This is a genomic window from Algoriphagus sp., from assembly GCF_013373065.1.
Lineage (GTDB): Bacteria > Bacteroidota > Bacteroidia > Cytophagales > Cyclobacteriaceae > Algoriphagus.
In genome coordinates this window covers 57,672-115,342 of the sequence record NZ_JABXIN010000001.1, presented here as the reverse complement: position 1 = coordinate 115,342, position 57,671 = coordinate 57,672, and the positions used below count along the sequence as shown (strand labels likewise).

Below are 57,671 nucleotides of genomic sequence, written 5' to 3'. Positions count from 1 at the left end.
TCCATTGGTGTTTATGGCGTAGGTCGGGATGAAACTGGTGCGACTTCAGCTTATCAGGGAAATACCCACAGTAATTTTGTGAGTGTGGTTCAAGCAGAATTTTTTAAGGAAGGGCACCATTATACCTTCTCACATACCTTGGCAGACAATCTGTTTTCTACATTTTGGGGAGACTGGAATTATAAATTCCCGAAAAAAGAGGGGGGATTGAGCTGGATACTTGGAGTGCAAGCTGGGTATCAGCATGGAATAGGTGATGGGGGTAACCCAGAGTCAACTTTCAGGTATAAAAATCCGAATGACCAAAACTGGGTTATTTCGCTTTCCGGAGGTTTAGAGTATGGAAAAGGAAAAACGGTTTTGGGCTTTACCCAATTGGGAGGGCAAGGTCGTTGGTTGAGCCCGAGAGAGTGGGGGAAAGACGCCTGGTTTACCTTTGTTCCAAGAGAAAGAAATGAAGGGATGGGACAGTTAACTGCACTTACCTTGCTTTCAGAATACAATTTAGGTAATCAATGGAATGTCTATGGCCATTTTGGGTTTCATTGGCTTCCAGACTTTGCTGATGCAGCGGCAAACAAATATGCTTTCCCTTCCTATCGGCAGGTAAATCTTGGAGTCAAATTCAAACCCGAAAAAATGCCAAAAGCAGATTTTCATTTATTGGTCATGAACAAAGAGGCATTGGGATCGCCTACTTTAAGCCCTGCTCAGCGATACAATAAAGTAGAGATGATTCATGTAAATTTTATAGTCAACTTTCGAATAGAATAGATTTCCCAAGCGGAAGGGGCTTACATTTTCACCTCATTGATCAATTTTTCATTTTTTTCAAAAGCGGTAATATTTTCCAAGGTAGTCTCAGCAATTTGATCCAAAGCTTCCCGAGTCAAAAAGGCTTGATGCCCCGTAATAAGTACATTGGGGAAGGTCATCAAGCGGGCGATTTGTTCATCTTGTAGAATTTGCTCTGAAAGATTTTCAAAAAACAAATCCTCCTCCTGCTCATACACGTCAATCCCTAGAAAACCAATTTTACCCTTTTTTAAAGCTGAGATAACAGATTTGGTTTCAATCAAGCCTCCTCGGGAAGTATTGATCAACATGCAGCCGTCTTGTATTTTTTGGAGTGATTTCTTGTTGATGATGTGATGGGTTTCTGGAGTCAACGGGCAATGCAGGGAGATAATTTTGGATTCTGCGAATAGTTTGTCAAGATTACAATATTCTACTCCCATGGCTTTCATTTCTTCATTTTCAAAAATATCATAGGCTAAAATCCGAACACCAAAACCCTTGGCTATTCTACAAAATGCTCTGCCAATAGCGCCTGTGCCAATTACTCCGATTGTTTTTCCATGAATATTACATCCTGTGAGCCCTTCCAGTGAAAAGTTGGATTCACGAACCCGATTGTAGGCCTTATGAGTTTTACGGCTAAGTGTCAAAATCAAGGCAAAGGCATGTTCAGCAACTGCTTCGGGACTGTAGGCAGGAACTCGGACAATAGTTAGCTTCAATTCCTTGGCGGCTTGAAGGTCAACTTGGTTATATCCTGCACAGCGAAGCGCAATCAATTTGATACCTAAAGAAGATAAGTTTTTCAAGGTGCCTTCATCAAGCTGATCATTCACGAAGGCACAGACAGCATCATGCCCTTGGGCAAGAATTGCAGAATGTTTATCCAGTTTTGCTTCAAAAAAACTCACTTGGTGAGAAAATTTGGGAAGCCATCTTTGAAAGCTTTCCCGGTCGTATTTTTTTGTACTAAAAAAAGCTACTCTCATTAATCAGGAATCTTTTACGAGTCGGTAAATTGAAAATCTTGTTTTTTCTTCTTCAAATTCAGGGTTTTCAGGTTCTTGGACTAAAAATTTCCCATCCCCTAATCCAAATAAAATAGAACCAGGCACTGATGGAAGTTCTGCTCCAACCTGCTTCCCATCTAAGATAATTATAATACTATTTTCTTTGGTATCAATTGTTGGAGTGTAAGTAGCATCCTCTACAATTCGAGTTTGGTAAGCGGCCTCGCTGATTCCTTTATAATAATTGATAAGGAAAAGATTAGGTTCAAGTTGGATTAATTGCTTGTTTCTTCCTGCCAAGAAGCGAAGTGGGGTAATTCGTTCGTCATTTCCCTGCGTACCGATAGGAACGGGAGAATAGGACATAAATTCTTCATGCTCCAAAGGAATGGTCTGAATTAATTCATATCCCGGGAGTTGGTAGACTTCTATTTCTTTTGAAAGTCCATGTAAGAGCCAAAGTTGATTTTTATCGTGATCAATGACAAAGGTTTTGGTCATCAATTCCTGGTAGATACCTTCTGTGGTTTTATAGGGGCTTTCTTCACGGTAGGGAAGAACTGATTGCATATCTCCACTCTGTATATCAATTTGGAAGAAATTCTTGAGGGTGTCTCTTCCTTCTTCATTCATAATCAAATAATGAGCGGATAGATAATTACTTGGGCCAACAAGATAGAACGTACTGTCTTCCTTTTGGAAATATTCAGTTCTGCCCATTGGGCCGAACGTGCGTATTGGAAGGGGAGATTGGATTCGCTGATCTTGAAGGACTTCATAATTGGAATCGTAGGTTACAATTCGAAAAGGCAATTCAATGACCCGCTCTTGATTTGGCCCAAAACTAATTCCTATTGGATTCCAGTTTCCATAAAAATCTGGTCCTTCCCCTTTCTTTTTGACCCGGTTTAGAATTTTCCCTTCCTCAGAAATTTCTAAAATTTCATCTTCTACCATGGAATAACCCAAATAAATCCCTTCTTCAGGTGAGTAGTCTCTAATAAAAACACGTGTCAAATTTTGGACTTCAAAGGAATCTATCTTAGCAAGGCGGAAAGGGTTTTCATTGTCGCTTTCTTGTATTGATTCCTTTTGAGAACAGGAAGCCATAAAGGCAACAATTCCAAGAAGAAAGAGATATCTATAATTGAACATTATATAAATATTTAGTTTTATTATTTAAATATCGTTGAAGTTAAGCAATATTTTATTTTCTATGTAAAAGAGGAAGCGAAAAAAATATTTTCCGCTTAATTCGTGTAGATCATTTATCCACATCATGAAAAAAGCATTATTTATCTTTGTCGTTTTGGGTTTATTTTCTTGCCAAAACCAACAAACCGAAACCATCCGAGAAATGGAAACTTCCGTCACCAATGAAACCAAGCCTGACTCAGTATTGCGGCATGTGGTTTATTTTTCCTTCCAAGAAGCTTCTTCAAAGGAAGATATTCAGCAAGTAATCGACGCTTTCCGTAATCTACAGAACGAGATTCCGGAAATAAAATCATTTGAATGGGGTGTTAATTCTAGTCCTGAGGGAATAAATAAGGGGCTCACACATGCATTTACTCTAACATTCCATTCTGAGGAGGACCGAAATACCTATTTGCCTCATCCTGCTCACAAAGCATTTGGAGAGATACTAGGGCCTCATCTGAAAGATGTTTGTGTGATTGATTATTGGACGAGACACTAATTACTGATCAAAAGGAACCCCCGAAGTATCGGCTTTCCCGGTTTCCTTTACTGCCAAGACTTCTGTTACGATGAAATTACTGGCACCTCTCCAAGGGAGTTTACCATTGTATTCCTTGTATCGAAGTTCGACGTGCTTGCCTGAGGATCGTTCTAGTTGAACAGCGACTTCTTCATCAAGCACGCTGAATCTGAATTCATTGCTTTGAAGTGCGCCTGCGGTCGGGCTTTGGAATCCTTCCTGAACGATTCGGCCTTCATAGGTTTTAAAAATGATTCCCTTTTTCATGAAATAATTGAGGGATCCGGCTTTCACACCTTCACCAAAAACAAAAAAGAATTTCCACCAAATAAAAATTGATAGCGATACAATAAGGATTAAACCCGCGATCCAAGCGACTTTTTTCATGGTTATTATATTTTGTTGTCTAAATATAAATAGTCCGATTCATTATCATAGCTAGTAATGAGATTTTAAACTCTCGGTCTAGGACTTGGTTTTCAGTTTATGCAACAGCCAATTTTTGCTCAACCGAACTTTAATCTTCTTCCTCATCATGGGGAAACCGTCTATTTTGAAGGGTTTTTTCCGCAACAAAAGGCAGACTTGTTTTTCAATACGCTCCAAGATACTATCCAATGGAAACAGGAGCCGATTTGGATGTTTGGGAAAAAAGTCATGCAACCCCGCTTGACGGCACTCTATGGTGATCCTGATAAAACCTATTCCTATTCAGGAATTACCATGAAACCCCTTCCTTGGACAGCAGAACTGTTGGAGATTAAGTCTTCGGTGGAAAAATTAACAGCGAAGCCATTTACTCATGTTTTGTTGAATTTATATCGGGACGGTCAGGATAGCATGGGGTGGCATCGAGATAATGAGCCTACACTGGGACCAAATCCAGAAATTGCATCTGTAAGCTTTGGGGCCTCTCGGGTATTCCAGATTCGAAATTATTTTGATAAAAAGGAGAAAATTCAGATTTCCTTGAATCATGGAAGTTTATTGATCATGCGAGGGGAAAGTCAACACTATTGGGAACATCAAATCCCAAAGTCTAAGAAGATTTTTGGAGGGAGAATCAACCTTACTTTTCGTCGTTTAACTTGAGCTAATCAATAAAAAAAGGAAGACTAAAAGCCTTCCTTTTCAACTAAACTGAATCAACAAATAAAGTTTTTAATCCACTAGCCACAGATATTCTCCATAACCTGCTGCTTCCATCTCTGATTTAGGAATAAATTTCATCGCTGCTGAATTCATGCAATATCTTAATCCTGTGGGAGCAGGGCCGTCATAGAAAACGTGTCCCACGTGACTTTTTCCAAGTTTGCTTCGAACTTCCACTCGGGTCATGCCTAGGCTTTTATCAATGGGTTTTTCAAGGAATCGTGCGTCAATTGGTTTCGTAAAGCTTGGCCATCCCGAACCGGATTCATATTTGTCTTTAGAGCTGAAAAGAGGTGCTCCTGAAACGATACAAACATAAATTCCTTCCTCCTTATTCCCGTTGTATTCATTTTGGAAAGCAAATTCCGTGGCATCTTCCATGGTGACTTCGTACTGAAGTGGAGTCAGGTTTTCTTTCAATTCTTTTTTAGAAGGAGCAGGATACTTTTTCGCACTTAGTTCGGGCCAATGCTTTTGGATAAAGGCATCCCGACCACTCCCTTTTCTGTAGGCGTAGTAGTCGGCCGGGTTCTTTTTATAATAATCCTGATGGTATTCCTCTGCCGGATAAAAATTGGTGTATTTAATCACAGGTGTAGCGATTGGCTTCGAAAATCTACCAGACTCATCCAATAGTTTTTTGGATTCCTCGGCTACTTTTTTCTGTTCCGCAGAATGATAAAATATCGCCGATTCGTATTGGGAACCCCGGTCATAAAAAGAACCACCAACATCCGTCGGGTCGAAGGTTTGCCAGAAAATATCTACCAATTCCGAATAACTGATCACTTCCGGATCAAAGGTGATTTGCACTGATTCCCGATGAGAGGTCTTGCCACTGCTTACTTCACCGTAGGTGGGATTTTTTTCTTTTCCGCCTGCATACCCGGAGATCACAGTAATTACCCCATCTAAATCCTCAAAGGGAGCTTCTACACACCAAAAACATCCTCCTGCAAAGGTGGCAAGTTCTGTTCGTCCACTGAATTGGGCTAATTTTTCCGCATCAGACGGAACAATGGATTGTTCGGCTTGATTCTCAGAAGGGCTGCTACACGCGAGAATCAGGCTCAAAATCAAACTATACATAGGTAACTTTTTGATTTTTGAAATTGACATTATTGAATAAAATTTTTCGTGACTTCGAATTTTGGTCTTGAATTTGAACCAATTCATAAACGAATTGGACTGACTTCTGTTTGAATATGGCACTGCAGAAATAGAAAAACCTTCCAATCGGCCTCAAAATGAGGTTTTAATTTGGCTTGAATTTTAGGGCAATAACAAAAAGAAAGGAATTATGAAAAAATCAAAGATAAGTATCATAGCTTTTATAAGTCTTTTTGTCTTTTCTATTCCCGGGTTTTCCCAGCAAGGTTCGGGCTTAGGCTTGAAATTTGGAACGAATTACAATACCTCTGGTAAGTACTTTCGAGACCTTGGAAAGGTTTGGGAGGATCCTTTGGGCAATGTCGGCTATCATGCCGGACTTTTTTACACCATGAACTCCTATGATATTTACTTAAGACCTGAGTTAGTATATACTGAGACGCGTTTTCAGACTCTTAATGGCGAGGCTTTTTCCAAACGGATTGATGTCCCAGTTCTTGTTGGGATACGTCTTTTTCAAGTTCTCACGGCCTTTGGTGGGCCCTCTGCTCATTACACACTAAAGGATAATTTTCTGCCATCACAGGTGGATGAGTTCAATAAACGGCTTCGATTAGGATATCAATTTGGATTAGGCGTGGCAATCGGACCTTTAGGCTTGGATCTTCGATATGAACGAGAATTCAATGATCAAAAAATCAACTTGGAGCGAATCCTAGGTCAAGACCGAAGCTTCCGTTCCCAACAAATTGTGTTGGCTGTTTCCTTGCGGATTTTTGGCCCATGATTATCGATAAAGTATTCCTAAGTCTGTATTATTTCTTTGGGAAATAGTTTCCAAAAACCTTTTTCCAAAGGTCATATCCCTCTTTATTCATGTGTAATTGATCTTCAATGAAGATCGTTGAAATGGGTTTCCCTTGCTCATTGAGCATGATGTTCCAGACATCTACGAATTCCACTCCTTCCTTTTTTTCACAGTAGGCTTTCATTACCTCGTTTAATTTTAAGTAGTTTTCTTTTTTATCCCAACGGGAAGGGCTGGGCTTGGCACTGATTAAAAAAACCTGCGTGGCTGGATCCACTACCTGAATCCGCAAGACGATTTGTTCCAAATCCCCCATGATTTCTTCCGGGCTCAACCCAGCTTGAATATCATTGTCTCCTTCATAAATAAATACGCGTGCCGGTTTAAACTGAAGGACCAAAGGGTAAAGATGTCTTTTTAAGTCTGAGGCTTTGGAACCTCCAAAGCCAGTATTGAGGATGGGATACTCCCGAAAATCGGTCTGCAAACTTTCCCAAAGCCGAATAGAAGAACTGCCAGTGAATAAGGTGCTTCCAACTTGATACCCTTCCCGTTTGATTCGTTGGGTAATTTCCTTGACCTCACTTTCGAAAGGTACTTCTTGGGCGAAGGATGTCGCAGTAAATCCCAAAAGGATTAGAATGAATAGAAAGGCTGCTTTTTTCATTTATCTATATTTTGCTTTAAGCGGTCAGGTGGAATCTCTCATGGTTTTCAATCATCTCACCATGTGTTGTCCTTAATAGGATCAAACTCGATTTAATGAAATCAAACATAAATCAAAATTTGACTGAACCAAAACCGCTCATCCTCTGAACGAAACCGAACAACCCGAACAGAATTCAATTTTGTTCTTTCCAGCTTTTTATCCCTAAAAAATGCCTTTCCGTCCCAAAATGCCTCAATTTGGCTCAAGGTCAAGATTTTGGTATCCAATTAGATGCATTTGAGCGTTAGTCTACTAGTCCAATCACCAAATTCTACTCCTATGAATTCACTTACCCGATTTTTCTGGTTTTGCAGCGGTGCAAATTTTTCCATTTTGAAACGCACTCCCACTGAATCCAATAAATATGTCGGAATCGGAGCTACTGTTTTTTTTACGGGTGTTTTAGCTGCTTTAGCAGCAGGTTATGCCTTGTTTACAATATTCCAATCTATTTGGCCCGCCATCGGTTTTGGGCTTCTTTGGGGCTTGATGATTTTTAATCTAGACCGGTTTATCGTTTCCAGTATGCGAAAAAAGGGAAGGGCATGGGCCGAGTGGAAATTAGCAATTCCTCGTTTGGTTCTGGCCGTATTACTTGCTTTGGTTATATCGAAGCCTTTGGAATTGAAAATGTTTGAGCGGGAGATTAATCGAAAATTGGATGAGAAAAAGACAGAATTCATTGCTCTGTCAAAAGCTAATCTGGCCAAAGGTTTCCCGGAAATTCAGGAGCTGGAGGCGAAGATTGATACGCTAAAAAGGGAAGTGGAAGAGGCGGAAACTTTTCGGGATAAACTCCAAAAAGAATATGATGCGGAACGGTTTGGAGAGAAAACGGCAAGCACTAGTGGGATTGTAGGCTTGGGGACCAATGCCAAAAAGAAAGAACAGCAATTGGATGCGGCGCAGTTGGCATTAAATTCATTAAGAGAAAGGAATCAAGTGAGAATCGACACATTGGAAGCACAAATCCGGGATTTTATGGCTTTGCGCCAGCAGGAATTTGAAAAGCAGCAACCCGGAATAGAAGGCTTTGATGGCTTAGCGGCACGGATGGATGCATTGGCTACCTTGACGGAGGAGAGTGCTGCCATGGGATTGGCGAATGTGTTTATCATGCTTTTGTTTATTGCTATCGAGACTGCTCCAATTTTTGTTAAACTGATTTCTCTTCGGGGTCCCTATGATGAATTATTGGAATTGCATGAGGATCAAGTGAAGCTTTTCAAAAGTGAAAAATGGACCTTTGCAAAAGGTGAATCGGAGGCTCGGGTTGATTATTTTCAGGGGACGCACTTTTATGCCATGCAGTTGAAAAAAGAAAGGACCAATCACAAGAATGAACTTGAAACAAAAAAAGAAATGGAAGAAATGAATTGAATCAGTCCTTTTTTGGAAGCATTAAGTCCAGTTGATTCATGGTTTTGCTGACAGATTTCCATTCTGCAAAACCTATGATTCGGATTAGGAATTTCAGGAATTTTCCAGGTTTGATCAGTTTTTGGGCTAGTTCTGCAATTTTTTTGTCTCGATTTTCGATTTCACTAGGTTGATCAAGGGAAGTATGGTATTCGTTCGCGTATTTCCAGGCACCATCCCGGGCAAGTTGGATGGAGAAGTTTAGAAGCAGTTCATCTTTCCCTTTTGCAAGGGGAATTAACCAACCAAAAATGGGAGAAACTGTACTGATGTTTGCCTTAACATCATCGACTAATTCAGAAAGTAGGGAATTGATTTGATCAAAATCCGCTTTTATTCCAGCCAAATCCTTTCCCTTCATAGTTTCGGATGCTGCAATTCCCAAGTCCAAATTAATGTGAGCATTGATCCCCAAAAATAAATGCTGTAAGACCAGATGCTTGGAGTTTTTGCTTGCTTCAAAAGTAACTTTCCAACTTTCGGTAGGGTCCTTTCCTGATTTCCATTGGTCATAGGCATCGATAAAACGCTTCGCAAAAAGTACATCCAGAACCTCCATGCGTTCGTTGTCCTCAAATTCTCCTGCCAGAATTCCATCTCGGACTCTTCGGGTCACTTGTCGGTACAAAATGGTGAAATAACCGATTCTACTTTGGTTCTTCTCGCATTCCTCGGCAATGTTATTCAATCGGTTTAAGACTTCTTGAATGCTTGTCATTTACTTTTTGATAAAAAATCCTTCCAAAATATCTCCAACATAAAAGGCCACCAATGCTGCTAAAAATCCAAGTGCTAAGGTCTCCGTAATACTTCTCAACGGGGAGGTTTGGTTTACCCAACTTTTCATCCAACCGATTAAAATAAAGGCTAATCCCGTCAGAATGCTTGTGAATAAAAAGATGTTTTTTTCGATTTGGCTGAAAAAATCAATCAGATAAACCAAAAGGGGGATGAAACCTACCATTATGAAAGAGATCAAAGTAGCAAGTCCAATTTTAAATGGGCTTTTATTGTCCTGCATCATCTCCAATTCATCTTTCATCATTTCCGCTACCCAGAGGTCTTTATCGGAGCAAATTTGATCAACTACTTGCTCCAAAAGTTCTCCCTTAAATCCTTTGGCAGCATAAATTACCCGGATCTCTTCCCGTTCCATATGGGGAAGATTTTCCACTTCCCAATACTCAATTTTTTCGTGCTTTTTGAAATTTTCCCGTTCAGACTTAGCTGAAAGGTAAGCTCCTACCGACATTGAAAATCCATCGGCAAGCAAGTTTGCAAATCCCAAGATGATGATGATACCAGTATCTAAATTTGCTCCGAATCCTCCAGCTACGACGGCAAAGGTGGTTACAGCACCATCAATTCCGCCATAGACGAATTCCCGAAGGTATTCCTGTATTTTCCCAAATTGTTGGGAAGAATGATGGAGAGACTCTTCTTTCATGTTTTATTTTAAGTTTTTAAGAAAAAAGTTTTTCACGTTTTCACCCATAACCGCCCGGATTTCTTCTTCACTAAATCCGGCTTCCATTAAGCCTTCTGCGATAAGGGGTAATCCGGTAATGTCGAAAGGAACTGCTACTGAGCCATCATAATCAGAGCCCAGGGCTACATATTCTATTCCTACCAAATCACGTATATGTTTGATAGAGGCGATAATATTTGGGAGTTCTGGCGTTCCGACTGCCATATCAAAAAAGGCAATGCCGATGATTCCTCCATTTGCCGCTATTTTTTGAATTTGTTCGTCACTAAGGTTTCGTTGGGAATCCAAAACAGCCCGGACACCCGTATGAGAAACCATTACCGGTTCGGTTGAAAGTTCCAGTACATCGGATACAATTGCTGGAGAAGCATGTGCCAAATCGATGAAAATTCCCAGTTCATTCATTTTTCGGATGACTTCCTTTCCAAAGGTGGACAGGCCTTCTCCACTTTCACCATGAGCAGAACCGCCTAATTCATTATCAAAGAAATGTGTGGGGCCAATCATTCGGATTCCAGCCTCGTACACCTTGTCTAAATTATCCAAGCTTCCTTCTAATGCATGCGCACCTTCTATTCCCAACATTGCTCCGATAACTTCAGGGTCTGTCTTCCTTTTTTCAATAAGTTCTTCTAAATCTGCTTTACTTTTCACCAAAATTGCTTCGCCATTTTCTTTCGCTACGAAGCCTTCCAGGGCTTGGGCTTGAGAAAGGGTCCGATTGATTAAGCTAAACCAATTCAAAGGGCTTTCCCCTTTTGCGATAGTCAGCGGTGTGATGTTGTCAAAGGTGTCCTCACTGTTTTTCTGCATATTTTGCCCAGCTGGAGACTTGGAAACAATGGTGAACATTTCAAGGCTTACATGAGCCTCGCGCATCCTTGGGAAATCCACATGTCCTCGATCTCCCCGTTTGGTCAAGTCCCTTCCCCACAACAAGGCGTCGCAATGAAGGTCTGAAATAAAGTCTAAACGATTATAAAGAGCCTGTGCTTCTGGAGATACTTCATAAGGCGAATCCATTTTTACAGGATTTCGCTCTGATTCGATGTAGGAGGGGACTGTATTGATCCCTATCAGGTAAATCACGAAAAGAATTACCAAGAAAATCAGTACTTTTTTCATATGCTGGGTGTTTCAAGCATAAGTTAAGAAAGTTCTTCCACATGGATTTGGGAAGTAGGGATGGGATAAAGAATTTTTTATAAAAAGTATGGAAAAATATTTTTCTGAATTTGGAATAATCACTTCTCTTTTTGTATGTTTAAGAAATTTTGGTGATCAAAAATTTAATTCATAATTGAAATCTCCAAAGTTTATTTGGTTTTACTTAATCAACAATAGACCCGTAAAAGAAGCCTGTTTTTAAAAACAGGCTTTCTTTTTTTATTGGTTTTTCGGACGTTTTTGTTGATCTGTAAAAAGCTGGTTTAAATTCTCACCTAATATTTCAAATTTTTTGTAAAAAGTAAGAAAACCGGTTACTGGCTATTTTTGAAATTTTGTTTCAGGAACAAGATGAAATACTTCCAATATCAAAAAAACCTCCCCGAAAATTCGGAGAGGCTTTCTCATCAATTAACCCTTTAATCCAAAAAATATCTATGCTTCTGGCAAATCTTTTTTCGCCAGGTAGAAGTCAACCATTTCGTAGTCACTAGCTTCTCGTTCTTTCATCTCTTCTACTGTTTTTGGTGGAGGAACGATCGCTTTTTCGCCTGGAGTCCAGTTCAATGGAAGGGCTACCTTGTATTTATCAGCTGTTTGAAGTGAGATCAATGCTCGCTTGATCTCATCCATGTTTCTTCCCACGTTTAATGGGTAGTACATGATCAATCTGATTTTTCCACTTGGATCGATGAAGAAAACCGCTCGAACAGCAGCAGTTTCACTTTCTCCAGGCTGAAGCATTCCGTACAACTTGGAAACACTCATGTCGATGTCCGCGATGATGGGGAACTCGAACAATACTCCCGTATTTTTCTTCACATTGTTTACCCATGCGATGTGTGCATGAATAGAGTCAATGCTCAATCCAATTAATTTGGTGCCTCGCTCATCAAAGAATTTTTGGTCCAAAGCAAAACCGCTCATCTCTGTGGTACAAACTGGTGTGAAGTCAGCTGGGTGAGAGAAAAGAATGGTCCAGCTATCTTTGATGTATTCGGAAAATTTTATTTTTCCAGTGGTAGTCATTGCTTCGAAATCGGGCGCTTGGTCTCCGATTCTTGGCATTGTGAATTGTTCGTTTTCAGTATTCATTGTGTTATCGATTTTGTTATTTGATAGAACAAATCTAATTCAGTTCTAGGGCTTCAATCGTGACCTTGGTCACTCCCGAGGGCTTTCAGATCCATTTTTATGATTGTCTTTTTCTATGTGCCATGCAGGATTTTCGATCTCGTTTTCATAGATGAAATTGACGATTTTTTCTAGGTCCGAATCCGAAATCATAGGCTTGGGCATCAGTCCAAACCGCTTGATTGGACCTTTCATCAGAGCTTTCTCTTCATTTGGGTTTTGTACGAAGTTTGTGACAGCTTTAGTGAAGGATTCCTTTTCTGGATACGCTTTCAAGTAATGATTTTTTACACCCCAAAGTGGAGGGGCGATGATCTCATCATGGGATTTTGACTTCGGGTTGTGGCAGGTGTAGCAATGCTTTTCCAACAAAACCAACCCTCCCTCTTGAAGAGCAAGACCTTGAGATATAGTTGGCTGAACTGTAACCTGATGTTTTTTTTCTTCGGCTCTCCATGAGAAGCTAAGGAAAATTAAAACGGTAAGAAGGATTTGATTCATGGGATTAGTTTGATTGGCAGCTCGTCCTTGCGGAGTTGATGATGGTGTCGAATTCTGTCTGACTGATATATGTTGGGGTATAGTCCAATTCTAAGAGACTGGCCTGATTGTAAAAAGACCGCATATGATTTTCAGACCCACATTGGAGTTGTGAATAGACATTGATAATAGCCGACTGTTTAGTCTCAGCCATAGCCATTTCAAGATCGAGAATGTCCATGTCCTCAATGAGTAATCCTACCAAAATCGCTTCTTCTAGTGATTGATCGACTCTTGCAATGAGTTCCTCATAAAGTTGAAGCAGATTCGGATCGGTGAATTGACCGAGAACGGTGCTGCCGGAAAGTGGGTCTGCCACCGAATAGGAATTCATTAAGTTGAGGACGGATGTTACATGTTGAGATTCACTATTCGCAATGTTTTGAAAAACCTGTAAACCGTGAACCTGAAATGCATACAGATATACATCATGAGCTAGTTTTTCTTCTTCTCTGGTAAATAGAAGAGAGGCCAGTTCTGCATCGTTAAGTACAGGATTTGTACTTGGGGTTTCCGATTCTTGGCAGCCACTAAGGCTAACCAAAAGAATCAAAAAGGGTATTAAGAGCTTTTTCATGATTCTAAATAAAGACTTATGAAAATTGCTCCTAATTCCATCAATATGCTGTGATTTTTCTCACGCAGGAATGTTAATAACTGTTTTCATCCAACTTGACTTTCCCTCGATAAGTCCAATAAATAATGACGGTGTAGGAAACAACGAATGGAAGTCCGAAAGCAGCTAAAATTGCCATTGTTTTTAAGGTGTATTGGGAGGAAGCGGCGTTGTAAATGTCTAAATTGAAGGCTGGGTCCAAATTAGAAACCATCAAGTTTGGAAAGATCCCAAGAGCAAAAAGCATGACGATTGCTCCAATCATACTGGCTGATGAAATAAAGGTCCAGCCAAAGTTCCCTTTTGCCAAGGTTCTCGGAATATTGGCAATCGCTAGGATATTCAAGAAAACCACCGTCCAGGCAAAAATGGAAATCAACGTTTGATGATTTTCCACCAACTCATGCTTATTTCCAGGAAGGTCAATTTGGCCAAAGGAAAAATTAGCGATCATCTCCGGTTTCATGTATAGGGTCAAACCTGAGAAAATCAGATAGAAGATCACAAAAATCCAATAATTGGTTTTGATCCATCCCTGAATTTGTTTTTGGAGCTCGCCTTCGGTTTTCATATTAAGATAGATTGCTCCATGCAATGCAAACATGGACAAAGCAAAGAAAGCTGCAGCCAAAGAATAAGGGTTGACAAGGTCAAAGAAGTTACCTTGGTATTCCATGTCACTACCAATGCGGAACCCTATGACCACATTTCCAATCGCAATTCCAAAGAGAAGAGCAGCTGAAATGGAACCTAGGCTAAATCCCCAATCCCAGAAATTTCGCCAGCGAGGATTTTCTTCTTTAGATCGGAACTCAATGGAAACCGCCCGAAAAATCAAGGCTACCAACAATAGCATGAAGGGAAGGTAAAAGCTGGAAAAGGCGGTTGCGTAGACATTAGGGAAAGCCGCAAAAAGCGCACCCCCTGCGGTAATCAGCCAAACTTCATTTCCATCCCAAACCGGGCCAATGGCATTCATTAAAATACGGCGGTTATGATCTCCTTTGCTTCGTAGATGCAAAATTCCCACACCCAAATCGAAGCCGTCCAAGATGGCATACCCGATGAGAAGTACTCCTACCAATATGTACCAGACAATGTTAAAGTCCATAGCTTAATGTGATTTAATTGCATCCATACGTTCTGATTTTTTCTTGAAGCCTGCCTCAACCGCAGCCAGATGTTCGGGGCCGTGTTTGATCTCACGATCAAGGACATAGAGCCAGACAAAAAAGAGCAGAACATAAACCAGTAAAAACAAGATTAGGGAGATCATAACTTCCGGAGCGGAAATAGATTTTGAGACTCCTTCGCTTGTACGAAGAAGTCCTTGCACTATCCATGGTTGTCTTCCCCTTTCTGCTGAAAGCCACCCCAATTGATTGGCAACAACGGGTAAAGCCACTGCAGGGATATATAGTTTAATCAACCATGCCCAACTTGGAGTAAAGAGTTTTTTCTTCCAAAGTAAGAACAAACTTAGAAGGGTAGCCCCAATAAATAGCATTCCTAAGGCAACCATGAGATGGTAACTTTGAAAGACACTGTTTACTGCCGGCCAGTCTTCTTCTGGAAATTCTTCGAGACCTTTCACCTCACCTTCAAAATCTCCATGCACCAAAAAGCTGAGCATTCCCGGGATGGCGATACCCGATGTTTCTCTCGTTTCCGGATCTGTCCAACCAAATAAATATAAAGGAGCATTGGTTTGCGTTTCATAGAGGCCTTCAAAGGCAGCTAATTTTGCGGGCTGCCATTCCTCTACCACTTTGGCGTGATCGTGTCCCACAAGTGGCTGGGCTAAAGAGGCGATGGCTGCCAATCCAAGTGCAATGGCAAAAGATTTTTGTGCGAACTCAATATTTTTCTTTTTGATCAGGTAGTAAGCGGAAACACTCATCACCAAAAATGCGCCTTGGATCCATGCACCCAAAATCACGTGAGTGAACCGAACCATGGAAGAAGGGTTGAATATCATTTCCCAGAAGTCGGTAATGACTGCTCTTCTAATTCCATAATCGACCACAATCTCAAAAGCCACAGGCGTCTGTTGCCAGCTGTTTGCCACCACGATCCAAAATCCTGATAACATACTTCCCAAAGCGACCATGATGGTAGAAAATAAGTGCATGCCCGGCTTCACACGATTCCATCCAAACAATAAGATTGCGAGAAAGCCGGATTCAAGGAAAAAGGCAAAGATTCCTTCAGCAGCTAGTGGTGAACCAAAAATATCTCCTACAAAACGAGAATAGGTGGACCAGTTTGTTCCAAACTCGAATTCCATCACAATTCCGGATGCTACTCCTACAGAGAAATTTGCCGCAAAAATCTTAATCCAAAACCGGGTGATTTTTTCATAGATTTTTTTCTTGGTAATTAAAAACAAGGATTCATAAACCACCAATAGTAATCCCAATCCTATACTGAAGGGAGGGAAGATGTAATGAAACATGATGGTAAAGGCAAATTGAATCCGCGATAGCAATTCTACATCCCAGTTCATAGGGTTTGTTTTTTTGAGTTTCGGTAAATGAGAAATGTGATCAAAATGAAGAGTAATCCCGTAAAAATTTTCAGCAGTTTGGTTGTGTCAAATCCTATAAGCTGTTCTGGAAGAAATGGAATTTTAGAAACTATTCTAAAAAGTAACATAAGTCCTAGACCAAGGAGGAAAAGTTGTTGAGCTTTGGATTTAATCATTTTCCAATCAGTTTTGGAGAAAACATTTTCAAAATTACCTTTCGAAAAAAAGAAAAAGGTGATTGATGTCACCTTTTCATTTAACAAAGAAATTCGTTCATGAAAAAAGAAATTGGACAATACCTCGAGCTTTGCTTCCCGGATTTTGAGCAAGGATTGAAGGATGAAATTTTAGCGATTGCAGATTTGCAGTTGTTGCCTCCGGATACCTTGATGATGGATATCGGACAAAAAGTAGAAATTATCCCGCTGATTGTTTCGGGTCAGGTGAAGGTGTTCCGCGAAGATGAGGATGATCATGAATTGTTTCTATACTATTTGGGTCCTGGTGAAGCTTGTGCCATTACCATGATTTGCTCCGCGCGGGAAGGGTATTCCAAGATAAAAGCGATTCCTGAAGAAGAATCAAGGATTATCTCCGTTCCGATTTCTAAGTTGGATGAGTGGATGCCTAAATACAAGTCTTGGTATTATTTCGTCATGGATACCTACCAAGATCGATTTGAGGAATTATTGAAGGTGGTCGATGGCATTGCCTTCCATCGCATGGATGAACGTTTGTTGGAATATTTGGAGAAAAATGCTGCCGCGAGCCAAAGCTCCATTATTCATAAAACCCATCAGCAAATAGCACAGGAGCTAAATTCCAGCCGAGAGGTGATTACTCGCTTGTTAAAAAAGCTGGAGCAGCGAGGCGTGGTTCGAGTGAATCGAAATCAGATAGAATTGCTTGTTTAAGCAAATCTCAAGGCCTTTAAAAGGGCCTTTTTTCGTTTTTCAAAGGCGAAGTTTCGGAAAACTCGGCCCGAGGCTTTTTTGGATAATTCTGCAAGATCCTTTGTTCCTAATTCTTCAATGATTTTTTCTAAAAGTCGGGTGTTTTTTTCTTTCAGTATAGACCCGCATTCATCAATAATTTCAGGAATGGCTCCAACTGCCGAGCCTATGGGAATACAGCCACAAGTCATGGCTTCTCCCAGTGCATTTGGAAAACCTTCGGAGGTAGAGAGCTGAAGATAGAATTGATGGCTGTTATAAAGTTCTAAAAGTTCGTTTGACCTGGTCTTTCCCACAACCTGCACATTAGGATTCGAAGAAATATAATTGGAGTCACCCACCAAGGTGAAACTCCATTCAGGATGGTTTTTTGCTAATTCTTCGATCAAATCATAACCTTTTACAATTGCACGGGAAGGATTTGAAGTGCCTGTAGCGACAGAAATAAAGCTGAATGGTTTCCGCTCTTTTCCCAAATCTCTCCAGAAATCCGTGTCAAAGCCATTTGGGATGACTTTTATTGGGGTTTTCAAATCTGGAATCAAATTCAACAAACCTTGATTCGGAGAAATGCGGGGATCGTAGGTATAATCTTGCTTGACCAAAGCCTCTGCGACAGGCAATATGAGGGAGCAGTTTTTAAAGGAATAGACGGTGGCTTTTCGTAGCCATTTCTTTCGAAAATTTCCATAGCCAATTTCCGGCATGTTGATACAGTCCGTACCTCCGGCTTGAATGGTGCATTTTTTCCCAAATATCCTTGCAAACCATACGGGAAGGACGCTATGGTAGCCTCCAAAAAAACAGAGGTATTGACTGGTTCTGGGTAAAAACCAAAGCAATTGGAAAAACTGGAGGACAAAGAAAAAGGGAAGAAAAAGGGGCTTGTTGGTGAAAACAAGGGGTTTGATTTTTTCAATGGGGCGAATCATTTCCAGATCCCTTTCGATAAAGGCCGTATGGACTGGAAATGTGTAAATGATCATGGGTTGAAAAATTGGATAAGCTAAAGTACGCCCTAAAATGAAAAAGGGGAAACCAAGCTTCCCCTTCTTTATCAATTCTTCTTGATTAGATTACCAGGTTCACGATTTTACCAGGAACGACAATCACCTTTTTCGGAGCTTTTCCCTCCAACCATTTTTGGACGGTGGCATCTGCCAAAGCTGCTTTTTCAATATCCACTTTATTCATATCCAAAGGCAAGGATACTTTTGAGCGCATTTTACCATTGATCATGATTGGATATTCAAAATTGCTTTCTACCAAATATTCCTCTTTAAATTCGGGGAATTGAGCTGTGGTAACAGATGTCAAATGGCCTAGCAAGGACCAAAGCTCTTCTGCAATATGAGGAGCATAGGGAGAAATCAAAACAGCCAATGGCTCCAGTACTTCGCGTTTGTTGCATTTCAAGGCAGTGAGCTCATTAACACAGATCATGAAACTCGACACTGAGGTGTTGAAGGAATAATTTGCCATGTCTTCCTCCATTTTTTTGATGGCTTTATGAAGAGCTTTGAGTTCTTCTTTGCTGGCCTTATTATCAGAAACAGCGAATTCGCCTGAAGCATTGTGGTAAAGGTTCCAAAGCTTTCTTAAGAATTTGAATACCCCATCAATTCCATTTGTATTCCATGGTTTGAATTGCTCCAAAGGCCCCAAGAACATCTCGTAAAGTCTAAGGGTGTCGGCACCATAGCGTTCAATGATGTCATCCGGATTAACCACGTTGTACTTGGATTTGGACATTTTTTCTACCTCGGCACCGCAGATGTATTTGCCATCTTCCAGAATGAATTCAGCATCCGCCAGATCCGGTCTCCAAGCTTTGAATTTATCCAAATTCAACTGATCATTGTAGACAATATTCACGTCGACGTGCATGGCTGATGTGTCATATTGATCCTTCAATCCATGAGATACAAAGGTGTTGGTTCCCTTAACTCGATACACAAAATTGGATCGACCTTGGATCATTCCTTGGTTGATCATTTTTTGGAAGGGCTCATCGATGCTCACCGCACCAATGTCATACAAAAACTTCGTCCAGAAGCGTGAATACAACAAGTGACCGGTAGCATGCTCCGATCCTCCAATGTATAAATCTACCGCACCCCAATAGTCGGTTTTAGCTTTGTCTGCGAAAACCTGATCATTTTTAGGATCCATGTAACGGAAGAAGTACCAGCTAGATCCTGCCCAACCCGGCATGGTGGATAGTTCCAAAGGATATTCGCCATCTTCAGTTTTGTATGTCCAGTTTTTAGCACGGCCTAGTGGAGGCTCTCCATCTTCGGTTGGTAAATATTTATCAACTTCCGGTAAAACCAACGGAAGATCTTTTTCATCGATCAAATAGGGCAAGCCATCCTTGAAGTAAACGGGAAGCGGTTCTCCCCAATAGCGCTGACGAGTGAAAATTGCATCTCGCATACGGTATTGGATTTTTCCTTTACCAATTCCTTTTTCTTCCAAAAATTCAATGCATTTCTGCATAGCTTCTTTCATGTATAATCCTGAAATGAAGCCAGAATTGATAATCAGCCCACCTTTACCTGGGAAAGATCCATTTTCCATGGAACCTTCGATCACCTGTCTGATTTCCAAGCCAAAGTGTTTTGCGAAATTATAATCGCGTTCATCATGAGCCGGTACGGCCATCACAGCACCTGTTCCATATCCTGCCAAAACATAATCAGCTACCCAAATCTGAATTTCTTCTCCATTGAATGGGTTGATCGCGTAAGAACCTGTAAACGCACCGGAAATGGTTTTTACATCACTCATTCGCTCACGCTCAGAGCGGTTTTTAGCTACTTCGATATAAGCTTCGGCGGTTTCTCGCTGATCATCAGTAACCAGCTCAGCAGCCAAATCTGATTCAGGTGCCAAAGCCAAATAAGTCACCCCGAAAATCGTATCAACTCGAGTAGTGAAGACTTTGATTTTCTTATCAGATCCTTTGACTTCGAAAAGAACCTCGGCACCGATGGACTTTCCGATCCAGTTGCGCTGCATTTCTTTGATAGGCTCGGACCAATCTACTTTTTCCAAGCCCTGAAGCAAGCGATCGGCATAAGCAGTAATCCGCATGGACCATTGCATCATTTTCTTACGCTCTACTGGATGTCCTCCTCTTTCAGAAAATCCGTCTTTTACTTCATCATTGGAAAGTACAGTACCCAAAGCTGGACACCAGTTGACAGTCGTCTCAGCCAAGTAGGTGAGACGGTATCGTAGCAACATTTCCTGCTTTTCTTTTTCAGAGAAGTCATTCCATTCTGTTGCGCTAAAAATTGGTGTTTCATCATCATGAATTGCCTTTAATTTGGAATTTCCTTCTTTTTCAAATCGGGAAACCAAGGAGTCGATGGGCATAGCTTTATCAGCTTCCAAATCATAATAGCTGTTGAAAAGCTGCATGAAGATCCACTGGGTCCACTTGTAATAAGATGGATCCGAAGTACGAACTTCCCGGTCCCAGTCAAAGGCAAAGCCGATATTTTTCAACTGTTCTGTATAGCGGGCGATATTTTGCTCCGTAGTTACAGCTGGGTGCTGACCGGTTTGGATAGCATATTGCTCTGCAGGCAACCCGAAGGAATCATAGCCCATGGGATGAAGGACATTGAATCCTTTGAGCATTTTGAATCGACTGACAATGTCTGATGCAATGTAACCCAGCGGATGGCCTACATGAAGTCCGGCGCCAGAAGGATAGGGAAACATGTCCAGGGAATAAAACTTTGGCCGATTAGGGTCTACTTCGGCTTTAAATGTGCCTTTTTCTTTCCAATAGCTTTGCCACTTTTGCTCGATATCCCTGAAATTATATTCCGCCATGATTGATGAATTCTTGATTTTTTAGCTAACAGCCTGCAAAAATAGAAAAATAAGACGGCTTTGGTAGCCAAACTTTCAAAACCTCCAACAAGCAGATTTTTCCTTTGATCAATTTTTTTGAACTAGTTTTCAGCTTTTTGGTAAATTCCATGCAATCAACCCACCAATCGTATGAAAAAATTTACAGGAATAAGTCTTGCCTTGCTAATGGGAATCAGCATAGGAAGCTACGCACAGAAAAAGTATTCCCCCAAACAAATTGAAGCTCTAAAGGCTGAGGCAGCTGAAATTGTACAAGCAAATCACAAGCAAAGTCAAGTGATGGTCGACAAAGTGTTCAGCTTTGCGGAGCTTGGTTTTCAGGAAATAGAATCTTCCAAATACCTAACAGGGATTTTGGAAGAAAATGGTTTTACCATTGAAACCGGAATCTCTGGTATCCCTACTGCTTGGTGGGCTACTTGGAGTAATGGGGAAGGTCCGGTAATAGCCTTGGGCTCCGATGTGGATGATATTCCGAAAGCTTCGCAATATCCGGGAGTGGCCTACCACAAGCCTATCGTTGAGGGAGCTCCGGGTCATGGAGAAGGTCATAATGCTGGAATCCCTTTGAATATCACAGCAGCTTTAGCCGTGAAGGAAATTATGGAGCGGGAAAATATAGGAGGGACCCTGATTCTTTGGCCTGGAATCGCGGAAGAATTAGTGGCTGCTAAGGCATGGTATACCCGTGACGGATTATTTGATGGCGTTGATCTGTGTATTTTCACCCACGTTGCCAATAATCTAGGTGTAAGCTGGGGACAGGCTTCGGGAACCGGTTTGATTTCGGTAGAATATACGTTTTCAGGAGATGCTGCTCATGCTGCAGGGGCTCCTTGGAGAGGGAAGAGTGCGGCGGATGCCGTCGAGTTGATGAATATCGGTTGGAACTATAAGCGGGAGCACTTGCACCCTTTAAAAAGATCTCATTCGGTCATTACTGACGGAGGCGACCAGCCAAATGTGGTACCATCTAAAGCTTCTATTTGGTATTATTTCCGAGATGTGAAATATGATGGAATCATGGAAATGTATGAGCAGGCGACCAATATTGCAAAAGGAGCTGCTTTGATGACCGATACCGAAATGACTTATAAAATTTTGGGAACGGCATGGCCTCGTCATTTTAATAAGGTGATTGCAGAAACCATGTTTGAAAACATTCAAAAGGTAGGTTTACCTGAATGGGACGAAAAAGATCAAACGTTGGCGAAGGCGGTGCAAAAAGAAATGGGGTCGAAAGAAGAAGGACTAGCTACCGAGCTAAATGAACTTGGCCTGCCTGTTACCGAGCCTCGGAGTGGAGGATCGGATGATATTGGAGATGTATCGTGGGTAGTACCAACGGTGACTTTACGTTTTCCCTCCAATATTCCGGGTTTACCGGGCCACCATTGGAGCAATGCCATAGCCATGGCAACGCCAATTGCTCATAAGGGGGTGACTGCCGGAGCCAAGGTAGAAGCTATGACCATTTTGGATTTTTTGCTTCAATCTGAATTGGTAGATCAAGCTTGGGATTACTTCAATAATGTACAAACGAAAGAAGAGCAGTATAAGCCCATGATCACAGCAAATGATGATCCGCCGATCTATCTCAATGAAAGTATCATGAAGCAATTCCGTCCAGCTTTGGAGAAGTTCTACTATGACGAAACCAAGTATGACAGCTATTTGGAGCAGCTGGGTGTGACGTATCCGACGGTTAAAAAGGATTGAAAGATTTGAAAATTGGAAGATTGAAAAATTCACCTGAATAAGGTTTTGTAAAGTTCTTGTGATTAAATCTTCCAATTTTTCAATATTTAAATTTTCCATTTGAATGCAATATCAAATAAGAGAAGCCTCTCTGGAAGAACTTTATAGGGTGCATCAAGAAATTCCCGAGTTCCCCGGAAAGGCTTCTTTGGATTTTTATAGGAATCGATTGAAACATCGACTTTTTTTGGCTTTGTTAGCTGAAACCGAAGGAGAGTTAATTGGATTCAAAGTGGGCTATCAGAGTGATATTCCGGATACCTTTTATTCGTGGATGGGCGGAGTTAAACCAGAATTTCGAAAGTTAGGGATTGCAAATGCCTTAGCAGAATACCAGGAAAACTGGGCAAAGGAAAAGGGCTTTCGATCCATCTATTTCAAAACCAGGAACCGATTTCCAGCGATGATAGCTTTTGAATTAAATCGAGGCTTTAAAATCATGGAGGTCATTCCCAAAGGAGGGGTGGAGGATTATCGAATAGTCATGCTGAAGCAATTGTAATATTGGAAGATTTCAAAATTGAAAAATTAAAGCCCTAATCTTCCAATCTTTAAATTTTTCAATTTTCCAATTCAAATTACCTACCTTTGACCCCACATTCAGCGGTTCGATCACCCGCTTTACCAAAAATTATGATGACTACACAAGAACTTGTGGCCGCTGGCCTACAGCTTCCAGTCATGGAGGCTTTCTACACTATTCAAGGAGAAGGGAAATATACTGGACATCCTGCTTATTTTATCCGGCTGGGAGGCTGTGATGTAGGTTGTGTCTGGTGCGATGTCAAAGAATCCTGGGAGGCAGAAAAGTGGCCGATTATCTCCATTGAAGAAATTGTAGAAGGTGCTTTGGCATATCCCGGAAGACTGGTAGTAATTACTGGTGGAGAGCCTTTGATGTATAATTTAGGACCTTTGACTCAGCTTTTGAAGGAAAAGGGATTCACCATCAACATCGAAACCTCAGGTGCCCATCCCTTTTCAGGAGAGTTTGACTGGGTATGCTTTTCGCCCAAAAAATTCAAAAAGCCCCACCCATCCATTTACGAGAAGGCAAATGAGCTGAAAGTAGTTGTTTTTCATCCCAGTGATTTTGATTTTGCAGAAACGCATGCAGCTTTGGTAAATTCGGCCTGTGAATTGCGTCTTCAACCCGAATGGAGTAAAGCAGATCGCTTCACTTCGGAGATCATTGACTATGTCAAAAAGCACCCCAATTGGAAAATATCCCTACAAACTCATAAATTTATGGACATCCCATAGATTTATGCGCAGCCTTTTCTTCTGCTTTCTATTTCTAGTTCCCACCTATTTGCTTCATGCTCAGCAGTATTCCATTATTGATGGGCGAGCGATTCGGTACTATGAAGAAGGGGAACAACTTATCCGCGAAAGACGCTATGATGAGGCCATGGAAAAATTTCAAGCCGCCATCACCCGAGAGCGGTCTTTTTTGGAGGCCTATGTTAAAATGGCTCAACTGTGTATTACCACCGGAGATTTAGAAAAGGCCCAAGAAGTAGCTGATCAAGGGAAAGCAAGGTTGAGTGGGAAAAATGCCAAGCCAAAGCATGCCGCGGATATAGGATGGGTGTATACCAATATTTTTTTGAAGAAAGGGGAGTTTCAGGAAGCCTACAACCAATTCCAAGAGATTGATCCATTGTTGGAAGACTCCTTCCGAACGAGTGTATACTATAAGGAGATGAAGGGCATGATGGAGTTTTTGGAAGATCAGCTAGGGAATACACTCTCGATTGACAAGGAGCGGCTTCATTCACCTTTGAATGAATTCAAATTGCAATATTTCCCCGTTCTGACCGCCGATGGCAATCAGATTTTATTTACCAAACGTGATGGGACGGGTAATTTTGACAAGGAAGATATCTACACAGCTTTTATGACAGAGGAAGGAGGCTGGACTATGCCTTCCAGTATTGCTGAGACAATCAATTCTCCTTACAACGAAGGGACATGTTCTGTCACTGCAGATGGGAATATCTTGATTTATACTTCTTGTGATGCGCCGGATTCTCAGGGGAGTTGTGATTTGTATGTGGCCTATAAAGTCAATGACCGATGGCAACGCCCTCAAAATATGGGAAAAAATGTCAATTCCAGAGAATGGGAATCGCAGCCCTCTCTTTCTGCGGATGGTAGAGTCCTTTTCTTTTCATCCAATCGAAAAGGTGGATTTGGAGGAAATGATATTTGGTATTCGGTAAGAAAAGAAGACGGGAGCTGGTCAGAGGCCAAAAATCTAGGAAGTATGGTGAATACAGCCAAAGATGAAATTTCCCCATTCATGTTTTTTAATAACGAGATTCTCTTTTTTGCCTCCAATGGTCATCAGGGTTTTGGAGGGATGGATATTTTTCTTTCCAGGGTTAAAAACGGGGAATTTTCAGAACCTGAGAACCTAGGATTGCCGATTAATGATCAATTGGATCAAGTGGCGCTTTTTATTACTGCTCAGAAAGATTATGCCTATTTCACCGAATTGACAACTCAGCAGTCGGATAATGACCGGGCGCTGCTATATCGCTTTGCTTTTCCTCAGGATATTTATTTAGGGGATAATTTGACTGTCACTGGGGGGAAGGTTTTTAATTCCAAAACAGGTGAGCCAATTAATGCGACTCTGTCTTTGGTTTCTTTGACCAATGACAGTACGCTTTATGAATTCAAGGCGGACGGAAAAACAGGAGAATTCATGATGCTTTATCCGGAAAATTCAATTTCCGGACTTTACGTGGAGAAAAAGGGATACTTACCTAAGATCTATAATGTGCAGCGGGACAGCATTCAAAATGTGAAAGACATGGAGATTGCGTTGACTCCTGTAGCGTCAGGTGAGGAGTTCGTGTTTGAAAATATCTTTTTCGATTTTGATAAGTATGATTTAAAACCTGAATCATTGAGTTCCCTTCGTAGGCTAATCAAGTTTTTGGGTGAGAATCCGAATGTGAATATTCGAATTTCAGGACATACGGATAATGTGGGAAGTCCAGCTTATAACCAGCGCTTGAGTTTACAGCGGGCTGAAAGTGTTAGAAACTTTTTAATAAAAGAAGGAATTCATCAAGACCGGGCAGTAGTAGAAGGCAAAGGAGATCGGGAACCGATGGTTCCTAATACCAACGCCCGAAATCAGGCCCTTAACAGAAGGATTACGATCACGATTCTTTAGAAATCACAAAAGCCCTATTTTCTAATTGAGCTAGGTCAAAAAAGTCAAATCTTGCATAGTAATAAATGATGGCCGAAAGCCATTTATTTTTCTATTTAAAAGTAAGCTTTATAAATATTACATTGTTTTATTTTTAGTGTATACAATATTTTGTAAAAATTATTTTTTGTGGAATAAAAGACTGAAACGAGGTTAAAATTGACTTTTTTTTAACTATTTGATGGGTGGAGTTTGAAAATTAACTTTTGTTAACAGTGAGATAACATTATTATTTTTTTTGAAAACAGGCTATTCTAATTTTCAAACAGAATAAAATTCTGAAACTAGCAAAAAGGCGCCATTTTATGGAGCTAAGTCTCTTTAAACAATTGTAATTTTTCTATGTATTGCTTTTGGAGTATTCAAAGATATAGGATATCATTGAGACTAATTTAAACCATAATCAAACCAAATATGAGGAAAGTTTTACTTCTAGGACTCATGCTATTCTTGGGCAGCGCGGTAGTGTTCGCTCAGAATCGTGTGATTACTGGTACGGTTACTTCTTCGGAAGATAACTTAGGGGTACCAGGAGCAACAGTTCTGGTGAAGGGAACAACAATCGGTACAGCTACCGATTTGGATGGTAATTTTTCCATCTCTGTTCCTGCCGGAAGTAATGTATTGGTCTTCAGCTTCGTGGGCTTGAGACAGCAGGAGGTGACCATTGGTAACCAAACTACCATTAATGTAGTGATGGAGCCAGATGTGCAGGCTCTCTCTGAGTTTGTGATTACCTCTTATGGTGATCAGTCTAAGAGAGAAATTACTGGTGCAATTGCATCTGTGAAAGGTGAGGTTTTCGAAAACCTTCCAGTTCAGTCATTTGACCGTGCGATGCAAGGTCGTATTGCAGGTGTGCAAGTTACTTCTACTTCTGGTGCACCAGGAGGTACATTGAACGTTCGAATCCGTGGTGTCGGTTCGATTAACGCCGGAAACGAGCCACTTTACATTGTTGACGGTGTTCAGCTTGGTACTGGATCTCTTTCTGGTCAGGGACCTCAAAACGCATTGGCTTCCATCAACCCTAATGACATTGAGTCAATTGAGGTATTGAAGGATGCCGCTGCAGCTTCTATTTATGGTGCTCAGGCTGCCAACGGGGTAGTTTTGATCACAACCAAAAAAGGTGGTAAAGGCGCTACTAAAACCAAGGTTTCCGTACAAGAAGGTATCGTTCAGCCATTGAACTTGTATGAAGTAATGAATGCAAGCCAATTGGCAGGTATCAAGAGACAAGCTTACTTGAATGCTGGTTTGAACCCTGCGAATGCGGCAGTTACTTATGGTGATCCTGAGGATCCAAATTTGCCGTCTTACGATTGGGTTGATGAGTTGTACAGAAATGGTCGTATGTCCATTTATGACCTATCAGTTTCTGGTGGTGATGACAAGACTAACTTCTACCTTTCTGGATCTTACACAGCTCAGGAAGGTCAAATCATTCAGTCTAAGTACGAAAGAGCAACTGGACGTTTGAATGTGACTCACAGACCAAACAAGAAGTTGACCATTGGAGCTAACTTCTCCTTGGCTTACCAGCGTACTTTCGGTACCATTGCTAACGGTAACTTCGTAAACGGTCCTTTCTCTGCTGGTTTCACTATGAGACCTAATGTGCCTATCTATAATGAAGATGGTTCATTCAAAGCAGATTATCCTTCTAACCACAACTTCGGTTATAATATCGTTCAAGGTGTATACGAAGAATTGAGACAAGGTACTACCGTTCAAACTGTATCTAACTTGCAGTTGAACTATCAAATCACTCCATGGTTGTCTTGGACTTCTTACTTCGGTATTGACTTCGCGGATAACAGAGACGAAAACAACCGTCCTTCTACTATTCCTGTATTCTCCTCTTATGGAGGTCAGTCTTTCTATGCTGATGAGAGAAGAAATAACTTCAACACCAACCACAACTTGAACTTCAATAAGAAATTCAATGATGTTCATACCATTTCTGGTTTGGTAGGTTATGAATACAAAGGTTTCCAGAATGAGGAAACAACGGCTACTGGTCGTGGATTTGCAAACCCAACCTTGAGATATCTACAAAATGCTGCTACTCCTTTTGCAGTAGGAGGTTTCTTCACAGAATTCAAGAGAGCAGGTTTCTTCGGTCAAGTAAAATATGATTACGATGATCGTTATACTGCTGACTTCACTGTTCGTCGTGATGGTCACTCTCGATTTGGTGAGAAAAACAGATGGGGTACCTTTGGTGCTGCTTCCGTTGGATGGAGAATCTCTTCTGAGTCTTTCATGCAAGACTTGACTTGGTTGGATAACTTAAGATTGAGAGCTTCATTCGGTATTACAGGTAACTCTAACATTGCGAACTTCGCATCCAGAACTCTTGTAGGAAACACTGGTCAGTACCTAGGTTTCGGTACCTTGGGACTTTCTCAGTTAGGTAACGACTTATTGACTTGGGAAGAGTCTGTAACTACTAACATTGGTTTGGACTGGACTTTGTTCAATGGACGAATCATTGGTACAGTTGACTTCTGGAGAAGAGATTCTGAAGCCCTATTGTTCAATACTCCTCTACCTACCGACTCTGGATTCGGTTCTATCACGAGAAACACTGGTAAGGTAAGAAACCAAGGTATTGACTTTGACTTGCAAACTGTAAATGTGGTTGCTGGTAAGTTCCAGTGGAGTACTGCTTTCAACATCACCTTCTTGGAGAATGAGTTGATGGAATTATATGATGACTTGGATCGTATCGGTAACTCTTTGATCGTAGGAAAGCCAATTTCATTCTGGTATACTCATAGATACCTAGGTGTTAACCCTGCTAACGGTCGTGCAATGTATGACGATGGTAATGGTGGTTATACCTACATCGTTGGTGAGTCTACGCTAGACTACAGAGGTAGCGGCTTCCCTGGAAGCTACGGAGGTTTGGCTAATACCTTCTCTTATGGACCGATTTCTTTGGAAGTATTCTTCCAAGGTCAATTCGGTAACTTGGCAGGTAACCAAGATATGTTCAACCTAGAAGACTGGGGAGCATCTACTGGTAACTTGAGAACTAACCAGTTGGAATACTGGAGACAGCCTGGAGACATCACTACAGTAGGTCGTCCTTACGAAGGTGGTCAGGCTCCTGGAACTTCTAACATTGACACTTTCTCTACTCGATTCTTGAGTGATGGTGGCTATGTAAGATTGAAGCAGGTTACATTGAACTATGTGCTTCCAGCTTCTGCAGCTCAGAAGATTGGTTTGCAAGGTTTGAGTGCTTTCGTTCAGGGTATGAACTTGGCAACATTCACTAAGTACACTGGACAGGATCCAGAAGTAGTAGGTATTGCTGAAAACGTATCCATCGGACGATTCCCTAACGGAAGACAAATCTCTGCAGGTTTAACGTTAACCTTCTAATTTGAAAATAGAAATGAAACATATAGTAAAAACAATGGTATTGGGTGGTGCTATTTTGGCAGCATCTTGTACAGATTTGGAAACTCAACCAAGGCAGAGTTTGACTCCTGAGACAGCTTTTGCAGATGTTGATGGAATGGAAGCTCTTGGTCTGACTGCATATGGTACGCTTAGAAACTTCAACCGCTATGGTCAGCAATTGATTATTGCTCCAGAGATCATGGCCGATAACCTAAGAATTATTGCCAACACTGGTCGATACATCGGTCAGGAGCAGAATACTGACCGTGCCCATATGGGAATTTGGAACACTGGTTATTGGTCTGGTATCAACACGACGAATATCGTTTTGTCCCAGATTGATGATGAGGAAGCTATTCCTGGTGATGCGGCCCAAAGACAACGTGTCAAAGGCGAAGCACTTTTCTTGAGAGCTTTGATGTACTTTGATATGGCTAAAATCTACGGATATGAGCCTGGTAAAGAAGTAAACGGATGGGATAAGTCTGTTATTCTTCGTACTACTCCAACGCTTGGTTTCTCTGATGCCGATTTCCGAGCTAGAGCTACTAACCGTCAGGTTTACGATCAGGTTATCTCTGATTTGCAAGCAGCTATCAACTTGTTGCCTGACGCCTCTATGGGAACATCAGGTGTATATAGAGCAAGCAGAGGATCTGCTCAAGCATTACTAGCTCGAGTATATCTTTATGACTCTAAGTTTGCTGAAGCAGCGGCTACCGCTTCTGCTGCAATGGCTTCTTTTGGCCTTGCAGATGATGGAACAGGTTTGGCAACTCCAGATAATTACATTGCTGGATTCTCTACTGCTCCTAACCCAGAGTCCCTATTTGAGATTGAAATTCGATCCAATGACTGGTCCACGGTAGATGGTGTAAACAACTCCGTTTGTTCTTTGACTGCTAACGTGTTTGCCAGTGCGCAGTTTATCGCAACTGCTACTGATGATTTGATCGAATCTTACGATGACAATGATGTAAGAAGAGATGCATGGGTTGAGACTACCCGTTCTGGAGCAGATGGAACTGTTTATCGTTCCGCTAAGTGGCTAGGACACAAAGGTGATTTCTTGGAAAATCTTCCTATTATCCGAGCTGCTGAATTGTTCTTGATCAGAGCTGAGGCTCGTTATAGAACTGGCGATGAAGCTGGTGCAAGAGCTGACGTTAATGCATTGCGTGCTAATCGTGGACTTGAGGAATTCCCAATTTCTGCTTCTGGAACTGCTCTATTCGATGCTATCATGTTGGAGCGCAGACTTGAATTCGCTTTGGAAGGACACAGATGGTTTGACTTGAAGCGAAATGGAATGGATATTCCTAAGGCTGGACGATTTGAGGATATTCCTTATGCTGATTATCGTATCCTACCTCCGCTTCCTACTGACCAGTTGTTGTTGAACGATCAGTTGGAGCAAAACCCTGGTTATAATTAATAAATAGAACAAATCATGAAAAAGATATATAGCTATTTAGCAGTTGTATTTGCCATGTTGGCAATAACTTCCTGCTTCGATGATCCGGGGAGAGATGCCTTCTTTGAAGGAAATGAAGTTGAGTTCCAGGATGGTAACTTGCCTAATGGATTCTCAGTTACCCAAGTTAGAAGAACACCTGATCAAGTTGATGTGGTTGATATCCAAGTAAATCGAGTATCTACTGATGCATCTAGAGACATCACAGTCTCCATTGGAGTAGACCCTGCTTCTACGGCAATTCAAGGGGTTCATGTTGACTTTACTGGAGCTTCTGTTACCATTCCTGCTGGACAGTTTGTGGCAACCTTTCCTGTTAATGTACTTACTGGAAATATTGATCCATCTGAATCACCTGTATTGAAATTGGTAATGGAGGCAGCAACTGGTGCTGAAGTTTCCGACAACTATGGAGATTTGGATGTAAACATTAATGTAATCTGTGAATCCAATATTTCTACTGCTACTGATACTTGGACTGCTACAAGCCAGTCACGTTTCGGAACTTTCACTGCTCAAGTAACCGTAACTCCAGTTGATGGTGCGGTAGGAGAATATGTTGTTTCTGATATTTCGGCTGGTTTGTATGCTGCGTTTGGATTCAGTACTACCCAGGAAGCAATTTACGGTGATAACTGTAATGTCATGACATTCCTAAGAGGTGGTCAAAGACAGTTCAATATTTCAGCTCCGTCAGTTGAACCAACAGAAGGTTCTTTTGATCCAGCTACAAATACCTTGGTGCTTTACTGGAGTGATCCAAATAACAGTATTAATGGTACAACTACCTTGGTGAAAAACTAATTCACAAAAATTAACTCAAAAAAGGAGGGATTATCCCTCCTTTTTTGTTTTGTGGCTACCAATGAAAAAAATTAACATCCATTTTCTGATCTTCTATTTTATTTTTAGACAAAAAATAAAATAAAATTAAACCCAAAGACTAGAGTGGTAGTTTGAGTAAGTATGAGGCGAAAATTTACCCCAATATTTATCCTTTTTTTGACTTTTCTTGGAATGCATTTGCATGCTCAGGAGACTCAAGAAAAACGGAATTTATTAAAAAAAGCAAGAGAGGAAGTTCAGTCCAATCTTCAAAAAACATTAGAGAAATTAAGATACAATCCAGACCAGGGTTATTTAAGTAAATTCTCCTATTTGAATGCCAAAGGGGGATTAGACCTAGGTGATGGTTTTGTGTCCAAAGTTCAATTTTTAGATGAATCTGGCAGTCCTGTTTTTTATGCCCCTCAAAATAAAAACGCAGCTATCACCACTGGCGCTGCTACGCTTCAGCCAGGAGGAGACTTGGGCTTGAATTTGACAGGGAAAGGCTTGACAGTTGGGATTTTCGATCAAACAAGGCCTAAACCGGACCATGTTGAATTTCAAGGGAGATTAACCCAAATCGATGGATCTTCTGAAGATTTAAGTACGCATGCTACTCATGTGACTGGTACCGTATTAGGTGGAGGAGTGAATCCTCAGGCAAAAGGGATGGCCTATGAAGCTACAGGTTGGTCTTTCAACTGGGATGCAGATGTTTCCAAAATGAATGCCAATGCCTATGATCCTGAAACCAAGACCAATGGCATTCTAATTTCTAATCACTCATATAGTATTGTTTTAGGTTGGCGGAATAATGGGGGAAGTTGGACATGGTTTGGAAATCCTGCTGTAGATCCTGATAAAGATTGGCGTTTTGGATTTTACAGTACCAAGAGTCAGGCAATTGACGAATTGCTTTTTTCAAAACCGTATTACAGTGTAGTTTGGTCAGCTGGAAATGACCGTGATGATGTAGGAGATGGCACGAGGGATCCAGATGGTCCTGATGATACGATAGGTCCGGAAGGTGTAGCTAAAAATAATTTTGCGATAGGTGCAGTAGAACAGGTTTTGGATTATACCGGTCCTTTAGATGTTAAAATAAGTGGCTTCTCATCTTGGGGACCTGTTGATGATGGAAGAATTAAGCCAGATTTGGTAGCTATGGGGGTAAATGTATTTAGCGCTTCCATTAATGCTCAGGGAGAGGATGGATACGCAAGCCAAAGTGGAACATCCATGGCTGCTCCAAATGCGACCGGCTCCATGTTTTTGCTTCAACAGTTATATTCTGAGCGGAACTCTGGACGATTTTTGCTTTCCTCATCATTGAAAGCTTTGACCATCCACACAGCCAAAGAAGCTGGGCCTGCACCGGGACCTGATTACATGTATGGGTGGGGGCTTCTGGATGTGAATGCAGCTGCTAAAATTATCCTTAATGAAGATGGGAGTTCAAAGTTCATCCGTGAGAATATTCTAGGAGAAGGAGAGATTCATGAATTTGAATTTGTTTCGGATGGAGTAACCCCGATTCGGGCTACAATCGCTTGGACAGATCCTGCAGGAACGCCTCCTGGTCAAGCAAATAATCCTACCAATTTAATGTTGGTTAATGATTTGGATTTGAGAATCATTGATGAAGATGGTAAAGAATATTTTCCGTGGACTTTAGATCCCACCCAAAGAGCAGGTGCTCGAGCTGTTCGGACGCAGGATAATTTCCGAGATAATGTTGAACAAGTATTAATCGACAATCCTGAGCCTAAATTGTATCGGGTTCAAATCCGTCATAAAGAAAACCTTGAATTTGGAGTTCAACAGTATGCCTTTGTTTTTACTGGAGGTGCTGTCAATGGTTCTGATGAAACGCTGTATTGGATAGGAGGGGCAGAAGGAAACTGGAGCGATGGAGATAATTGGTCTCTTACTTCAGGAGGAAGTCCTGCAGGAAAAATCCCAGGTGCAGGTAGTCGAGTGGTTTTTGAAGGGAAAGAAGGAGGAAGTGCAAACATTACATTCCCTTCAGCTGCCAATGCATTTAGCATCAATTTATTTGGCGACCAGACAGTGTCTTTTGACCTGAATGGGAATGAAGTGAAAGTTAGCAATGGTTTTCGAGTAAGTAACCAAATTACCGAAATCAAAAACGGAACATTGGTTTTTGAGAATACTGATCCGAATCCGCATTTAATTGAATTTGGGCAAACCACGTTCGATAATGTTGATTTAGACTTTAGGACAGGAAATTGGCGATTGATCGATTCGGAAACTTTAGGGAATGTGATTATTGATGAGGCGAATTTGATCGTTGATGTACTCTCATTTCGAGTAAATTCCTTGGAGATGGTAGGATCTGGAACTTTGGATGGTGGTTTTTCCTACCTGAATTTCAAGGAAGATTTGGTGGTAGAGCCTAATGCTTCTTTAAAGCCGACCATCACGGTGATTTTCTCAGGTCAAGAAGGATTACTGAATTTACTTGTAGAACAAGCAATTCAAGAATTACAGGTGAATTCCGGTAATTTGACTTTAGTCAGTGAAGGTTTTGAAGGTTTGAGTATTGAAAATGGAAAGGTCTTGTTGGACCGAGAAACTGCAACAATCAAACGCTTAGCGATGGGGCCGTCTTCTGAATTAGATTTGGGCCCAAATGGGCTATTGGTTGTACAAGATTCTCTTTCCTCTACCGCTACTGAAACCCAGGTCGCGACTATTCTTGCTGCCAATAAAGGAGAGGTTTTTCACAATGTTTATCGAAAGTACTGCTTCGAATATTTGAATGTAGCTAACGTGGATTTAGAAGGTCAGGCCATCGTTAATTTGGGTACGGAAGCTTCTATCTCCAATTCGGAAGGCTGGTTAGCGCAAAATTGTGATGATGTGCTTTTTGCCAATTTCCGAGTACTTTATCCTTGTGAAGGAGCAGCTGTTACTTTTGAAAACCTAAGTGAGGGTGCAATATCCTCTTATACTTGGGATTTTGATGGAAGAGGAAATTCTACCCTTGAGAATCCATTCTTCGTTTTTGATTCTCCGGGTACTTATACAGTGAAGTTGACTATTGCCAATGAATCAGGATCTACACTTTTTGAGCAGACTGTGGAAATTGGAAGTAATGAACTTACCAAGCCTGAAATTGTAGTAAATGGGAATACACTTACCTCCCAGCAACCGGGAAATGCCTATCAATGGTATTTGAACGGAGAGGCTATCCCTGGAGAAGTAGGTCGATCTATTCAAGCAGATGATGATGGTTCGTATCAGGTTGCCATTTTCAATGAAGAGTGTAATAGAGTCTCTGATCCAGTGGTGATTTCTGCTATTCCTAATCAAGAGCAGGAATTATCAAGATTTGGGATTTTCGTGGGGCCTATCCCATCTGATGATCAAATCAAGGTTATGATTTCCAATGAATATCGTGGGCCTATCGCATTGTCCATTGTAGATATGGCTGGACGTGTTTATCGAACAATCGATATTGGAAAAAATACGGATGAAGTTGAAGTGGAATTGAACTTACCTGCTACTAGAGGAATTTACATACTGAAGATTAATACCAACAATTTAACCTTACACAAAAAAGTAATCAAACAATGAGAAAATTAGTATTTGTCGCCTTTCTTTTTTTGGCGCACTTAAGTTTTGGACAGCTTTCCAACATCGATATGAATGGAGCTCCAGCTAGACTTTCTGGATATTCTGGGGTGGAAGGATCTCCTTATTTATTTGAGGACTGGTCCAGAGGTGATTTTTCACTTTCCAATGCAGGACTTAAGGAAAATGTAGCTTATAAATTCAATATCTATGAAAATGAATTGGAGGTAATCAATGAGGCAGGAAATAAGATTTATCTAAATAAAGCCTATGTAGAATATGCTTTATTGGAAAGGCCTTCCATTGTCATTGCCAATAACACAGAGCAAGGTCTTTTGACAAGGCTTTTATTTAAAAAGGGTTTTGATATGATAGAGGGGATAAAAGCTGATGACCTAGTGAATGTGATTGCAGAAGGAGAGAAGTACACCTTGGTTAGAAAATTTTATTCCGACTTGGTAACCCCTCCAAAAAACAGTTATGCACCAACCCCGGGTAAATTATTCGTTTTCGAAGAGCGCTTCTTTTTGATTGACTCCAATAATAAGGTGGAATCGGTTCGAGCTAAAACAAATAATATCATCAAATCCTTAAATGAGAAGGATGTCGATCTTGCAAAGCAAATCGTGAAAGAAAATAAATTGGACCTTTCACGAGAAGATCATTTGGTCTTGTTTTTTCAAAAATTGAATGAAGCATAAATAGCATTTTACCAATACAAAAAGCCCTGAATTCTATCGGGGCTTTTGTGTTTTTGGCAAATTTTCTATGTCTGATCTTTTACCTACCTTTGCACCGAATTTCTAGTGCCGATGATCTACGTTTGCCGAAAAGAGCATTTCAATGCCGCCCATAAGCTTTGGAATCCAAACTGGTCCGATGAAAAAAACTTTGAGGTTTTTGGACCTTGTGCCAATGTAAACTGGCATGGGCACAATTTTGAGTTGATCGTAACTGTAAAAGGTATTCCGGATCCCGAAACAGGATTTGTAGTAGATCTGAAGCAACTCAGTTCCCTGATCAAAGAACTAGTCATTGACAAAGTTGATCATAAAAACCTGAACTTGGACGTAGATTTTATGCAAGGGAAAATGGCTTCATGTGAAATCCTCATTATGGAATTTTGGAAAATATTGGAGCCGGCAATCAAAGAAATCACCCCAAATGGCGGCTTGTATAAACTGACACTATACGAAACACCAAGGAATTTTGTAGAGTACTTTGGCGAGTGATTTTACTCACCACTGAGGGCACAGAGTTTTTTGCTCTGTTTTCTTTTAACTATTTTTTCAGTATTTTCTCAAAGTGTAGTATTTAAGATACTTTTTGATAGAATTATGGGGGACTTTGACATCACCGAGAAAATTATTGGAGAAGCCATTTATGTCCATCGAAAATTAGGTCCGGGGCTTCTCGAAAGCACCTATCAACATTGCTTATTTCAACGATTAAAGTCTTTAGGATTAAAAGTTGAAATGGAAAAACCTTTGCCTGTTTATTTTGATGGTTTGAAATTAGACTGCGGGTATCGCATGGATATAGTAGTTGAAGATCAAATAATATTAGAATTAAAGAGTATCAAAAAAATTAGGGATATTCACAAAGCCCAAATGATAACCTATTTAAAGTTGAGTGGGTATAGAATAGGTTTATTAATAAATTTCAATGTGCTGAGGTTAGTCGACGGTCTAATCAGGTTAAGAAACTGAAACCTTTGCTCTGTGTCCTCTGTGGTAAAAAAGAAAAAAATATACATTATCTCCGGCGAGCGATCAGGTGATTTGCACGCATCAAATTTGGTGACAGCAATTAAGAAGCTTTCTCCGGATATTGAATTCCGTGGAATGGGGGGGAGTTATTCTCAAGAGGCAGGAGTGGAGCTGGCGGTGGATTATGCAGAGGTTGCCTTGATGGGGTTTTTGGAGGTGGTTTTGGGATTTCGCAAGGTGTTGAAATATCTCCGTTTGGTTAAGGAAGATATTTTGGATTACAAACCGGATGCGGTGATTTTGGTGGATTATGGGGGCTTCAATATGAAAATTGCAGCTTTTGCTACCGAAAAAGGCATCCCTATTCACTATTACATTCCTCCAAAAGTTTGGGCTTGGAATCAAAAACGAGCTTTAAAACTCAAGGCCTTTACCAATAAGATTTACAGTATTCTTCCTTTTGAACCAGAGTTTTTTAAGAAGTTTGATATGGAGGTTGAATACGTAGGGAATCCACTTTTGGATGAAATCCGAAAATTCAAACCGCACGAATTTTTCTTCCAGAAAAATGAATTGAGTTACGCACCGATCATTGCCTTGTTGCCTGGGAGCAGAAAACAGGAAGTGAAGGCTATGCTACAAACTATGGTAGAACTGTTTCCTAAATTTCCTTTGGGTCAGTGGGTAGTAGCAGGAGTGGACAGTCTGGATAAGGAACTCTATGCCCCCGCACAAAAAGCAGGAATTAAGGTGATTTTTAACCAGACGTATGACCTATTATCCCATGCAACCGTTGCTGTGGTTACATCGGGTACTGCAACTTTGGAAACTGCCCTATTCCGTGTTCCGCAGGTGGTGGTATATCGAACGTCTCCCATTTCTTACCAGATTGGAAAACGAGTCATTCGGGTTCCTTACATTTCCTTAGTGAATTTGATTGCTGGAAAGCAGGTGGTGAAAGAGTTGATCCAAAAAGACTTTTCATCTCATCAGATAGAAAAAGAGCTTCAAGCCATTTTTACAAATCCAATACATAAGAGTGAGATACTTCAGGGATATGATGAGATCCTTGAAAAACTAGGAAAGGAATCTGCCTCTGATACCGTTGCTGAGAGGATAGTTGAAAGCTTGAAGTAACAGGTTATTTTTTGTTTTAGCTATTTCCTTAAAAAATCAATAATTTGAAGGAAATCCTAATCCTATGAAAAAAATCTATTTACTCCTTTTGGCAGGAATTTTTTCAATTTCTGCCTTTTCCCAGACTGTCGACGGAATAATTCAGGATCGTGTCCAGAAGTTGGATGCTATGCTGGATGAAGCAATTTCAGAACAGCAGGTTCCGGGCTTGGTGGCCATGGTTTTGAAAGATGGCAAAGTCGTTTATCACGAAGCAAAAGGCTTATCCGATGTTGTATCAAATGCTTCCATGAAAAAGGACAATATCTTCCGGATTGCTTCTCAAACAAAAGCTATCACTTCAACAGCGGTTATGATTCTTTGGGAAGAGGGGCATTTTCGGTTGGATGACCCCATATCCAAATATATCCCTGAATTTAAAAATCTACAGGTTTTGACGGGGTTTCGATATGGGGATACCACCTTTACGACTCGACCTGCAAGTCGGGAAATCACCATTCGCCATTTGTTAACCCACACCTCAGGAATAGGCTATGGCGTGATTGATGGGGATGAGCGGATGAAGATGATTTATCATAAAGCTGGAGTAGTTGACTTGTTTACTACTGAAGATATCTCCATTAAGGAGAGTGTAATGAGACTGGCCAAATTACCTCTTCATCATGATCCGGGAGCTAAATTCACTTATTCCGAAGGCCTGGATGTGTTAGGTTATTTCATTGAAGTAATCAGTGGAAAACCTTTCGATGTATTTTTGAAAGAGCGGATTTTTGATCCACTCGGAATGAATGATACCCGCTTTTATCTTTCTTCAGCGCAAGCGCCTCGCTTGGTGACCGTACATACTTACAGGGAAGGAAAATGGCAGCCGTTTCCCGTAACCTTTTATGATCCCGACTACCCTCGAAAAGGAGCAAAACGATTTTTCTCAGGCGGAGCGGGCTTATCCAGCACCACAGCCGATTATGCTAAGTTTCTACAAATGTACCTGAATGGAGGCGAATTAAATGGAAAGCGGATTTTGAGTTCTCAAACTATTGAGACCATGATGAAAAACCAGGTTGGGGATTTGATGCAGGGAGATAAAAAATATGGCTTGGCCTTTGGTTTGGTGACGGAACAAGGTGTTGCGACAGGAGGTATAGGAAGTGAAGGCACCTTTGATTGGGGTGGCTATTTCAACACTCAATACTTTGCAGATCCTGAGGAAAATATCATTGGCTTAATCTTTAAGCAGACCTCCGGTGCTGGAAATGGGGATGAAACAGGTTGGAAATTCCGTCAGATGGTATTTACCTTGATTGAATAAACTTTCTTAGGCAATCATCTTTGCGATTGGAGATTATCTCCGTCCCGAAAATGCAGCTTTCTAAATACCAAGGAAGAAAGCATCGTCAACCCTCCAATTACCAAAAAAGTATATCGGAAAGCATTGTGAATTTCATTCTGAATTAGACGTATATCTCCCTCAAAGAGCTTAAGAACAATCAAGCCAAAAGCCACTCCAAATCCTATTGCTAGCTGTTGATTGACCGAAAGCAAAGAGTTCCCGCTACTGGTGTGGTAGGGTCTCAAATTGGCGATGGCGATGGTGTTCATGGAGGTGAACTGAATGGAATTGAAAAACCCTAAAATAGCAATAATGGGGACATGCCAGTAAATCGAGTTTTCAATTCCTGGAATGGCAAATGAGCTGATTAAAAATCCGATGACTAGGGTATTGAATATCAATGTAGTCCGATAACCCAAGCGTTTAAGAATTTTGATCACGACCGTCTTTCCTACCATCGCGGTTAATGCCATTGGAGCTACGATCCAGCCAGAAGTCACGGCAGACTTTCCATAGGCAATCTGAATCATGAGCGGCAATAAGAGCGGAACCGAACTGATTCCAAGTCGGGTCACTAGGTTCCCGACAATCCCAACTCGGAAGGTCCGAACCTGGAAAAGATCCAATGGGAATATGGGTTCATCTTGTTTCCGAGCATGCCGATAATAAAAATAGAGCAGCAGGAAGCCTAGAAATAAACCCAATAATAAAGGAGTGGTTTGGATTGTGTTCCCTAGCAGTTCCAAAGAAATGGATAGAATAAAGGTAGCAGCTCCAAAAATCAAAAAGCCTTTGATATCGAATCCTGAAGATTCGGATTGGTAATCAGGAAGGAAGAAGATACTTAACAAAATTCCCCCCAAAGCAATAGGCAGATTGATCAGGAAAATCCAATGCCAAGAAACATAATCGACCATGTATCCGCCAACTAGCGGCCCCAGAATAGGTCCAATTAATGCAGGGACAATAGCATAATTCATGGCCCGAACCAACTCGTTTTTCGGGAAGGTTTTGATGAGGGTTAATCTTCCCACGGGGGTCATCATACTACCACCTACACCTTGGACCACACGGGAAATAACAAGTTGAGTTAGGTTTTGGGAAATGGAGCAAAAAAGAGATCCTAAAGCAAAAAGGATTAAGGAAGCAATGAATACTTTTTTGGTACCAAATCGATCGGCCAAAAAACCACTGATGGGCATTAGCAATGCTACCGTCAGCACATAACTGATGATAGCATTCTGCATGTTCAGTGGGGATTCATTCAGATCTTCTGCAATAGCTGGAAGGGAAGTGTTTAAGATGGTCGAATCCAGCATCAACATAAAAATGGCCGTCGCCAAAATGGCCGGAAGCACTCGTTTAGTTTGATGATTTATAGATTCTGAATTCATGAAAGAATACCTGTTCTTCGTCTTTTCATATGAAGATATGGAGCTTTAGAAGTCATGCTTTCTAAAGTTCAATTCGTTCCTTTTTTTGAAAGGATATCTGCTAACTCCAAAGCGCAGCCCCAAGCTACCGTAAAGCCTGCTCCGCCATGGCCATAATTATGGAAGATGTTGGGGTAATCGGGATCAAATTCAAACCTTACCGAACTTCTTTTGGGGCGTAAGCCTACAATGATTTCCAGGATCTCAGGTTCAGTTTTGATTCCAAAAGCCTTTAGTCGACTTAAGATTAAATCAGTGTCTTTTGGGTCAATGGATTCATTCCAATCATCCTCATAATCTGTTCCGCCAATAACGGAATCTCCACTGCGGTTGATGATGTAAGAAAGGGCTCCTTTTTTGGTTGGATCGGCGAATGAAGGAATAGCTAGCTTTTCTGCCCGAAGAATTTGCCCTCGCATGGGATGAAGTTCTTCATCCTGACAAAGTATTTTGGCACCTAAGCCGGTACAGTTGACCACCCAAGTGTCCAATGCGGCCATTTCAGCCAGATTTTCGACATTTCTCAACTCAAAAATTCCTCCAGCATTCAAAAACATTTCAAACAAAAAAGGGAGATAAAGTGGAGGTTCGGCGAGCGGAACATCTGCGATTAACCCTTTTTTCATGCCCTGTGGCAATTCAGAATCTGAGGCTTCTCTGACCGTTCCGAGAGGTAAATGCTGAACCCATTCTTCTTCCTTAAGGTCCTTATAGGCATTCAAAAAGGGAATCATGGAAATACCCGGTGAGCTACCCGCTTCATTTTGATAGAATTCATAGCTCACTCCTGCCCAATGGTCTGTTTTTTCCTTTGGTTCGATGGAATAAGGGAACCAAACGGCTCCGACTTTACTTGAAAGCGTTTTATTAATTTTTTCTTTTGAGATAATCCGAACCTGAAATCCCTTTTCCTGCAAGGTAATCGCAGAACTCAGACCGATAATCCCTGAGCCGATGACAGTTACAGATTTCATTTTTCAAAAAGCTTGATCCAATCACTTTCTGCTGCCAAATAACCGAATGAGGAGAAGGCTTGGCTATTCAATAATTCTTCCATCAGTTCTTTAGCTGCTGCTGTATCTCCATGGTATAAGTACCAATTGGCAACCCCGTAGCGAACAGCATCATTGGAAGGGTTTCCAGGACCAGTCTGAGTCAGAGAATCTACAGGAATCCATCCTTTGTAAAGTCTACAAAGGTCCGCATAGCTTTGATTTTCAATTACCGTAGAGTCTGCATTGATCGGAGCTAGAAGTGAATCGGCTTTTGCCGGATTGCCCAAACGCTGTTGGATCATAAAAAGCCAATGGGTGCTCGATACAATATTGTCGTAATTACTTCCGCTTTCCCTGCATTTTAGATAGGCTTCATATGCCTTTTCGTACTCATGCTGGAGGTAGTAGACCAATCCTAAATGGTAATAGATATTCCCTTGAAGAGTACTGACAGGGATATTCAATGCATTAGGCATTCCATCCGGTTCGATTTCATTTGCTGTTCCTTGAATTAATTCCGCAGCTTTTTCGAGATCTGCAATTGCTTTGTCATATTCTCGGATACTGATATAGCGATGGCCCCGATGTCGATAGAGTTTGGGCTCGTTGGGGAATTTTTCGATTCCTAGGGAATAAATAGCGATCGCATCTTGGTATTGACCCAAATAGGCAGTTCGGCGACCATACCAAATCAAAGCCTCTACATCCTCTGGGTTTGATTCATAAGTTGCTTTGGCAGCATGATATTGTTCCAGGAATTTTGAAGAAGGGGAGGGGATTTCGTAGGTTTTTCCTAAAGGAGTGGTAAAGGAATGCTCCTGATCAAATTCTGCTTTCTGAACTTGAGGTGCTGAACAGGCAAAAAGAAAGGAAAAAATACAGACCAATTGGATGGGGCGCATAAAAGACTGGGTTAGATCCTTGAAAGCTGTATGGTTTGAAAGTTTAAATTCCTAGGTCTTTTCGATTGAAGATACAATTGTGGGAATGCTCTTTTCCTTCCAAAATAGCCAGTGTGTTTTCGACCGTCATGGTGCACATCTGGGTATAGGTGGTTTTTGTGAGACTCCCCACATGGGCCGTGATAAGTGTATTGGAAAGTGTCAGAAGGGGGTTGTCTTCTGCAGGTGGTTCCTCCTCTAAGACATCAGCAGCAAATCCCCCTAGTTTTCCTGACTTTAAAGCCTCAAAAAGCGCTTTTTGGTCAATGATTTTACCCCGGGCGGTATTAATCAAAAGCGCTCCTGTCTTCATGTGAACAAAGGCTTTTTCATTGATTAAATGTTCTGTTTCATCGGTCAGGGGTAGGTGCAGGCTGACCAAATCTGAAGTTTGAAGAACCTCTTCGAAAGATCGTAAGGGATAAGGAACAGGTTCCTCTCTTTCGCTCCAATAGCAAATATTCATTCCAAAAGCCTCTGCAATCCGGGCCACTTTTTTTCCAATATTTCCCATCCCTAAAATTCCCAAGGTCTTCCCATGAAGTTCATCACCGGCATAAGTGCCACGATCTTTCCATCGACCTTCCTTCACCATCGTAAAAGCCGAATATAGGTTGCGCTGCAAATTCAGCATCAATGCAAGGGTATGTTCTGCAATGGTATTTGCATTACTGTTGGGAGCATTGACAACCTTGATTTTTCTTTTTGTAGCTTCCCCTACGTCTATATTATCCAGACCCACCCCCGCGCGTGCGATCACCTGAAGACTTGGAATTTGATCCATAAGGGATGCGCGAACCTGTCCCTTTCCTCTGGTGATGATGGCTCGGATATTTCCTTCGGTAATTTCTTTTTGAAGAACTTCTTCATCTAGGGCAAGAATAATCTCATAATCCTGGTCCGCAAGTAGGATTTCCATGGCTTCCTCTGCCAAGGTTTCCAAAAGCAAAATCTTTTGCTTCATTTATTCTTGTGGTAAAGGGTGGCATCCTTGGACTTATAACCTCTGAAGTCATTCCGACCGGAGACATAGATGCCCGGTTTGAAGAGTTCATCTTCGAAGATCTTTGGATCAATTTGGGCATCGGGTGCAGAGGAAAGTTCGATCAAATTCCCAGAAGGATCCCTGACAAACATCTGAATGGGGCCATCCGGTAATTGGCGCACATAGCCCCAAGGTTTCACATCTATGACTCCCAATTCCTTCATTCTCCAATAAATAGAATTGATGTCATCCACCTGAAGGCACATATGTCCCCGGAAAGAATACACATCTTCCCATTCGGTCAGGTGCAATTGTTGGTCTTCATTGATTTTAAAGAAAGCGGTAGGATAGTCAAACAAAAAGGCCGGGATAGGTTCCATACCCAATTCTTTTTCATAGAATTCGCAGGCTTCTTCCAGATTGCTGACTACCAGGGCGATGTGATTGATTTGTATTGCTTTAGCCATGATTTTATTGTTTGAATTCGTTTACAAAATCCCAATTTGGGGTTAATCCCAGTCCAGGTTGATCAGGTTGGCTTATCATCCCATCTTGATCGACAGAGATTTTTTCTTTTACTAGTTCGTACATCATCGGGTTCCCTCCTAAGGAAAACTCGATGACATTGGCAGAAGGAGAGGCGAAGGCTACCGAAACCCCTGCCATGAAGGAAAAGGCCGATCCCCAACAGTGTGGAGCCAATTCCAACTGGTAGGTATGCGCCAATTGGGAAACTCGCATAGCTTCTGTGATTCCTCCAATGATGGCACAATCCGGTTGAACCACATCGAGGGCTTGTTCGGCGATTAAATCCCGAACATCAAAGGCCGTGTATTCACTTTCTCCTGCTGCGATGGGGATGAAGGTGCTCCTTCGTACTTCAGCGGTTCCGATTCGATTATCCGGGCTAATTGGCTCTTCAAACCAATAGAGATTGCAATCCTCTACACCTCGACAGAATTGCTTGGCCTCAGGAACACTGAATGTACCGTGGGCATCGGTCATCAATTTGATATGGTCAGGGAGCGCTTTCCGAGCAGCTTTTACTCTTTTGATACTTTCTCCAACAGACTCATCCATTACGCCAACCCGCATTTTTACTCCGGAGAAACCTTTCTCTGTGTATCCTAGCAATTGTTCTCCGATTTTTTCTGCGTTTGCCCAGCCACCGCTAGCATAGGCAGGCATTTTTTCGCGACAGCTTCCGCCAAGCAACTCGACAACCGGAACTCCCAAGGCTTTCCCCTTGATATCCCATAGGGCAGTATCAATTCCGCTCAAAGCAGAAATAGTCAATCCTCTTCTTCCTAAAATGGGAAATTTTCGTCCCCTGGAAAGTGCATAATGATCCCGCGTTCCGTTGTAAACAATCTCCCAAATCCGGCTAATGTTTCTTGCATCTTGACCGATAAGAATGGGTTTTAACTCATGTTCGATACAGCTTACGATACTTGCACAAGAACCTGAGGAACCTACAGCGGCTTTTGCCTCACCAAATCCCTGAAGTCCCGTGTCCGTAGTGACTACGACCAAGGTCATGTCAAAATTGGTCAATAAGCCGTAATCCGATCGGTGTTGTTTTTCCTTAGGAATGGGGCATCGAAGCCAATAGGCCTCTATATTGGCGATTTTCATTTGAGGAAAGGCTTGAGTTGGTTAATGGATTTTTGGGTCAGCATGGTATAAAACTCCTCGGTGACTGCGGTACTTCCATGGTCTTGCAAAAACTTCAGCTGTTCATCGCTCAAACCTTCCGGCGCTTCGTCGATGGAGTTTGGATAGGGGTTGGCTGGTGTCCGATCAATGGGAGGGCAAAACTCAACGGATAGTACCTTATCATAGCCAATCTCCGCCAAAGTATTCATAATGCGGGGCCAGTCCAGTTTGCCCATACCAGGAGCCATGCGGTTATTATCTGCCACATGGAAATTCACCAAGCGAGAACCAATTCGCTTCATAGTGGCGAATAGATCCACTTCTTCAATATTCATGTGAAAGGTATCCAAGCAAACCCCACAATTAGGTCCCACTGCTTCTGCAAGCGCTAGAGCTTGATCACCGCGATTGATAAAGTAAGTTTCAAAACGATTGATCGGCTCAATTCCAATTGTTAATCCATTCGCCTCAGTAAAGGCATAAATTTCTTTTACTCCTTCCACAGCCCATTCCCATTCTTCTTCAGGTCTTGCATCGGGGACAATTTTTCCAACCGTAGCCGGGACAAGGGAGATGACCTTTCCGCCCAAGTCCTTGACCATTTGCGCAAGGTTTAAAACATATTCTATGGATCGTTTGCGTTGGTCGGGGTCTTTGGCGAGGAGATTTCGTTCCTCCAACATCAGCGTTACCGAACCCCAGCATTGGATTCCATATTTTTCAAGAAGTTCTTTTACTTGTTGATTGTCATACATTTCGGGTGCGCCCTGAATTTCTAGGTGGGTATATCCAAGGGAAGAAATACGTTTTAAAGTACTCTCCAGCGTTTCCGCTCGCATCCAATTATGAATGGCTATTTGCATAGGTTTTTTGGGTTTGGTTGTGATCCTATAAGTTAAATTAAAAAATTTAAAGAATGGGGTTTAGGACCTTGAGAAGATAGTTCCTTTGACAAAAAGAAGGTTTTGAGGAGTAATTTTCTTTTTGAATTGATTGAATTTGGTATCCTTTCTGAAAATAAAAAACAGGAGGGTTTTGGTCCTCCTGTTTTTTTAATGGTTTCTATGATCTATCAGTTTCTACATAATTGAATGGACTGAACTTACTCAATATCAAATACCACCTTGTGTAATTGACCATTTGAAAAAGGAAACTTTCCTAAATGTTCATATTCCTCATTGACAGGCATGCCTTCATCTCTTCCTATATCAAATGTCTCGTGACCTGTGAAGGCCGCATAGACTGTGGCAATAATATCCATTTCACCCACTTTTTGATCATTGATGAAGAGCTCAACCAAGGAAGGACCATTTAACCGGGCTTCTTTCATGGTGTGCTTCAAGGTAATTTTGACTTCCCCTTCCGGAATTTTCACATTTCCATCAAAGTCATGCCAATACAAACCTAGTGTGGAGTAGCTATATCTCAGCTTACCGTCCTTTATAAATAGGACTTGTCCACCCAGTCTTTCTCCCACCGCATAGATTACCCCTTCTGTTTTATTCGTGGTCGTCATATAGGCATTGATCTCGTAATTGGTAGACTTGATTTCCGGTCCTGCCAGTTCAGGAACTCGGTAGACATTTGGGGTAAGTTCCCAGTGTTTCTTGGCAGCCCGCTGAGGATTGGATTCGGGTTGTAGAGTTCTACCCAAAGAACCTCCGATAGGGTATACATCATACTTTTCTGCTTCTTTCCAGAAAATCTCCTCCAATTCTTTTACTTTTTCTGGGTATTTATCAGCCAGATTCACTGATTGTATAGGGTCTTCATTGACGTTATACAATTCCCATTTGGTATTTAGGGGATCAAAATTCTTTAAGGCTTCGGGGTCCACAGACCAAGGTACACGGTAAGGTTTTCCGCTAAGTGTCCAGCCCTCATGATAAATACCCAAGAATCCAGTCATCTCAAAATATTGGGTAGGGTGATTGGTTTTGGCATCAGGATCATTCCAAGCATAGGTCAGGGATTTGCCTGGGTATTCTTTTCTTTTCTGACCATTTACGTAGTCAGGAGTAGGTACGCCAGTCACTTCTAAAATGGTAGGAACGAGATCCGTGACATTCTGAAATTGTCTTCGCCATTCGCCTTTGGCTTTTATTGCTTTTGGGTAGCGAATAGCAGTTGCAGACATGGTTCCACCAAAATGAGAAGCAATTTGTTTCGTCCATTGATAAGGAGTTGAACCTGCGTAAGACCAACCAACCGAATAATGATTGGCTAAATGTGGTCCTCCCCAGGCGTCAATGCCTCCAAACTCTTCAAGCTTCTCTAATTGTTGTTCCATAGTCAATGGAGGAAAGCCATTTTGAAAAAGCAACTCAGAAAAAGTGCCTGTAGGGGTTCCTTCGGCAGTATTTCCATTGTCAGCAGTCAGATAGATCACTAAGGTGTTGTCCAACTCACCTAGCTCCTCCAGATGTTCGATTACACGTCCTGCATGATAATCAACATGCTCTAGAAATGCCGCATTGACCTCCATCTGACGAGCTAAATAAGCTTTTCCTTCTTCACTAAAAGAATCCCAGGTTGGAATATTTTCGGGCCAATCCACCAACTTTGCATTTTCAGGAACTAGTCCCAATTTTTTCTGACGCTCCAATAGTTGCTCACGATACACATGCCAGCCTTCGTCAAACTGGCCTTTATATTTATCTCGCCACTCTTTAGGTACTTGAATCGGTGCATGAACCGCACCTGGAGTGTAATACATAAAAAAAGGATCGTCTCTTAGCCCTTTCCAATTGTCCAGCCATTTGATTGCCTGATCCGCCATCCCATGGGAAAGGTGGAAGGTGGATCCATCTGCATTAGTTTTGGGTGTTTCTATGGCGGTAGTATTTTCATAAAGGAGTGGATGAAATTGATTCGTTTCTCCGCCCAAAAACCCCCAGAAATAGTCAAATCCCCAGATTCCTGTTGGCCAACTTTCATAGGGTCCGGCAGGGGAAGCCTCCTCCATGGGAGTATTATGCCATTTTCCAAAAGCTGCGGTCGCATAGCCATTTTCGCTTAGGATTTTCGCGATAGAAGGGGTAGTGTAATCGATTTGTGAATTGTAACCTGGATAACCGGTTGCAAATTCTGAGATGATGCCTGTCCCTATTTGATGAATATTATAACCGGTTAATAATGAAGCTCGAGTTGGTGAACATACTGCTGCCACTGAAAAATGGGTATAACGGATGCCTTCATCACCTATTCGGTCAAAGGTCGGGGTTTGAATGACCCCGCCAAAAGAACTGGCATTGGAGTATCCTGCATCGTCCAGCATGATGATCAAAACATTGGGAGCGCCTTCGGGTGCTTTGGGTGGCCCAATAAAATAGGGTTCAGAATCTGCTAGCGTTTTTCCCTGTACTCCTTTCCATTCTTCATTCGGGTAAGGAATGGAATTTTCCGAGGAGCTTTGTTCAGGGGCCTGACAGCTAACTATGAAACTGATTAATCCAAAAACAATGAAATATAATTTTTTCATCTGACTGGGTATTATATTTAAAATATAAGAATAGGGGTTCTTTCCCGTTAATCATCAAAATAAAAAGAGTAAAGGAAAGTTTCTTAGACAGGGTTGTCCAGAAGAGAATTTCAACTTTTTAAAAATCTAGGGTAAATAATTTTAAAAAGATAAAGAGGGGACTTCTAATTATTTTTTGGGCTAATTGATCCCGAGAAGAGGCCAAGTGTATTTTCCATGATTTTCATAGCCAAGGCAATCATGCTTTCAACAGAAAAGTTATTTGGATCTAAGCGGATATACCAGGCATCCGTCAGGGTATGGTAGAATTGGATAAATTCCTCATTCGAACCGCTTGAATCAAAAAGACGCTTTATATGAGGTAGAAGAATTGCGAATGACTTTTCATTAGCACTCCTATAAAGTGTATAAAATTCATCTTTCTCCGGGTGCAACAGTAATTGACGATGAAAAAGGATTCCCTCTTTATGCGAATAAACAGCCTTATACAGATCCGGAATCAGACTCTTGACATTTTCCTCTATATGAGAGTGGTACTTGTTGATATTTTCTTGATGAAGGAACAACAGTTCTTCTAGTAACTCCTCTTTAGAGGCAAAATGATAGTAAAGGGATGCTCTAGGTAGTTTACTTTTTTCAGAAAGGGCTTTCAGACTAAAGTCTGGCCCCGATAGTGAAAACTCAGAATAAGCCGCCTCAATCCATTTTTGTCTTACTCCTTGGTTTGATTTCATAACTCAATTTAACTTGAATCTATTTAAAATCGCTCAACTGAAGTTTTTATTCTACTCTAATTAATAATTCTAATTGATCTAGGCATAAATTATGGTTCACTAGGGGAAGTCTCTTAGCCAATACCTATGAACGTAAATTAAGAGCTGGTTGGGATTGCAAATCCCAACCAGCTATCCCAACCATCCCGATAATTATCGGAATGCAATTGGTTAAAACCTTAATCGCTCCACAAACAAAACCCCCACGCCCTTTTCCTTCGCCAACTCATTAAATGCTGGAATGGCGGTCTGAATCAATCGCTCTCCTTCGGCTTTGAGTGGTTTCCACTTCTCCATTAATCGGGCGTATTCGGACTTGGTGCCTTCGTTGATTCGTGGGATAGAGCTTTCGCCATGGTTCATCATAAAGAGGAAGTTGGCGGTGAACTTATTCGGGAAGTTCTCGACGTCATCGTAAGCCGTAGATCGGCGCTGCACCATATCCTCATCCCAAGCCTTGAGTTCTTTTAGTAGTTTTTCTCCTTCAGTTTTCAGGGCAGCATACTCTGTCTTTCCTTCCAGTCTTATTAGGAGCTCCGCCAGTTGATCTTGGTAATCTTTGGCGGTGTTGATCAGATCATGCATGGTCTTGACTTCGGATTCCAGTTGGCTCATCCAGGCATGGTAGGCTTGATAGTCGGCTGTAGTCAGATTATAGGCAGGGATATCCTTTATTTCAGCTTGGGCTTCGGAAGTTTTTCCATCTACAGTCATCCTCAAGGTATAAGTACCTGGAATTGCCTTATGCCCCCGATAGCTGGACTCGATGTAGACATTCTCTATGCCCGGAAGGGTAGGGTAGCGGAGATCCCATACAAATCGATTTAGGCCTTTTCGGGTGGAAATTGTTGGTTCCAAAGGAGGTCCGCCGGCCCAGGATTTAGCTTCGGGATCCCGCTTGGAAGATATTTTCCGAACCAAGTTCCCTTGCGCATCCATTATCTCTAAGACCGCCTCCGTAGAATCAGTGACAGATTCAGGAAGGGAATAATGAATGACCATACCACTCGCTGGATTCAAGCCCTGAAAAGGATGTGTTCCTGAAAAATCATCCAAATTTCCTCCGTTCATGCTGGAGTACCAATTGCCTAAAAGGGCATCTTCCGGGGTGTAGAGCGTGATTTGATCCACTTTTTCTTTCACTTCCCGGACTACATTCAGTTCGTCTAGAATCCAAAAAGAGCGTCCTGAAGTCGCCACAATCAAGTCATTGTGTGCAACCTTCAGATCCGTAATTGGTGTGACTGGGAGGTTGAGTTGGAAGGAATTCCAATTCGATCCACCGTCCCGAGAGATATACATGCCTTGCTCAGTTCCTGCGAAAAGTAACCCTTTTTTCTCCGTATCCTCACGTACTACTCGGGTAAAGGCTCCATAAGGAATTCCCTTGGAGATATTAGTCCAGGTCATACCGTAGTCGGTGGTTTTGTAGATCGCCGGGGTATAATCGTTGAACTTGTAGCGCGTGGTAGCAATGTAAGCCGTAGCCGGATCGTGGGGAGAAACGTCGATGGCGTTCACCAAGGTTTCCTGCAAGCCTTTTGGAGTCACATTGGTCCAGGTTTTTCCATTGTCCCGAGTCAAATGCACCAAACCGTCATCGCTTCCTGTCCAAATCACCCCGGCTTCATGTGGGCTTTCGATCACATAGGCTAAAGTTCCATAGTTTTCAGCGCCTACAGCTTCATTTGTAAAGGGTACACCCGGAGTCCCTTGCTTTTCTTTTTCATTTCGAGTGAGATCGGGAGATACTTCTGTCCAGGTTTTTCCCCAGTCCTGAGTTTTCAACAAAACCTGAGCTCCATGATAAAAGGTGTTTGGTTCGTGCTGAGACCAAATGATCGGCGCATTCCAGTTGAAGCGGTATTTCATGTCCTTCGCGCTCATTCCGAGGTATTGAATTGGTGCGGCCATGATGTTGGTTGAGCCCTGCGTCTGCATATCTAACACCTCGATGGTTCCCTGATAGCTTCCTCCCAAGACATATCTCGGATCATCTGGGTCAAAGGCCAAGAAGGCAGATTCCCCACCTGCGGAGTAGTTCCAATGCTCTTCTCCGATTCCGCCCCGACCTAAAGCCATGCTGGAAATTACGACGGAAGTATTGTCCTGCTGTCCTCCATAGATTCGGTATGGAAACTGATTATCGGTGTTGATTCGGTAAAATTGGGCCGTCGGCATGTTGTTTTGCGTGGACCAGGTTTGGCCCCCGTTGAAAGTGATGGAGCCTCCTCCATCGTCTGCCAAAATCATGTTTTTGGAGTTCTTTGGGTTGATCCAGAGATCGTGGTAATCTCCATGTGCTCCGTCAATGGCCTCGAAAGTCTTTCCTCCGTCAAAGGACTTCAGCATCGGAGCACTTTGCACCCATACTGTGTTTTCATCATTCGGATCAGCAAAGACTTCGATGTAATACCAAGCCCGCTGGGTCAGTCGATTGTCTTTGTTGGTCAAAGTCCAGCTTTTTCCCGCATCATTGGAAACAAATAAACCGCCCAAATCTTTGTAAGTATCACTTTCGATCAGAGCATAAACCTTATTGGAATTAGCTCGGGAAACTGACACCGCCATTTTCCCTTTTTCCTTAGGAAGGCCATTCTCGATTTTCTTCCAGGTCTTACCTGAGTCTGTGGATTTGTACATGCCCGAACCCGGACCGCCTGACTTCACTTGCCAAGGAAAACGCTGGTGTTCCCACATGGCGGCATAAAGGATTTCAGGGAAATTCATATCCATGCTAAGCTCCACAGCTCCAGTCATATTGTCCACAAAAAGGACTTTTTCCCAAGTCTCGCCTCCGTCCGTAGATTTGTAGACACCTCTTTCTTCATTGGGAGCATACAAAGCTCCCTGTGCTGCTACATAGACAATGTCAGGATTACTTGGGTGAATCTGGATTCTGGAAATGTGCTGGGTTTTCTCCAACCCCAGTTTTTTCCAGGTTTTTCCGGCATCGGTGGACTTAAAAACTCCGTCGCCGTAAGAGGTCATGACTCCTCGTGGTGCGTGTTCACCCATACCCACATAGACGATGTTGGGATTGCTTTCGGCTACTGCCACCGCACCCACTGAACCTGTGGTAAAAAATCCATCCGAAATATTTTCCCAATGCTGTCCGGCATCGCCGGTTTTCCAAAGTCCTCCTCCGGTCGTTCCGAAATAGTAAGTCAAAGGATCATTGACGACTCCGGTGGCAGTGACCGAGCGGCCTCCCCGATAGGGGCCGATATTTCGGTATTTAATGGGGAGATTTTGATCAAAGTTGACTTGGCCTGAAGCTTCAAAAACTAGAAGAGTCAAAACCAAAAAGATATATTTCTTCATGATTTGGTGGTTTTGACTTTAAGATAGGGAAATGAATCGAAATTTCGGTATCCCCCTTTTTGTTCAGAGACCATAAAAAAAGCCACCTCATTATTTGAGATGGCTTTCTATTGTTGAGTTTTTGTATCAATTGTTTCTGGAGTTTCCTCTTGAACTACTCGAAGATCTAGAGCTGCTTTTTTGACTAGAGCTGCTTCGGCTAGGAGTAGCTACTCTAGAATTACTTTTGCTCGATGACTGTACTCGAGAACTGCTACGAGAAGGAGCCTGAGCCCTGCTTTTGCTTTTGCTTGGAGCCTGAACTCGTGTATTTGATCGACTAGGAGAAGACTGAACAGATCTTCCTCTGCTTTGGGTACTTCCCTTTTTTACCGTTGAACTTCGCGAAGGTTCCTGAACCCTTCCTGAAGAGGAGCCATTGCTTCGCGATGGACTGCTTGACCGAACGCTTCCTTCGCGATTTCTTGAGCTTTGTTCCACCCGGCCACTGCGGTTATTTTGCTTTGGAGCTTCATAGGGTCTCGTTTCGAAGGTCTTGCTTTGACTCGATCTAGGAGATACTTGCCTTCCGCTAGTTCCAGTACCTCGTGAAGAGGACGGGCTGGATCGGTCCACTCGAGAATTACTTCTTACCGATGGGCTAGCCGATCTATTGCTAGAGGTATTTTCCAAGCTTCGAGTTCTGCTTGGACTTGTAGCACTTTCAGATCTTCTATTTCTGGCTTCATTGGATTCCAGTACTCGAGAAGGTCTGGCTTCTGCTTTTCTGCTTCTGCTGGATTGCAGGTCAGGTCGGTACATGCTTACTCGGTTGTTGGATACAGCAACTCGGCCTGGTCTCGTACTATTTTCCAATCGATAGACCGGTACATTTCTTCCGGTTACCCGTCGGATTTCCCGACTGCTCGGTCCTGCTATGTAGGTATTGTTGTTGTATACAATGGTATTGTTAATCACAGTCGTTCTATTGATAATCTTGATTTTTGTTCGGTGAGGTGCATAATATCTCCAAGCGTAACGGTCATAGATTCTTCCTTGAGGAAGGAAAACCCAATGGAGGCTAGGAATTCCTATTCGTACGCTTATCGAGATTCTTGGTCCCAAGGGAGCCCATCCATAGTATCCACCACCTGTTCTCCAACTTACCCACGCTGGTCCCCAATCATAGCCAGGAATCCAGGCCCAGCTTTGATAGAAGTCATCGTAATACCAGCGGCCATAGTGGAAAGGAGCCCAACCCCAGTCATAGTAGGAAACCCAGGTATTACCAAACTCCGTCATAGCCCAATGCCCGTTGGTGGCGTAAGGGTGGAAGTCCGGACCTACAGCCGGTAGCCAGATAAAGCCATATCGCGCATCGCGAACCCAGTCTCCATAAGGCATCAATTCATCATAAAATACCTGAAAGGAAACGCCGTAGTGTACCTCGGCTTTGCTAGGAGTGGAGGCCAAAAGACTCAGGGAGAAAATACCCATCATCAGGCCAGTGATCCATCGGATGTGAAGTGAAGTTTTCATGGTGTGTTGGTTTAGGTTGACAAATAATTGGGGCAGGTTTAGTGGTTGCTTCTAATTTCTAGATGCAATTTTTCTAGAAAAGGATGCATGCATACTAAATCCAAAATCAAGCCAATTTTCAAACCTTCATGAAAATCAATCTGATTGTGAGTTTTTATTCGTAAAAAAATCAATAAAGGTTTGGATGTATGTTTTTATAAATAAAAAATAAAACTGTTTTTATCTTAACTTTAATAAAAAATTTAATTAATTAAATAATAACGATTCTAAAAAATCTAGAAAGGGATAATCTATTACGCTAAAAACTTAACGGAAAAGCCTTGATTTTGGGTGTATTCATTTTTCTTAATTTTTTCTTAAAATTTTTCTAAACCTTCTCTTGAGTCAGTTTTTCCAAGGCCCAATTGGTCCGGGCGGCACTTACTCCTGTACTTGGAGCGGTGTCTTTTCCCAATAGGTCATCAACGATTTTTTGAATCAGGGGCTGTTGGATATGTTTGGGTAATTCAAGGTGAAAATGTTTGGGTTCCTCTCCGTCACGAAGCAGGGTAAATTCACCCTTTCCAAAAGTTTCAAATGAAATCTGTCCCTTATTGCCTTCAATGGTAATCCGATCAACTTGCGTTTCTTTGGCACTTGTGAAACACCAATTTCCCGTTCCCAAGACACCATTTTCGAAGACATAACTTCCTGCAACCATATCTTCTGCCGGATATAAGTTGGCTTGGTTGGTACAAAAGCCATGAGCCTGCGTAATTTTCCCAAAAAAGAATTGAAGCAAATCCAGTTGATGGGAGGCCAAATCATAAAAATACCCTCCTCCTGCGATCTCAGGAATTACCCGCCAATTGTTTTCCAGTTTGGCGATTATTTCAGGCTCGGCCTCTTGTCGCATTTGGATATGAACTGATCGAATGATTCCGATTTCACCTTTATTTAAGAGTTCTTTGATTTTAACAAAATGGGGAAGGGCTCTTCGATAATAGGCTACATATAGCGGAACTTGGGCTTTCTCGCAGACTTCAACCATAGCCTGGCATTCTGCATAGGTTCGCGCCATCGGTTTTTCTACATATACAGGCTTTCCTGCTTGCGCTGCCATTTCTGTATAGGGGAGATGCATGTAGGGAGGTGTAGCAATATAAATAGCATTGACCTCGGGATCCTCAATTAAAGATTTTGCGTCGGTGTACCATTTGGGAATTCCATGACGTTGGGCATAGTCTTTCACTTTTTCCTCATTTCTTCGCATGACGGCTACCAATCGACTGTGGGGCACCAAATTCATAGCAGGTGCCGATTTGACTTCGCAGACATCGCCAACACCCAAGATTCCCCAGCGGACTTCATCCTCTTTAATTTTTTTCATAGGCTTAAAATAAAAATGACCCATTGGATTTGGGCCATTTTTCTTCTTTTATTGACTAGGAGGCGTTCTTCGCTTCATCACCAAACTGTCGGCAGGATAAGTAGCCGCTATGTAGGCCATTTGCTCTTTCGCCCAATTAATAAGTAGCGCTCTTTCCTCCCCACTTAGATTTGCCTCAGGATGAAGTCCAAAATAAGTGTAGGACTCCAAAGGCATTTCTTTCTCTTCTACCATTTCTATTACTTCTTCAAACTTGTGGTTTTGCACAGCAAGAGGAAGATTGGTGAATTCGGAAAAGTTCAAATGCCTTTTACCATCATTCACATGGTCTGCCAAAAAATATTTTACTGGCTGAATATTCGAATACCATGGATAGCGTGTCAGATTCGTATGGCAATCGTTGCAAGCTCCTTTCATGATAGTGGCTACTTGATCAGGCAAGTCATAGCTTTTGCTAATGTCAAAGGTCTGATCGTTAGACTCGTTCTTTTCTGCCGGAATGAATTGAATGGCAATCAAAACCAAAACAATTCCGATCGTGATTTTTTTCAACATAGTTTTAAGATTTGCTGGGGGATAGATGTTTTATGCTAGTTAGACTAAATTTTTCAAAAAAAGATTAATTCGAGGAGCGAAATCTTACCCCATCAATTACTAAACTTAATCCACCTTGAAAAACGATTAATCCTATGGTTCCGTACCAAAACCAAGGATCTCCAGCTAGCTTGTTCAATCCTGCGTCAATACACATGGAGAGCCCGGTTCCGGTCAAAAGCAAACCGGATACTGATTGAATAAACCAACGTTTTTTTCTGCTCATTGTGCTTTTCTTTTTTGGTTAAAATCGATTAATCATAGACATGCCTGAGTCACGAAATTCATCCATTCGAGGAAGTTCAATAGCAGCCTCTTCCAGACTTATGCTCTTCCCAATCAATTTTTCCGGATTCAATTTACCCTGCAAAATCATTTGCATCAACTCTTGATATGCGAAAGCTTGCATGCCATGGCTTCCGAGAATCTCCAATTCCTTGGCAATAACCAGATGCATGGGGATAGGAGGATTCGCTTCGGACCCAGCCATCAATCCTACCTGAATATGTTTCCCCCTTTTTCGCAAGCTTGCAATGGAATTGTAGCAAGTAACTCGACTTCCCAGCGCATCCATTGATACATGTACGCCACCTTTGGCGAGTTCCAGAATTTGCGAAGGAATATCACCAGTTAGCCCATTTAGCAAAAAAGTTGCTCCTGCAGCTTTGGCCAGTTTTAATTTTTCTTCGGAAATATCCACGGCGATTACCTGAGCTCCCAAAGCGGATGCAATCATAATAGCCGAAAGGCCAACACCACCGCAGCCATGAATGGCAACCCATTCCCCACCTTTGACTTGACCCTGAGAAACAATACCACGAAAGGAAGTGGCAAATCGACAGCCTAAACTGGCAGCAGCTTCAAAACCTACGGAATCGGGTAAGGCAACCAAATTGATATCTGCCCGGAAAACGGCCACATATTCGGCAAAGGAACCCCAATGGGTAAACCCCGGCTGAAATTGATTGTCACAGATTTGCTGATTTCCACTTTGGCAAGTGGGGCAGGTCCCACAAGCGCAGACAAAAGGAACGGTCACCCGGTCACCGATTTTCCAATTTTTCACAGCTATCCCAAGCTCCA

49 protein-coding genes (2 of these 49 cut by a window edge) are annotated in these 57,671 nt (G+C 41.8%); 19 read left to right on the top strand and 30 right to left on the bottom strand.

Annotation, left to right across the window (positions count from 1 at the left end; all coding sequences use genetic code 11):
* A protein-coding gene (locus tag HWE15_RS00480) for a hypothetical protein (protein ID WP_290505532.1) crosses the window boundary here: on the top strand, nt 1-774 show its 3' portion. Its footprint begins 570 nt before the window's first position; 774 of the gene's 1,344 nt are visible here — the last part of the coding sequence; its start codon lies beyond the left edge, outside the window; its stop codon occupies nt 772-774.
* A gap of 20 nt (nt 775-794) precedes the next feature.
* Here HWE15_RS00480 and HWE15_RS00475 read toward each other — a convergent pair whose 3' ends face one another.
* The gene (locus HWE15_RS00475) at nt 795-1,787 is read right to left on the bottom strand and encodes a 2-hydroxyacid dehydrogenase (RefSeq protein WP_290505531.1); all 993 of its coding nucleotides are present in this window, start codon (nt 1,785-1,787) and stop codon (nt 795-797) included.
* Between the two features lie 3 nt (nt 1,788-1,790).
* On the bottom strand, nt 1,791-2,963 hold the full coding sequence (locus tag HWE15_RS00470) for a hypothetical protein (RefSeq protein WP_290505530.1): 1,173 nt from the start codon (nt 2,961-2,963) through the stop codon (nt 1,791-1,793).
* Between the two features lie 124 nt (nt 2,964-3,087).
* Here HWE15_RS00470 and HWE15_RS00465 point away from each other — a divergent pair, with 124 nt between their 5' ends.
* Nucleotides 3,088-3,507, top strand: a complete 420-nt coding sequence (locus HWE15_RS00465; protein ID WP_290505529.1) for a Dabb family protein — start codon at nt 3,088-3,090, stop codon at nt 3,505-3,507.
* Here HWE15_RS00465 and HWE15_RS00460 read toward each other — a convergent pair whose 3' ends face one another.
* Entirely contained in the window at nt 3,508-3,915 is a 408-nt protein-coding gene (locus HWE15_RS00460; protein ID WP_290505528.1) for a hypothetical protein, read from the bottom strand.
* Nucleotides 3,916-4,014: 99 nt separating this feature from the next.
* Here HWE15_RS00460 and HWE15_RS00455 point away from each other — a divergent pair, with 99 nt between their 5' ends.
* Nucleotides 4,015-4,620 (top strand): alpha-ketoglutarate-dependent dioxygenase AlkB, encoded by a 606-nt coding sequence (locus HWE15_RS00455; protein WP_290505527.1) that lies wholly within the window; start codon nt 4,015-4,017, stop codon nt 4,618-4,620.
* Nucleotides 4,621-4,689: 69 nt separating this feature from the next.
* On the opposite strand, the gene msrA is transcribed toward HWE15_RS00455, so the two are convergent.
* Entirely contained in the window at nt 4,690-5,769 is a 1,080-nt protein-coding gene (gene msrA, locus HWE15_RS00450) for a peptide-methionine (S)-S-oxide reductase MsrA (protein ID WP_290505526.1), read from the bottom strand.
* Between the two features lie 211 nt (nt 5,770-5,980).
* Between msrA and HWE15_RS00445 the strand changes: the two genes are divergently transcribed.
* Entirely contained in the window at nt 5,981-6,577 is a 597-nt protein-coding gene (locus HWE15_RS00445) for a hypothetical protein (RefSeq protein ID WP_290505525.1), read from the top strand.
* A gap of 28 nt (nt 6,578-6,605) precedes the next feature.
* Here the strand turns inward: HWE15_RS00445 and HWE15_RS00440 are convergent, their stop codons facing one another.
* Nucleotides 6,606-7,265, bottom strand: coding sequence for a GDSL-type esterase/lipase family protein (locus tag HWE15_RS00440; protein WP_290505524.1), 660 nt, complete (start codon nt 7,263-7,265; stop codon nt 6,606-6,608).
* A gap of 321 nt (nt 7,266-7,586) precedes the next feature.
* Between HWE15_RS00440 and HWE15_RS00435 the strand changes: the two genes are divergently transcribed.
* The gene (locus HWE15_RS00435; RefSeq protein WP_290505523.1) at nt 7,587-8,687 is read left to right on the top strand and encodes a DUF4407 domain-containing protein; all 1,101 of its coding nucleotides are present in this window, start codon (nt 7,587-7,589) and stop codon (nt 8,685-8,687) included.
* Nucleotide 8,688: 1 nt separating this feature from the next.
* Here the strand turns inward: HWE15_RS00435 and HWE15_RS00430 are convergent, their stop codons facing one another.
* From HWE15_RS00430 to HWE15_RS00395, 8 genes are all read right to left on the bottom strand, one after another.
* Nucleotides 8,689-9,444, bottom strand: coding sequence for a DUF5995 family protein (locus HWE15_RS00430; RefSeq protein WP_290505522.1), 756 nt, complete (start codon nt 9,442-9,444; stop codon nt 8,689-8,691).
* Nucleotides 9,445-10,173 carry a VIT1/CCC1 transporter family protein gene (locus HWE15_RS00425; RefSeq protein WP_290505521.1) on the bottom strand — a complete coding sequence of 243 codons (729 nt, stop codon included), beginning with the start codon at nt 10,171-10,173 and terminating at the stop codon, nt 9,445-9,447.
* Nucleotides 10,174-10,176: 3 nt separating this feature from the next.
* Nucleotides 10,177-11,340, bottom strand: a complete 1,164-nt coding sequence (locus tag HWE15_RS00420; RefSeq protein WP_290505520.1) for a dipeptidase — start codon at nt 11,338-11,340, stop codon at nt 10,177-10,179.
* Nucleotides 11,341-11,817: 477 nt separating this feature from the next.
* Nucleotides 11,818-12,477, bottom strand: coding sequence for a peroxiredoxin (locus HWE15_RS00415; protein WP_290505519.1), 660 nt, complete (start codon nt 12,475-12,477; stop codon nt 11,818-11,820).
* A gap of 69 nt (nt 12,478-12,546) precedes the next feature.
* Nucleotides 12,547-13,017: a c-type cytochrome gene (locus HWE15_RS00410; RefSeq protein ID WP_290505518.1), complete on the bottom strand. Its 471-nt coding sequence runs from the start codon at nt 13,015-13,017 to the stop codon at nt 12,547-12,549.
* A gap of 4 nt (nt 13,018-13,021) precedes the next feature.
* Nucleotides 13,022-13,633, bottom strand: a complete 612-nt coding sequence (locus HWE15_RS00405; protein WP_290505517.1) for a DUF2202 domain-containing protein — start codon at nt 13,631-13,633, stop codon at nt 13,022-13,024.
* A gap of 73 nt (nt 13,634-13,706) precedes the next feature.
* The gene (gene cydB, locus HWE15_RS00400; RefSeq protein ID WP_290505516.1) at nt 13,707-14,783 is read right to left on the bottom strand and encodes a cytochrome d ubiquinol oxidase subunit II; all 1,077 of its coding nucleotides are present in this window, start codon (nt 14,781-14,783) and stop codon (nt 13,707-13,709) included.
* A gap of 3 nt (nt 14,784-14,786) precedes the next feature.
* Nucleotides 14,787-16,178 carry a cytochrome ubiquinol oxidase subunit I gene (locus HWE15_RS00395; RefSeq protein WP_290505515.1) on the bottom strand — a complete coding sequence of 464 codons (1,392 nt, stop codon included), beginning with the start codon at nt 16,176-16,178 and terminating at the stop codon, nt 14,787-14,789.
* 296 nt (nt 16,179-16,474) lie between these two features.
* Between HWE15_RS00395 and HWE15_RS00390 the strand changes: the two genes are divergently transcribed.
* Nucleotides 16,475-17,113, top strand: a complete 639-nt coding sequence (locus tag HWE15_RS00390; protein ID WP_290505514.1) for a Crp/Fnr family transcriptional regulator — start codon at nt 16,475-16,477, stop codon at nt 17,111-17,113.
* Here the strand turns inward: HWE15_RS00390 and HWE15_RS00385 are convergent.
* Together HWE15_RS00385 and leuS are read right to left on the bottom strand one after the other, a co-directional pair.
* Nucleotides 17,110-18,138 (bottom strand): glycosyltransferase family 4 protein, encoded by a 1,029-nt coding sequence (locus tag HWE15_RS00385; protein WP_290505513.1) that lies wholly within the window; start codon nt 18,136-18,138, stop codon nt 17,110-17,112. The two genes, HWE15_RS00390 and HWE15_RS00385, sit on opposite strands and share 4 nt — an antisense overlap.
* A gap of 85 nt (nt 18,139-18,223) precedes the next feature.
* Entirely contained in the window at nt 18,224-20,998 is a 2,775-nt protein-coding gene (leuS, locus tag HWE15_RS00380) for a leucine--tRNA ligase (protein ID WP_290505512.1), read from the bottom strand.
* Between the two features lie 171 nt (nt 20,999-21,169).
* Here leuS and HWE15_RS00375 point away from each other — a divergent pair, with 171 nt between their 5' ends.
* The 13 genes from HWE15_RS00375 to HWE15_RS00315 all read left to right on the top strand — a co-directional run bounded on the left by HWE15_RS00375 (nt 21,170) and on the right by HWE15_RS00315 (nt 39,498).
* Nucleotides 21,170-22,759: a peptidase dimerization domain-containing protein gene (locus tag HWE15_RS00375; RefSeq protein ID WP_290505511.1), complete on the top strand. Its 1,590-nt coding sequence runs from the start codon at nt 21,170-21,172 to the stop codon at nt 22,757-22,759.
* A gap of 103 nt (nt 22,760-22,862) precedes the next feature.
* Entirely contained in the window at nt 22,863-23,300 is a 438-nt protein-coding gene (locus HWE15_RS00370) for a GNAT family N-acetyltransferase (protein WP_290505510.1), read from the top strand.
* A 134-nt stretch (nt 23,301-23,434) separates the two neighbouring features.
* Nucleotides 23,435-24,061, top strand: a complete 627-nt coding sequence (locus tag HWE15_RS00365) for a 7-carboxy-7-deazaguanine synthase QueE (protein ID WP_290505689.1) — start codon at nt 23,435-23,437, stop codon at nt 24,059-24,061.
* 4 nt (nt 24,062-24,065) lie between these two features.
* A complete protein-coding gene (locus HWE15_RS00360; RefSeq protein WP_290505509.1) occupies nt 24,066-25,988 on the top strand; it encodes an OmpA family protein in 1,923 nt (640 codons plus the stop codon).
* A 453-nt stretch (nt 25,989-26,441) separates the two neighbouring features.
* Nucleotides 26,442-29,423, top strand: coding sequence for a TonB-dependent receptor (locus tag HWE15_RS00355; protein ID WP_290505508.1), 2,982 nt, complete (start codon nt 26,442-26,444; stop codon nt 29,421-29,423).
* A 13-nt stretch (nt 29,424-29,436) separates the two neighbouring features.
* Entirely contained in the window at nt 29,437-30,879 is a 1,443-nt protein-coding gene (locus HWE15_RS00350; protein WP_290505507.1) for a RagB/SusD family nutrient uptake outer membrane protein, read from the top strand.
* A 15-nt stretch (nt 30,880-30,894) separates the two neighbouring features.
* Complete coding sequence (locus tag HWE15_RS00345; protein WP_290505506.1) at nt 30,895-31,722, top strand: hypothetical protein; 828 nt, start codon at nt 30,895-30,897, stop codon at nt 31,720-31,722.
* Nucleotides 31,723-31,884: 162 nt separating this feature from the next.
* Entirely contained in the window at nt 31,885-35,346 is a 3,462-nt protein-coding gene (locus HWE15_RS00340) for a S8 family serine peptidase (RefSeq protein WP_290505505.1), read from the top strand.
* Nucleotides 35,343-36,044: a hypothetical protein gene (locus tag HWE15_RS00335; RefSeq protein WP_290505504.1), complete on the top strand. Its 702-nt coding sequence runs from the start codon at nt 35,343-35,345 to the stop codon at nt 36,042-36,044. Before HWE15_RS00340 ends, HWE15_RS00335 begins: the two co-directional genes overlap by 4 nt.
* A 111-nt stretch (nt 36,045-36,155) precedes the next feature.
* Nucleotides 36,156-36,575, top strand: a complete 420-nt coding sequence (locus tag HWE15_RS00330) for a 6-carboxytetrahydropterin synthase (RefSeq protein WP_290505503.1) — start codon at nt 36,156-36,158, stop codon at nt 36,573-36,575.
* Between the two features lie 105 nt (nt 36,576-36,680).
* Complete coding sequence (locus HWE15_RS00325) at nt 36,681-37,052, top strand: GxxExxY protein (protein WP_290505502.1); 372 nt, start codon at nt 36,681-36,683, stop codon at nt 37,050-37,052.
* A 21-nt stretch (nt 37,053-37,073) separates the two neighbouring features.
* Nucleotides 37,074-38,189: a lipid-A-disaccharide synthase gene (lpxB, locus tag HWE15_RS00320; RefSeq protein WP_290505688.1), complete on the top strand. Its 1,116-nt coding sequence runs from the start codon at nt 37,074-37,076 to the stop codon at nt 38,187-38,189.
* 64 nt (nt 38,190-38,253) lie between these two features.
* Nucleotides 38,254-39,498, top strand: coding sequence for a serine hydrolase (locus HWE15_RS00315; protein ID WP_290505501.1), 1,245 nt, complete (start codon nt 38,254-38,256; stop codon nt 39,496-39,498).
* Between the two features lie 14 nt (nt 39,499-39,512).
* On the opposite strand, the gene HWE15_RS00310 is transcribed toward HWE15_RS00315, so the two are convergent.
* From HWE15_RS00310 to HWE15_RS00240, 15 genes are all read right to left on the bottom strand, one after another.
* Nucleotides 39,513-40,913 (bottom strand): MFS transporter, encoded by a 1,401-nt coding sequence (locus HWE15_RS00310; protein ID WP_290505500.1) that lies wholly within the window; start codon nt 40,911-40,913, stop codon nt 39,513-39,515.
* A gap of 68 nt (nt 40,914-40,981) precedes the next feature.
* Nucleotides 40,982-41,926, bottom strand: coding sequence for an FAD-dependent oxidoreductase (locus HWE15_RS00305; protein ID WP_290505499.1), 945 nt, complete (start codon nt 41,924-41,926; stop codon nt 40,982-40,984).
* On the bottom strand, nt 41,923-42,849 hold the full coding sequence (locus tag HWE15_RS00300) for a hypothetical protein (protein WP_290505498.1): 927 nt from the start codon (nt 42,847-42,849) through the stop codon (nt 41,923-41,925). Before HWE15_RS00300 ends, HWE15_RS00305 begins: the two co-directional genes overlap by 4 nt.
* Nucleotides 42,850-42,892: 43 nt before the next feature.
* Complete coding sequence (locus HWE15_RS00295; RefSeq protein WP_290505497.1) at nt 42,893-43,852, bottom strand: 2-hydroxyacid dehydrogenase; 960 nt, start codon at nt 43,850-43,852, stop codon at nt 42,893-42,895.
* Nucleotides 43,849-44,340, bottom strand: coding sequence for a VOC family protein (locus HWE15_RS00290; protein WP_290505496.1), 492 nt, complete (start codon nt 44,338-44,340; stop codon nt 43,849-43,851). The genes HWE15_RS00295 and HWE15_RS00290 overlap by 4 nt, the downstream gene beginning before the upstream one ends.
* A gap of 4 nt (nt 44,341-44,344) precedes the next feature.
* Nucleotides 44,345-45,508, bottom strand: a complete 1,164-nt coding sequence (locus HWE15_RS00285; RefSeq protein ID WP_290505495.1) for a mandelate racemase/muconate lactonizing enzyme family protein — start codon at nt 45,506-45,508, stop codon at nt 44,345-44,347.
* Nucleotides 45,505-46,392: a sugar phosphate isomerase/epimerase gene (locus HWE15_RS00280; protein WP_290505494.1), complete on the bottom strand. Its 888-nt coding sequence runs from the start codon at nt 46,390-46,392 to the stop codon at nt 45,505-45,507. The genes HWE15_RS00285 and HWE15_RS00280 overlap by 4 nt, the downstream gene beginning before the upstream one ends.
* A 239-nt stretch (nt 46,393-46,631) precedes the next feature.
* Entirely contained in the window at nt 46,632-49,010 is a 2,379-nt protein-coding gene (locus tag HWE15_RS00275; protein WP_290505493.1) for an arylsulfatase, read from the bottom strand.
* Between the two features lie 164 nt (nt 49,011-49,174).
* On the bottom strand, nt 49,175-49,744 hold the full coding sequence (locus HWE15_RS00270; protein ID WP_290505492.1) for a TetR/AcrR family transcriptional regulator: 570 nt from the start codon (nt 49,742-49,744) through the stop codon (nt 49,175-49,177).
* A gap of 210 nt (nt 49,745-49,954) precedes the next feature.
* Nucleotides 49,955-53,107, bottom strand: a complete 3,153-nt coding sequence (locus tag HWE15_RS00265) for a glycosyl hydrolase (protein WP_290505491.1) — start codon at nt 53,105-53,107, stop codon at nt 49,955-49,957.
* Nucleotides 53,108-53,233: 126 nt separating this feature from the next.
* Nucleotides 53,234-54,625 carry a DUF6600 domain-containing protein gene (locus HWE15_RS00260; RefSeq protein ID WP_290505490.1) on the bottom strand — a complete coding sequence of 464 codons (1,392 nt, stop codon included), beginning with the start codon at nt 54,623-54,625 and terminating at the stop codon, nt 53,234-53,236.
* Between the two features lie 367 nt (nt 54,626-54,992).
* The gene (locus HWE15_RS00255; protein ID WP_290505489.1) at nt 54,993-55,994 is read right to left on the bottom strand and encodes a Gfo/Idh/MocA family oxidoreductase; all 1,002 of its coding nucleotides are present in this window, start codon (nt 55,992-55,994) and stop codon (nt 54,993-54,995) included.
* A gap of 48 nt (nt 55,995-56,042) precedes the next feature.
* Nucleotides 56,043-56,549 (bottom strand): heme-binding domain-containing protein, encoded by a 507-nt coding sequence (locus tag HWE15_RS00250; protein WP_290505488.1) that lies wholly within the window; start codon nt 56,547-56,549, stop codon nt 56,043-56,045.
* 64 nt (nt 56,550-56,613) lie between these two features.
* Complete coding sequence (locus tag HWE15_RS00245) at nt 56,614-56,814, bottom strand: hypothetical protein (RefSeq protein WP_290505487.1); 201 nt, start codon at nt 56,812-56,814, stop codon at nt 56,614-56,616.
* A gap of 18 nt (nt 56,815-56,832) precedes the next feature.
* On the bottom strand, nt 56,833-57,671 hold the 3' portion of the coding sequence (locus HWE15_RS00240; RefSeq protein WP_290505486.1) for a zinc-dependent alcohol dehydrogenase family protein. Its footprint extends 199 nt past the window's final position; 839 of the gene's 1,038 nt are visible here — the last part of the coding sequence; the start codon falls outside the window, past its right edge — the gene reads right to left on this strand; it ends in the stop codon at nt 56,833-56,835.

What these genes read in the sequence shown, in the direction of transcription:
- HWE15_RS00475 (WP_290505531.1), bottom strand. Translation starts at nt 1,787, where the DNA reads ATGAGAGTAGCTTTTTTTAGTACAAAAAAATACGACCGGGAAAGCTTT.
- HWE15_RS00470 (WP_290505530.1), bottom strand. Translation starts at nt 2,963, where the DNA reads ATGTTCAATTATAGATATCTCTTTCTTCTTGGAATTGTTGCCTTTATG.
- HWE15_RS00465 (WP_290505529.1), top strand. Translation starts at nt 3,088, where the DNA reads ATGAAAAAAGCATTATTTATCTTTGTCGTTTTGGGTTTATTTTCTTGC.
- HWE15_RS00460 (WP_290505528.1), bottom strand. Translation starts at nt 3,915, where the DNA reads ATGAAAAAAGTCGCTTGGATCGCGGGTTTAATCCTTATTGTATCGCTA.
- HWE15_RS00455 (WP_290505527.1), top strand. Translation starts at nt 4,015, where the DNA reads ATGCAACAGCCAATTTTTGCTCAACCGAACTTTAATCTTCTTCCTCAT.
- msrA (WP_290505526.1), bottom strand. Translation starts at nt 5,769, where the DNA reads ATGTATAGTTTGATTTTGAGCCTGATTCTCGCGTGTAGCAGCCCTTCT.
- HWE15_RS00445 (WP_290505525.1), top strand. Translation starts at nt 5,981, where the DNA reads ATGAAAAAATCAAAGATAAGTATCATAGCTTTTATAAGTCTTTTTGTC.
- HWE15_RS00440 (WP_290505524.1), bottom strand. Translation starts at nt 7,265, where the DNA reads ATGAAAAAAGCAGCCTTTCTATTCATTCTAATCCTTTTGGGATTTACT.
- HWE15_RS00435 (WP_290505523.1), top strand. Translation starts at nt 7,587, where the DNA reads ATGAATTCACTTACCCGATTTTTCTGGTTTTGCAGCGGTGCAAATTTT.
- HWE15_RS00430 (WP_290505522.1), bottom strand. Translation starts at nt 9,444, where the DNA reads ATGACAAGCATTCAAGAAGTCTTAAACCGATTGAATAACATTGCCGAG.
- HWE15_RS00425 (WP_290505521.1), bottom strand. Translation starts at nt 10,173, where the DNA reads ATGAAAGAAGAGTCTCTCCATCATTCTTCCCAACAATTTGGGAAAATA.
- HWE15_RS00420 (WP_290505520.1), bottom strand. Translation starts at nt 11,340, where the DNA reads ATGAAAAAAGTACTGATTTTCTTGGTAATTCTTTTCGTGATTTACCTG.
- HWE15_RS00415 (WP_290505519.1), bottom strand. Translation starts at nt 12,477, where the DNA reads ATGAATACTGAAAACGAACAATTCACAATGCCAAGAATCGGAGACCAA.
- HWE15_RS00410 (WP_290505518.1), bottom strand. Translation starts at nt 13,017, where the DNA reads ATGAATCAAATCCTTCTTACCGTTTTAATTTTCCTTAGCTTCTCATGG.
- HWE15_RS00405 (WP_290505517.1), bottom strand. Translation starts at nt 13,633, where the DNA reads ATGAAAAAGCTCTTAATACCCTTTTTGATTCTTTTGGTTAGCCTTAGT.
- cydB (WP_290505516.1), bottom strand. Translation starts at nt 14,783, where the DNA reads ATGGACTTTAACATTGTCTGGTACATATTGGTAGGAGTACTTCTCATC.
- HWE15_RS00395 (WP_290505515.1), bottom strand. Translation starts at nt 16,178, where the DNA reads ATGAACTGGGATGTAGAATTGCTATCGCGGATTCAATTTGCCTTTACC.
- HWE15_RS00390 (WP_290505514.1), top strand. Translation starts at nt 16,475, where the DNA reads ATGAAAAAAGAAATTGGACAATACCTCGAGCTTTGCTTCCCGGATTTT.
- HWE15_RS00385 (WP_290505513.1), bottom strand. Translation starts at nt 18,138, where the DNA reads ATGATCATTTACACATTTCCAGTCCATACGGCCTTTATCGAAAGGGAT.
- leuS (WP_290505512.1), bottom strand. Translation starts at nt 20,998, where the DNA reads ATGGCGGAATATAATTTCAGGGATATCGAGCAAAAGTGGCAAAGCTAT.
- HWE15_RS00375 (WP_290505511.1), top strand. Translation starts at nt 21,170, where the DNA reads ATGAAAAAATTTACAGGAATAAGTCTTGCCTTGCTAATGGGAATCAGC.
- HWE15_RS00370 (WP_290505510.1), top strand. Translation starts at nt 22,863, where the DNA reads ATGCAATATCAAATAAGAGAAGCCTCTCTGGAAGAACTTTATAGGGTG.
- HWE15_RS00365 (WP_290505689.1), top strand. Translation starts at nt 23,435, where the DNA reads ATGACTACACAAGAACTTGTGGCCGCTGGCCTACAGCTTCCAGTCATG.
- HWE15_RS00360 (WP_290505509.1), top strand. Translation starts at nt 24,066, where the DNA reads ATGCGCAGCCTTTTCTTCTGCTTTCTATTTCTAGTTCCCACCTATTTG.
- HWE15_RS00355 (WP_290505508.1), top strand. Translation starts at nt 26,442, where the DNA reads ATGAGGAAAGTTTTACTTCTAGGACTCATGCTATTCTTGGGCAGCGCG.
- HWE15_RS00350 (WP_290505507.1), top strand. Translation starts at nt 29,437, where the DNA reads ATGAAACATATAGTAAAAACAATGGTATTGGGTGGTGCTATTTTGGCA.
- HWE15_RS00345 (WP_290505506.1), top strand. Translation starts at nt 30,895, where the DNA reads ATGAAAAAGATATATAGCTATTTAGCAGTTGTATTTGCCATGTTGGCA.
- HWE15_RS00340 (WP_290505505.1), top strand. Translation starts at nt 31,885, where the DNA reads ATGAGGCGAAAATTTACCCCAATATTTATCCTTTTTTTGACTTTTCTT.
- HWE15_RS00335 (WP_290505504.1), top strand. Translation starts at nt 35,343, where the DNA reads ATGAGAAAATTAGTATTTGTCGCCTTTCTTTTTTTGGCGCACTTAAGT.
- HWE15_RS00330 (WP_290505503.1), top strand. Translation starts at nt 36,156, where the DNA reads ATGATCTACGTTTGCCGAAAAGAGCATTTCAATGCCGCCCATAAGCTT.
- HWE15_RS00325 (WP_290505502.1), top strand. Translation starts at nt 36,681, where the DNA reads ATGGGGGACTTTGACATCACCGAGAAAATTATTGGAGAAGCCATTTAT.
- HWE15_RS00315 (WP_290505501.1), top strand. Translation starts at nt 38,254, where the DNA reads ATGAAAAAAATCTATTTACTCCTTTTGGCAGGAATTTTTTCAATTTCT.
- HWE15_RS00310 (WP_290505500.1), bottom strand. Translation starts at nt 40,913, where the DNA reads ATGAATTCAGAATCTATAAATCATCAAACTAAACGAGTGCTTCCGGCC.
- HWE15_RS00305 (WP_290505499.1), bottom strand. Translation starts at nt 41,926, where the DNA reads ATGAAATCTGTAACTGTCATCGGCTCAGGGATTATCGGTCTGAGTTCT.
- HWE15_RS00300 (WP_290505498.1), bottom strand. Translation starts at nt 42,849, where the DNA reads ATGCGCCCCATCCAATTGGTCTGTATTTTTTCCTTTCTTTTTGCCTGT.
- HWE15_RS00295 (WP_290505497.1), bottom strand. Translation starts at nt 43,852, where the DNA reads ATGAAGCAAAAGATTTTGCTTTTGGAAACCTTGGCAGAGGAAGCCATG.
- HWE15_RS00290 (WP_290505496.1), bottom strand. Translation starts at nt 44,340, where the DNA reads ATGGCTAAAGCAATACAAATCAATCACATCGCCCTGGTAGTCAGCAAT.
- HWE15_RS00285 (WP_290505495.1), bottom strand. Translation starts at nt 45,508, where the DNA reads ATGAAAATCGCCAATATAGAGGCCTATTGGCTTCGATGCCCCATTCCT.
- HWE15_RS00280 (WP_290505494.1), bottom strand. Translation starts at nt 46,392, where the DNA reads ATGCAAATAGCCATTCATAATTGGATGCGAGCGGAAACGCTGGAGAGT.
- HWE15_RS00275 (WP_290505493.1), bottom strand. Translation starts at nt 49,010, where the DNA reads ATGAAAAAATTATATTTCATTGTTTTTGGATTAATCAGTTTCATAGTT.
- HWE15_RS00270 (WP_290505492.1), bottom strand. Translation starts at nt 49,744, where the DNA reads ATGAAATCAAACCAAGGAGTAAGACAAAAATGGATTGAGGCGGCTTAT.
- HWE15_RS00265 (WP_290505491.1), bottom strand. Translation starts at nt 53,107, where the DNA reads ATGAAGAAATATATCTTTTTGGTTTTGACTCTTCTAGTTTTTGAAGCT.
- HWE15_RS00260 (WP_290505490.1), bottom strand. Translation starts at nt 54,625, where the DNA reads ATGAAAACTTCACTTCACATCCGATGGATCACTGGCCTGATGATGGGT.
- HWE15_RS00255 (WP_290505489.1), bottom strand. Translation starts at nt 55,994, where the DNA reads ATGAAAAAAATTAAAGAGGATGAAGTCCGCTGGGGAATCTTGGGTGTT.
- HWE15_RS00250 (WP_290505488.1), bottom strand. Translation starts at nt 56,549, where the DNA reads ATGTTGAAAAAAATCACGATCGGAATTGTTTTGGTTTTGATTGCCATT.
- HWE15_RS00245 (WP_290505487.1), bottom strand. Translation starts at nt 56,814, where the DNA reads ATGAGCAGAAAAAAACGTTGGTTTATTCAATCAGTATCCGGTTTGCTT.